Source organism: Okeania sp. SIO1H4 (assembly GCF_010672695.1).
Classification (GTDB): domain Bacteria; phylum Cyanobacteriota; class Cyanobacteriia; order Cyanobacteriales; family Microcoleaceae; genus Okeania; species Okeania hirsuta.
The window spans coordinates 57,672-115,342 of record NZ_JAAHGB010000014.1 but is presented as its reverse complement, the minus strand read 5'-3'; the positions used below and the strand labels follow the sequence as shown (position 1 = coordinate 115,342).

46 protein-coding genes, 2 pseudogenes and 1 riboswitch (2 of these 49 cut by a window edge) are annotated in these 57,671 nt (G+C 36.5%); of the genes and pseudogenes, 26 read left to right on the top strand and 22 right to left on the bottom strand.

What is annotated here, in order from left to right; all coding sequences use genetic code 11:
- The 3 genes from cbiM to F6K06_RS13480 form a co-directional block, all read left to right on the top strand.
- Positions 1 to 598, top strand: partial view of a cobalt transporter CbiM gene (gene cbiM, locus F6K06_RS13490; protein WP_124144538.1) — the 3' portion only. It extends 47 nt beyond the left edge of the window; 598 of the gene's 645 nt are visible here — the last part of the coding sequence; its start codon lies beyond the left edge, outside the window; the stop codon is at positions 596 to 598.
- A 1,071-nt stretch (positions 599 to 1,669) separates the two neighbouring features.
- On the top strand, positions 1,670 to 2,470 hold the full coding sequence (cbiQ, locus tag F6K06_RS13485) for a cobalt ECF transporter T component CbiQ (RefSeq protein ID WP_287241513.1): 801 nt from the start codon (positions 1,670 to 1,672) through the stop codon (positions 2,468 to 2,470).
- Between the two features lie 11 nt (positions 2,471 to 2,481).
- The gene (locus tag F6K06_RS13480) at positions 2,482 to 3,216 is read left to right on the top strand and encodes an energy-coupling factor ABC transporter ATP-binding protein (protein ID WP_124144536.1); all 735 of its coding nucleotides are present in this window, start codon (positions 2,482 to 2,484) and stop codon (positions 3,214 to 3,216) included.
- Positions 3,217 to 3,679: 463 nt separating this feature from the next.
- Here F6K06_RS13480 and F6K06_RS13475 read toward each other — a convergent pair whose 3' ends face one another.
- Positions 3,680 to 4,741: an ion transporter gene (locus F6K06_RS13475; RefSeq protein WP_124144535.1), complete on the bottom strand. Its 1,062-nt coding sequence runs from the start codon at positions 4,739 to 4,741 to the stop codon at positions 3,680 to 3,682.
- Positions 4,742 to 6,632: 1,891 nt separating this feature from the next.
- Here F6K06_RS13475 and F6K06_RS13470 point away from each other — a divergent pair.
- Complete coding sequence (locus F6K06_RS13470; protein WP_287241517.1) at positions 6,633 to 12,326, top strand: glycerophosphodiester phosphodiesterase family protein; 5,694 nt, start codon at positions 6,633 to 6,635, stop codon at positions 12,324 to 12,326.
- Between the two features lie 223 nt (positions 12,327 to 12,549).
- Here F6K06_RS13470 and F6K06_RS13465 read toward each other — a convergent pair whose 3' ends face one another.
- The 4 genes and pseudogenes from F6K06_RS13465 to F6K06_RS13450 form a co-directional block, all read right to left on the bottom strand.
- A complete protein-coding gene (locus F6K06_RS13465) occupies positions 12,550 to 12,678 on the bottom strand; it encodes a hypothetical protein (RefSeq protein WP_275670340.1) in 129 nt (42 codons plus the stop codon).
- A 46-nt stretch (positions 12,679 to 12,724) separates the two neighbouring features.
- Positions 12,725 to 12,871 (bottom strand): annotated as a pseudogene (locus F6K06_RS13460) (zinc ribbon domain-containing protein); the annotation flags it as partial.
- Between the two features lie 12 nt (positions 12,872 to 12,883).
- A complete protein-coding gene (locus tag F6K06_RS13455) occupies positions 12,884 to 13,141 on the bottom strand; it encodes a transposase (protein ID WP_133433961.1) in 258 nt (85 codons plus the stop codon).
- Positions 13,092 to 13,610, bottom strand: coding sequence for a tetratricopeptide repeat protein (locus tag F6K06_RS13450; RefSeq protein ID WP_124144534.1), 519 nt, complete (start codon positions 13,608 to 13,610; stop codon positions 13,092 to 13,094). Before F6K06_RS13450 ends, F6K06_RS13455 begins: the two co-directional genes overlap by 50 nt.
- Positions 13,611 to 14,075: 465 nt before the next feature.
- Here F6K06_RS13450 and F6K06_RS13445 point away from each other — a divergent pair, with 465 nt between their 5' ends.
- Positions 14,076 to 14,273: an NblA/ycf18 family protein gene (locus F6K06_RS13445; protein WP_124144533.1), complete on the top strand. Its 198-nt coding sequence runs from the start codon at positions 14,076 to 14,078 to the stop codon at positions 14,271 to 14,273.
- A 319-nt stretch (positions 14,274 to 14,592) separates the two neighbouring features.
- On the opposite strand, the gene F6K06_RS13440 is transcribed toward F6K06_RS13445, so the two are convergent.
- Positions 14,593 to 15,042 carry a hypothetical protein gene (locus F6K06_RS13440; protein ID WP_124144532.1) on the bottom strand — a complete coding sequence of 150 codons (450 nt, stop codon included), beginning with the start codon at positions 15,040 to 15,042 and terminating at the stop codon, positions 14,593 to 14,595.
- Between the two features lie 30 nt (positions 15,043 to 15,072).
- On the bottom strand, positions 15,073 to 15,201 hold the full coding sequence (locus F6K06_RS13435) for a hypothetical protein (RefSeq protein WP_275670339.1): 129 nt from the start codon (positions 15,199 to 15,201) through the stop codon (positions 15,073 to 15,075).
- 405 nt (positions 15,202 to 15,606) lie between these two features.
- On the opposite strand from F6K06_RS13435, the gene F6K06_RS13430 reads away from it, so the two are divergent.
- Together F6K06_RS13430 and F6K06_RS13425 are read left to right on the top strand one after the other, a co-directional pair.
- Positions 15,607 to 15,810 carry a transposase gene (locus F6K06_RS13430; protein ID WP_287521064.1) on the top strand — a complete coding sequence of 68 codons (204 nt, stop codon included), beginning with the start codon at positions 15,607 to 15,609 and terminating at the stop codon, positions 15,808 to 15,810.
- A gap of 862 nt (positions 15,811 to 16,672) precedes the next feature.
- Positions 16,673 to 16,810 carry a zinc ribbon domain-containing protein gene (locus F6K06_RS13425; protein ID WP_375339404.1) on the top strand — a complete coding sequence of 46 codons (138 nt, stop codon included), beginning with the start codon at positions 16,673 to 16,675 and terminating at the stop codon, positions 16,808 to 16,810.
- Positions 16,811 to 16,909: 99 nt separating this feature from the next.
- On the opposite strand, the gene thiC is transcribed toward F6K06_RS13425, so the two are convergent.
- The 3 genes from thiC to pyrE all read right to left on the bottom strand — a co-directional run bounded on the left by thiC (position 16,910) and on the right by pyrE (position 20,670).
- Positions 16,910 to 18,289, bottom strand: coding sequence for a phosphomethylpyrimidine synthase (gene thiC, locus F6K06_RS13420; RefSeq protein ID WP_124155286.1), 1,380 nt, complete (start codon positions 18,287 to 18,289; stop codon positions 16,910 to 16,912).
- An 8-nt stretch (positions 18,290 to 18,297) separates the two neighbouring features.
- Positions 18,298 to 18,392: riboswitch (TPP riboswitch) on the bottom strand.
- Positions 18,393 to 19,595: 1,203 nt separating this feature from the next.
- Positions 19,596 to 20,069 carry a hypothetical protein gene (locus F6K06_RS13415; RefSeq protein WP_124144529.1) on the bottom strand — a complete coding sequence of 158 codons (474 nt, stop codon included), beginning with the start codon at positions 20,067 to 20,069 and terminating at the stop codon, positions 19,596 to 19,598.
- Entirely contained in the window at positions 20,059 to 20,670 is a 612-nt protein-coding gene (pyrE, locus tag F6K06_RS13410; protein WP_124144528.1) for an orotate phosphoribosyltransferase, read from the bottom strand. The genes F6K06_RS13415 and pyrE overlap by 11 nt, the downstream gene beginning before the upstream one ends.
- A 273-nt stretch (positions 20,671 to 20,943) precedes the next feature.
- On the opposite strand from pyrE, the gene F6K06_RS13405 reads away from it, so the two are divergent.
- Together F6K06_RS13405 and F6K06_RS13400 are read left to right on the top strand one after the other, a co-directional pair.
- The gene (locus F6K06_RS13405) at positions 20,944 to 21,345 is read left to right on the top strand and encodes a hypothetical protein (RefSeq protein WP_124144527.1); all 402 of its coding nucleotides are present in this window, start codon (positions 20,944 to 20,946) and stop codon (positions 21,343 to 21,345) included.
- 268 nt (positions 21,346 to 21,613) lie between these two features.
- Positions 21,614 to 21,769: a hypothetical protein gene (locus F6K06_RS13400; protein WP_161564464.1), complete on the top strand. Its 156-nt coding sequence runs from the start codon at positions 21,614 to 21,616 to the stop codon at positions 21,767 to 21,769.
- 104 nt (positions 21,770 to 21,873) lie between these two features.
- Here the strand turns inward: F6K06_RS13400 and cobJ are convergent, their stop codons facing one another.
- Positions 21,874 to 23,985 (bottom strand): precorrin-3B C(17)-methyltransferase, encoded by a 2,112-nt coding sequence (gene cobJ / locus F6K06_RS13395; protein WP_287241522.1) that lies wholly within the window; start codon positions 23,983 to 23,985, stop codon positions 21,874 to 21,876.
- A gap of 499 nt (positions 23,986 to 24,484) precedes the next feature.
- Between cobJ and F6K06_RS13390 the strand changes: the two genes are divergently transcribed.
- Positions 24,485 to 24,706, top strand: a complete 222-nt coding sequence (locus F6K06_RS13390) for a hypothetical protein (RefSeq protein WP_240038905.1) — start codon at positions 24,485 to 24,487, stop codon at positions 24,704 to 24,706.
- Positions 24,707 to 25,245: 539 nt separating this feature from the next.
- Here F6K06_RS13390 and rsmA read toward each other — a convergent pair.
- The gene (rsmA, locus tag F6K06_RS13385) at positions 25,246 to 26,064 is read right to left on the bottom strand and encodes a 16S rRNA (adenine(1518)-N(6)/adenine(1519)-N(6))-dimethyltransferase RsmA (protein WP_124144525.1); all 819 of its coding nucleotides are present in this window, start codon (positions 26,062 to 26,064) and stop codon (positions 25,246 to 25,248) included.
- Positions 26,065 to 26,652: 588 nt separating this feature from the next.
- Between rsmA and F6K06_RS13380 the strand changes: the two genes are divergently transcribed.
- Positions 26,653 to 27,690, top strand: coding sequence for an acetylserotonin O-methyltransferase (locus F6K06_RS13380; protein ID WP_240038904.1), 1,038 nt, complete (start codon positions 26,653 to 26,655; stop codon positions 27,688 to 27,690).
- 361 nt (positions 27,691 to 28,051) lie between these two features.
- Here the strand turns inward: F6K06_RS13380 and F6K06_RS13375 are convergent, their stop codons facing one another.
- Positions 28,052 to 29,278: a Gfo/Idh/MocA family oxidoreductase gene (locus F6K06_RS13375; protein ID WP_287241526.1), complete on the bottom strand. Its 1,227-nt coding sequence runs from the start codon at positions 29,276 to 29,278 to the stop codon at positions 28,052 to 28,054.
- 170 nt (positions 29,279 to 29,448) lie between these two features.
- Between F6K06_RS13375 and F6K06_RS33960 the strand changes: the two genes are divergently transcribed.
- The 3 genes from F6K06_RS33960 to F6K06_RS13360 all read left to right on the top strand — a co-directional run bounded on the left by F6K06_RS33960 (position 29,449) and on the right by F6K06_RS13360 (position 30,820).
- On the top strand, positions 29,449 to 29,703 hold the full coding sequence (locus F6K06_RS33960) for a hypothetical protein (protein WP_353734886.1): 255 nt from the start codon (positions 29,449 to 29,451) through the stop codon (positions 29,701 to 29,703).
- 33 nt (positions 29,704 to 29,736) lie between these two features.
- Positions 29,737 to 30,321, top strand: coding sequence for a Uma2 family endonuclease (locus F6K06_RS13365; protein WP_124155779.1), 585 nt, complete (start codon positions 29,737 to 29,739; stop codon positions 30,319 to 30,321).
- A 364-nt stretch (positions 30,322 to 30,685) separates the two neighbouring features.
- Positions 30,686 to 30,820 (top strand): hypothetical protein, encoded by a 135-nt coding sequence (locus tag F6K06_RS13360; protein WP_275670293.1) that lies wholly within the window; start codon positions 30,686 to 30,688, stop codon positions 30,818 to 30,820.
- Positions 30,821 to 30,836: 16 nt separating this feature from the next.
- Here F6K06_RS13360 and F6K06_RS13355 read toward each other — a convergent pair whose 3' ends face one another.
- Positions 30,837 to 31,910 (bottom strand): hypothetical protein, encoded by a 1,074-nt coding sequence (locus tag F6K06_RS13355; RefSeq protein ID WP_287241528.1) that lies wholly within the window; start codon positions 31,908 to 31,910, stop codon positions 30,837 to 30,839.
- Between the two features lie 102 nt (positions 31,911 to 32,012).
- On the opposite strand from F6K06_RS13355, the gene F6K06_RS13350 reads away from it, so the two are divergent.
- The 4 genes from F6K06_RS13350 to F6K06_RS13335 all read left to right on the top strand — a co-directional run bounded on the left by F6K06_RS13350 (position 32,013) and on the right by F6K06_RS13335 (position 39,315).
- Complete coding sequence (locus tag F6K06_RS13350) at positions 32,013 to 33,386, top strand: P-loop NTPase fold protein (protein WP_124146842.1); 1,374 nt, start codon at positions 32,013 to 32,015, stop codon at positions 33,384 to 33,386.
- A 99-nt stretch (positions 33,387 to 33,485) separates the two neighbouring features.
- Positions 33,486 to 34,082, top strand: coding sequence for a hypothetical protein (locus F6K06_RS13345; protein WP_124146843.1), 597 nt, complete (start codon positions 33,486 to 33,488; stop codon positions 34,080 to 34,082).
- A gap of 100 nt (positions 34,083 to 34,182) precedes the next feature.
- A complete protein-coding gene (locus tag F6K06_RS13340; RefSeq protein ID WP_287308894.1) occupies positions 34,183 to 36,324 on the top strand; it encodes a tetratricopeptide repeat protein in 2,142 nt (713 codons plus the stop codon).
- Between the two features lie 66 nt (positions 36,325 to 36,390).
- Positions 36,391 to 39,315: an ATP-binding protein gene (locus F6K06_RS13335; protein ID WP_287241532.1), complete on the top strand. Its 2,925-nt coding sequence runs from the start codon at positions 36,391 to 36,393 to the stop codon at positions 39,313 to 39,315.
- An 82-nt stretch (positions 39,316 to 39,397) separates the two neighbouring features.
- On the opposite strand, the gene F6K06_RS13330 is transcribed toward F6K06_RS13335, so the two are convergent.
- On the bottom strand, positions 39,398 to 40,744 hold the full coding sequence (locus F6K06_RS13330) for an NACHT domain-containing NTPase (protein ID WP_124146846.1): 1,347 nt from the start codon (positions 40,742 to 40,744) through the stop codon (positions 39,398 to 39,400).
- Positions 40,745 to 41,038: 294 nt separating this feature from the next.
- Between F6K06_RS13330 and F6K06_RS13325 the strand changes: the two genes are divergently transcribed.
- Positions 41,039 to 41,821: an SH3 domain-containing protein gene (locus F6K06_RS13325; protein ID WP_124146847.1), complete on the top strand. Its 783-nt coding sequence runs from the start codon at positions 41,039 to 41,041 to the stop codon at positions 41,819 to 41,821.
- Between the two features lie 177 nt (positions 41,822 to 41,998).
- Here the strand turns inward: F6K06_RS13325 and F6K06_RS13320 are convergent.
- The 4 genes and pseudogenes from F6K06_RS13320 to F6K06_RS13305 form a co-directional block, all read right to left on the bottom strand.
- Positions 41,999 to 42,304 (bottom strand): annotated as a pseudogene (locus tag F6K06_RS13320) (sensor histidine kinase).
- A gap of 97 nt (positions 42,305 to 42,401) precedes the next feature.
- Positions 42,402 to 42,581, bottom strand: a complete 180-nt coding sequence (locus F6K06_RS13315) for a hypothetical protein (protein WP_124146848.1) — start codon at positions 42,579 to 42,581, stop codon at positions 42,402 to 42,404.
- Positions 42,582 to 43,012: 431 nt separating this feature from the next.
- Entirely contained in the window at positions 43,013 to 43,198 is a 186-nt protein-coding gene (locus tag F6K06_RS13310) for a hypothetical protein (protein ID WP_124146849.1), read from the bottom strand.
- A 631-nt stretch (positions 43,199 to 43,829) separates the two neighbouring features.
- Positions 43,830 to 49,457 (bottom strand): response regulator, encoded by a 5,628-nt coding sequence (locus F6K06_RS13305; RefSeq protein WP_124155010.1) that lies wholly within the window; start codon positions 49,455 to 49,457, stop codon positions 43,830 to 43,832.
- Positions 49,458 to 50,178: 721 nt separating this feature from the next.
- Between F6K06_RS13305 and F6K06_RS13300 the strand changes: the two genes are divergently transcribed.
- Positions 50,179 to 50,928, top strand: coding sequence for a MotA/TolQ/ExbB proton channel family protein (locus F6K06_RS13300; RefSeq protein ID WP_375339390.1), 750 nt, complete (start codon positions 50,179 to 50,181; stop codon positions 50,926 to 50,928).
- Positions 50,929 to 51,333: 405 nt separating this feature from the next.
- On the top strand, positions 51,334 to 51,894 hold the full coding sequence (locus F6K06_RS13295) for a biopolymer transporter ExbD (protein WP_124146852.1): 561 nt from the start codon (positions 51,334 to 51,336) through the stop codon (positions 51,892 to 51,894).
- Between the two features lie 469 nt (positions 51,895 to 52,363).
- Here the strand turns inward: F6K06_RS13295 and F6K06_RS13290 are convergent, their stop codons facing one another.
- Positions 52,364 to 53,266 carry a DNA cytosine methyltransferase gene (locus tag F6K06_RS13290; RefSeq protein ID WP_287241535.1) on the bottom strand — a complete coding sequence of 301 codons (903 nt, stop codon included), beginning with the start codon at positions 53,264 to 53,266 and terminating at the stop codon, positions 52,364 to 52,366.
- Positions 53,267 to 53,601: 335 nt separating this feature from the next.
- On the opposite strand from F6K06_RS13290, the gene F6K06_RS13285 reads away from it, so the two are divergent.
- Both F6K06_RS13285 and F6K06_RS13280 read left to right on the top strand, forming a co-directional pair.
- Positions 53,602 to 53,868 (top strand): hypothetical protein, encoded by a 267-nt coding sequence (locus tag F6K06_RS13285; RefSeq protein WP_287241537.1) that lies wholly within the window; start codon positions 53,602 to 53,604, stop codon positions 53,866 to 53,868.
- Positions 53,869 to 54,001: 133 nt separating this feature from the next.
- Positions 54,002 to 54,412, top strand: a complete 411-nt coding sequence (locus F6K06_RS13280; RefSeq protein ID WP_287241539.1) for a type II toxin-antitoxin system VapC family toxin — start codon at positions 54,002 to 54,004, stop codon at positions 54,410 to 54,412.
- Between the two features lie 124 nt (positions 54,413 to 54,536).
- Here the strand turns inward: F6K06_RS13280 and F6K06_RS13275 are convergent, their stop codons facing one another.
- Positions 54,537 to 54,977: an Hsp20/alpha crystallin family protein gene (locus F6K06_RS13275; RefSeq protein WP_124155008.1), complete on the bottom strand. Its 441-nt coding sequence runs from the start codon at positions 54,975 to 54,977 to the stop codon at positions 54,537 to 54,539.
- Positions 54,978 to 55,140: 163 nt separating this feature from the next.
- Entirely contained in the window at positions 55,141 to 55,581 is a 441-nt protein-coding gene (locus tag F6K06_RS13270; protein ID WP_287241541.1) for an Hsp20/alpha crystallin family protein, read from the bottom strand.
- Positions 55,582 to 55,981: 400 nt separating this feature from the next.
- Here F6K06_RS13270 and F6K06_RS13265 point away from each other — a divergent pair, with 400 nt between their 5' ends.
- From F6K06_RS13265 to F6K06_RS13255, 3 genes are all read left to right on the top strand, one after another.
- Complete coding sequence (locus tag F6K06_RS13265) at positions 55,982 to 56,245, top strand: hypothetical protein (protein ID WP_287308900.1); 264 nt, start codon at positions 55,982 to 55,984, stop codon at positions 56,243 to 56,245.
- 118 nt (positions 56,246 to 56,363) lie between these two features.
- The gene (locus F6K06_RS13260) at positions 56,364 to 56,897 is read left to right on the top strand and encodes a hypothetical protein (protein ID WP_287241545.1); all 534 of its coding nucleotides are present in this window, start codon (positions 56,364 to 56,366) and stop codon (positions 56,895 to 56,897) included.
- Positions 56,898 to 56,918: 21 nt separating this feature from the next.
- Positions 56,919 to 57,671: the 5' portion of a hypothetical protein gene (locus F6K06_RS13255; protein WP_287241547.1), read on the top strand. It continues 1,722 nt past the right edge of the window; only the first 753 of its 2,475 coding nucleotides appear in the window; its start codon is at positions 56,919 to 56,921; the stop codon falls past the right edge of the window.

The window sequence follows — 57,671 nt, the reverse complement described above, 5'->3', positions numbered from 1 at the left end:
CTATGGGATTACTTCTTTAATTACCTGGTATTCTCTACGCCAAATTAATCGTTTACCAAATCCTCAAGCTAGTATTCCTAAAGCTTCTTTATTAACAGCAGCTTTTTTTGTGGCTTCTAGTATTCATATTCCTATTCCACCAGCTAGCGTTCATTTAGTATTAAATGGTTTGTTAGGAACTGTTTTGGGTTATTATGCTTTTCCAGCTATCCTGGTTGGTCTATTTTTTCAAGCAATAATGTTTGGACATGGTGGTTTAACTACTTTAGGAATTAATGCTTTAATTATGGGAATACCTGCGCTTTTGGCTTATCAAATATTTCAGCTACGTCATATTTTAGGAAATGGAATTAAGGAAAATTTATCTATGAGTATTTTTGGATTTATTGCTGGAGCTAGTGCTATTGGAGTTTCTAGTTTAATATTTTTTACGATAATTATTACAAATATACCTTCTGGGTTTGATACTGTCTTAGAGCAGAGAGTAATTTATGGATTAATGATTTCTCATATTCCTTTGATGGGAATAGAAGGTATTTTGACTGCAATGATTATTAGTTTTTTGCGTCGAGTTATGCCAGAGCTTTTACCTTCTTAGGACTGTTGTTCAGAAATCTATAAAAAGTCAGAGGATACTGGTTTTTAAATTTGAAAATTATGGGTTGAAACTCTTACTAGAGAAGATGATTATGGAAAATAGGTAAGGGAGAAAATTTCATAGGTTATAGCAGAAGGAAGAAGACATAAGTAATAAGGAAAAATCTGGCGTTGTCTGAGTTTTAAGTTTTTGATATGTCCTCACCTTTCCTTCGACTACTATATCCTTCAAATCAATCTTGAATAACTATTAGTTAGTCATTTCAGTTATCAGTTATCAGTACCGACCGCTGTTTGCACAGCATTCGGTAGGAAAGCAAGAAGCTTGAAATCTGAAATATTCTCTTTCTCTTGGTCGATTTGATATGGCGAGGAGACCCCTTCTTACAGACCCGCTCCCCTGTTAGCGTTTGCGGTAGCATTCCGGAACGGAAAGCTTTGCGGTAGCAAACGCCACCCCACCCTACGGGAAGTTCCGAAGATCGACCGCTGTCTTGGTTGATTGGATATGGCGAGGGGACTTCGCCATCCCTCAACCGCTTTTTATCCCCTTAAAAGGGGAGACTTGAGGTCAGGACTTTTCGGTGATAGTTAGTCAAATTTTTAACTACAACTTTCTTTTGTTATTTGTTCCTTTGTTTTCAAAGTTAGGTGTTAGATTGAGCAGTAAACTTTTCTCGTCTACAGCTAATAGTAGTTACCATAAGGTATTAGGTAATACCAAGCGTGGAAAAAGCAATGCTACAAAAAAAACTGAAAATTATGCCTAAAAAAAACTTCTCCAATCCTATAATTTACCTATTTCGATTTTTTTCTCATTTGTTTATGCGTGAAAAAAGAATACTTAACTTAGGTGACACTTCAATTATTAAGTAATTAACGCAGACTGAATAACTTTTTTGATAATTAGCACGCCAGTTATTGTTAATTATTCTTATGTTTACTACTCCCCCTATTCCACTCCTGGGAGGGGGAGGGACTAGGGGTGGGTCGCCTACTGCCCCGCTCAAAAAGGAGAGGAGACAATAATTATTAATTGTGGAAAATCTACTACCTAATACCTACTATAGTAATGAAATTTGCTCTAGATGAATATGCCAATTTAAACTCTCCAATACATCGGTGGGATGTGAGATATAAACTTATTGGTTTAATGGCATTAATGTTTGCTTTTGCTACTGTTAAGAATTGGTATTTAATTCCATTAATGCTCTTAGTAACAATTCTGCTTTATGGAGTTTCAAACCTACCTTTATCATTTTTAATTAGTCGATTACGTTATCCAGGGTTTTTTTTGTTAGGAGTAATCGTATTATTACCTTTTTTATCTGGTCAAACAATTATTTGGCAATACGGATTTTTGACAATTCGTCAGGAAGGATGTCTGGCAGTTATATTAATTGTTAGTCGTTTTTTTGCCATTATGACTACTTGTTTAATTTTATTCGGTACAAGTTCGTTTTTAACAACAATAAAAGGGATGAGGCAGTTAGGAATTTCTCCCATTATTACCGATATACTGTTGTTATCTTATCGTTATATTTTTGAAATATCTAATCAACTTAGTATGATGCTTAAAGCTACTAGATTAAGAGGTTTTCAACGAAACAAATTTAGTTGGAGAAATTTATCAGTTTATGCTGCTCTTACAGGTAGTCTTTTAGTGCGAAGTTATCAACAAGCAGAACGAGTTTATCAGGCAATGTTGTTGCGCGGTTATGGCAATGTGTTGCACAATGAAAATAATAGAATATATTTCAGTTATACAAACAATCTTAAATATAGCTCTGACTCAATATATCTATTCCTATCTCTGATAATTGCTGCTAGTTTTACCATGGCAGAAATATTTTTTTTTACTGTTAATAATTAGTCATTGATAAAATGCAAGACGATTACCCAAAAGCTGGAGTCTATGTTAAAGATTTATTGTTTGAATATCCACAAAATGAACCGATTTTACGGAGTCTTTCATTGACAATTAAGCCTGGAGAAAGAGTCGCTTTGTTAGGACCTACAGGTACAGGAAAAAGCACTTTGATGGAAATTTTAGTAGGCTTAAAAAAACCTGTATCTGGTGAAATTTGGATTCAAGGAATTCTTCTAGAAGAAAAAACTTTATCTCAAGTACGTCGTCAAATAGGTTTTTGTTTCCAAAATCCTGATGACCAACTATTTATGCCTACGATTTTAGAGGATATAACTTTTGGTCAGCTTAACTATGGTTTATCTCCAGAAACTGCTACAGAAATTGCTCATAATTTGTTAGTAAAATTTGGTTTAGAAAAGTATGCAGATCGATCTGTATATGAACTTTCAGGAGGTCAAAAAAAATTGGCTGCTTTAGCCGCTGTTTTAGCATTAAAACCAGAAATTTTAATATTAGATGAACCCACTAATGGTCTAGACCCTTTATGGCGAAAAAATTTAGCTAAAATCATCTTACAATTACCAGTTAAAATTATATTAATTGCTTCCCATGATTTAAACTGGGTTGCTAAAGTAACTCAACGTGCTTTAATTTTGCAATCTGGTCAAATTCAAGTAGATACTTCTACTCAAAATATTATTCAAGATAGTTCAACTCTTGAATACTACGGTTTACCCATTGATTATTAAGAAGGTCTTAGGTAGTAGGTGGTAGGTCTTAGGGAAAAGCATTGGCAGTCCTACAACTCACATTCCGCACTTCAATTTGTAACATTAAAAGTAGTAGAAAAATCCGTAACTTGGTAGGTATTTATACTATATAGCTCCTACATTTGACCTTTCTCAGCAGTCAGATTTTCAGGAAAATACTAAGTATAAATACTCAATTACTTACTCCTATTGACCACTATATATAATTGTCTCCTGTCTCCTATTCTTCATATTATATGATGTCCGGATAATTAGTGATCAGAAAACTCTCTCCTTCTTCTCCTGTTCTTCTTCTTCCTTCTTCTTTCTTCCCTCCTGACTCCTGAGGACTGACTCCTGAGGACTCCGTAGTTATTTATTTATCACTGTTCAACCGGACATGATATTATTCCAGGTCTCCCCATCTCCCCACCTCCCCATCTCCCCATCTCCTTCCTGACTTTTAACGATGAAATTTGTGCATTGTTTCCTGATAAAGAAGTAAGGCAAAATCTTTAATAATTTCCTCATTTTTAAAATGATGTCCGTACTTTTTCTTTGCTGTTTCTATGCAAATTTTCATAATCTCGGATGATTCCTCAATATAGTTAACTATCACCTGTTTTTGCTCTTGTTTTGGATGATGATGTCTGAAGTCTGGGTGTATATGATGTCTGAAATCTGAGTTTAAGGGAAATGTAGTTTCTGCAGTTATTTTAATATCTTTTCCTACTGGATGAACTATTTTTTTACCCCTTCTTTTTTGAACTTCTTCAGCAAAACCAGATGAAATTATACCTGCTGGTAGAGCGAAAATTCCTATACCTAAAAATGCCATAGCGGCACTTAATAATTTGCCTACATGAGTCGTAGGATAAACATCTCCATAACCCACAGTTGTTAAAGTTACCACTCCCCACCACATAGTCTCTAAAATGCTAGAAAATTTTTCTGGTTGTGCTTCATTTTCTGCAAAAAACATGAGACTTGAAGCAAAGACTAATACAAAAATGACCACTAGCAATGTAGCTATTAATTCCTCTTTTTTTAGAACTATAACTTTCAGAATGGTACGCAGTGACTCAGAATATCTACTGATTTTAAATAAGCGAAATAAACGCAGTAATAATGTAAATTTTATAAATCCTAAACCGGGAAATAATACTTGTAAATAAAACGGCAAAATAGCGATAAAGTCTATTATGGATAAGGGGGTAATTATATACTTTAGTCTACCACCAATGGGATGACGATATTTAGGATTAATTGTACATACCCATATTCTGATAATATATTCTAAAGTAAACAATACAGTTATCATTATTTCGACTAATTCCAAATCTTTAGAATAAATATCTGAAAATCTGGGAGAAGTTTCTAAAATAAACGCACTGACACTAATGCTTGTTAAAATAGTAATCAGCAAATCATCTAGCAAACTTAAAATATTTTTCTGGTCTGAATATTCAAAAATATAGTAAATTTGTTCTTTCAAAGATTTACGTCTTTTCTCTATCTTCATCATTTTTTTACTAACAAAGTTAATGTTTACATTGATTTTTTTTCTGAATTTTTAAGAAGGGAATATGGAATAACGGTGCGACCTAGCGTCGGCGAAGTGCGTTAGCTCCTTTATCAGAGACTAGAAGTACCTGGTAGTGCATCAAGAGAGGAATCAGGGAAACGGAAGTCAGAAGTCAGAAGTTAGAAGTTAGAAGTCAGAAGTTAGATTTGAGATGACTAAAAACTTTGACAATACAATAGTTTCAGGCAATTATTTAACATTTAAAGTTTGAAACTATTTGTGAAATTCTTAAAGTTAATTGGTATAACCATAGTGGTTTAGGAATTTTTTTTGAGTAAGCATTTTTTTGGCGCTGCGCTTTTAGAAAAAGAGGATTTATAATAGTTTAATTTTATTCTAGCAATAAAGATTTCCATATTTTTATCTTTTTCTTTTTGGTTTAATACTCTGCCATCTATACGGTTTTTAAAATTGCTTGTGATTTGAGTCCTCATCCACTTTTTCCTTCTTCAAAGCAAAATGTATTTACTAATAATTTCAAATATTTGATTCAAAATTGTGACTTTTAATACTTATTAATTGATGGCAATAAGTTAAAATTTAAAATTGTATTTTGCCCTTATTCTCAGTAGAAAGCGAAGTGCTAAAAGTTAAGCATTCAGCCGTCAGCTATCAGCTATTAATGTTGGGAAAGGTAAAAGCAATTGAGAAATTGAGAAAGAATAAAAAGTTACTGCCAAAGTCTCCTTCCCCAACCTTACAAGTAATTATTCATTATTAATTGCTGTTTGTGTAACCTTCCAAAGAAATAGCTTACTACTAATGGCTGAATGCTTACGCTACAAGTTAAGTTATCTCTATGTTTTTCCACAGAGAAAAAATTAGACTGATAGCTGAGGTGCAAATTTCTATAGTCAGACATTACAACATTTCCTGCCATGGCAGTAGGTTGATATAAATTCACCTAAAATACTAATTTTTCTTGATTTACAAAAAAACAATATTTATCAAGTTAGTCATTTTTCAGTTCACCAAAATTATTTAGTATTTCCATGAAATTTAGCAAAAAAATTTTGATGTTAAGCGACTAACTTAATTTTTATAACTAAGTTAAGTAGTAGTGCCAAAAAATTTGTATATAATTTCCTCTCTAAACGTTACATACAGAGAAGTTCATACACAATTAATTTTGCTGAAATACCTATACTAAACTTTTTCAGGACTTACCTATAACCATCACTTATGGTAGGAGCTAACGGCCGTTATACCAATTTAAAAAAAGAATCCTATACTTAAGTGACACTTCAATTATTAAGTGATTAACAATAACTGGCTAATAATTTTCTTGATAATTAGCACGCCAGTTATTGTTAATTATTCTTATGTTTAATTCTCCCCCACTCCCCCACTCCCCCACTCCCCTACTCCCCCGCTTCAGAAAATGTAGCAAATATTTATCAAATTGGTATTAACCCACTACAAATGATGTATAACTTCGTCTTTTGTGTACGTCCTGTTTTCTTTTTGTAGCCTAAAAAATATAGATAAAATACTTCTTTTCTGTAAAAAAACTATTTTTTTATTTATTTAACCGAAAATAAATCTTTTCTTAACCTCCTGGAAATATTTATTTAATGTTCACCCAATAAGATGTCATGGGAATTAGTAAAAATTTCCAATTTATTTATAGAGCAAAGTTGAAAGAGTCAAATAGACATTTCAGCTTGTTCAGACATTTTGATTTAGATTGATTCCTAAAAATCAACTACGAGGCATATTTCTTGACTTTATTTTCATGCCTTAGATAAAATCTTTCTATTTTTTATCAAATTTCCAAATAGAAAATCAATCTAAAACATCAATGTAAATTTTCAGGTGAGAGGAGTATCAAATGGCAGAATTAAAAGGCTTTGCTGTATTACCAGCAGACACATTTGCAGCAGGTCCCCCATCAGGGAACTTCATTAATACAGATAATCGAGAAACACCATTCGATAGTCAACCAGTACAAGGATTTAGTGGCGTTCAATTTGCTCCTGGTAGCGAAGATGGCAGTACTTATTGGTTTCTCTCTGATAACGGTTTCGGTTCTCAAGGAAATAGTGCAGATTATTTGCTCAGACTATATCAAGTTGACCCCGACTTTGCTGGAGCAGAAGATGGTGATACTAGCGTTGAAATTCAAGATTTTATTCAACTAGCAGATCCTAATAATCTTATACCATTTGATATTGTCAATGAAGATACAAGCGATCGCCTCTTAACTGGAGCAGACTTTGATATTGAATCTTTTGTTATAGATAATGATGGAGATATTTGGATCGGAGACGAATTTGGGCCTTACATTTTACACTTCGATAGTACGGGAACTTTACTAGAAGCTCCTATTGCCACACCAAACCCGATCGAACTCAACACTCTTAACGGCCAAGATCCTCTAGTTATTGCCCACAGAGGTGCAAGTGGAGACTTACCCGAACATACTTTAGCAGCTTATGAAGCGGCGATCGCCGCAGGTGCAGACTTCATCGAACCCGACCTCGTAACTACTTCTGACGGTGTACTTATCGCTCGTCACGAACCACTGCTAGATGATACCACTAACGTTTCTGAAGTATTCGGTTCAGAACGCCAAAGCACCAAAATTCTTGACGGTGAAGAAACAACTGGTTATTTTGCTGAAGACTTTACTCTTGCAGAAATCAAACAACTACGCGCCGTTCAATCTCGTGACTACCGCGACCTTAACTTTGATGGGTTATTTGAGATTCCGACATTAGAAGAAGTCATCGAACTCGTTCAAAGAGTAGAAGCAGAAACAGGTGTTCAAGTTGGTATCTATCCAGAAACCAAACACCCTACATTCTTTGACGAACAGAATTTATCTTTAGAAGAACCCTTAATTCAAACCCTGCAAGATACAGATTTTACCGACCCTGATCGTATTTTCATCCAGTCCTTTGAATTTGCTAACTTAATTGACTTACAAGGACAATTAGATGATGCAGAACTCGGAGATATTCCTTTAGTTCAACTATATGGAAATACTACCGAAGGAGCTAATCCTGAAGCTGGGTTCTCCTTCCCCTTCGATATCCGTTTTAATGTCGCTGAAGGTAATGACTTAGTAGATATTTACGGTCAAGAATTCCTAGATGCAGTAGAAGTTCCTCTCTCTGAAAATACAGTTTATAGCGACCTCGATAGTGTAGAATTTCTAGAAGTTATTGGCAACCTTTATGCAGAAGGTGCAGGACCTTGGAAGAATAACATTCTGTTGCGGGAATCTCTGGATACTCCAGTCGATGCAAACGGAGACGGAGAAGCAGAAATCAGGTCTCAGTTAACAGGAGAAATTACTTCCTTTATTGAGGACGCACACGATGCAGGTTTACAGGTTCACCCCTATACTTTGCGGGATGAAGAACGTTTCCTGACTCTTAACCCCGATGTTGAGGAATTTAATACCCCGCAAATAATTCTCAACGCCCTAGTAGGTATAGAGCGCCCCGGTGGAAATGCCGCTCTTTATAGCCGTATCGATTCCACTCAAACTGATGAAGAAAATAATACGGAAGCATTCTTTGACTTTACATTAGATCTAGCAGAGTTAACCTTCGATCCGAATACAGGAATAGTTTCTTCGCCAGCCATTCCCTTGTTTGTTGCTCCCGAATTCGCCGAAGAAATAGGCAACCCTGACTTAGCAGGTGTAGAAGCAGGTTTTGGCGTGAACAATATTTTGTTAGAATTCAATGAAGAAACTGAGGAGTTCGTCACAGTTGGTGGTCCCGACTCCGGCAGCATCTCCAGTGTGTTTATATCGGAAGACTTTTTGGATACTAACGATCTGGAAATTGTTCAGGAAAGTGGTACTGTCGATCCAATTGTCAATGGAGTTGACACTGATGGATTCCTTGGTTTTGGTTTTGCCTTATCAGAAAATGCTGCTGCTACTTTTGTCGTCGATCCAGACTCAGGTCTACTTCTTCCCACCGGTGGACCATTTGTCGCTGATGGTTCTTTTTCCTTCTTGTCTTTAGGAACAGGAACACCTCAAACTGCCGAGGAAGAATTTGAACAACTCATCGAAATTGGTGCAGATGGTTTCTTTACGGACTTCGCACGCACTGGCGATCCGGTTCGAGATGCTCTAGTTAGTGATGAAGTTCGCTCCCCTCAAAATCCTAATCTCAATGATTTTAATACCCTCGACGGTAGCGCACCAATAGTTATCGGACACCGGGGTGCAAGTGGTGACTTCCCAGAGCATACCTTAGAAGCTTATCGTTTAGCGATCGTTCAAGGTGCGGACTTTGTTGAACCAGACCTCGTAATTACTTCCGATGGTGTCCTCATTGCTCGTCACGAACCACTGCTAGACGATACCACCAACGTTGCTGAAGTATTCGGTCCAGAACGCCAAAGCACGAAAATTCTTGACGGTGAAGAAAAAACTGGTTACTTTGCTGAAGATTTCACCCTAGCAGAAATCAAACAACTGCGTGCCGTTCAATCTCGTGACTTCCGCGACCAATCTTTCAACGGTGAGTTTGAAATTCCCACCTTCCAAGAAGTTATCGAGTTGGTACAAGAAATGGAAGGTTTTGGGTTTGAAGTTGGTATCTATCCAGAAACCAAACACCCGACATTCTTCGATGAACAGGGTTTATCCTTAGAAGAACCTCTAATTCAAACTCTGCAAGATACAGGTTTCACCAACCCCAACCGTATTTTCATTCAGTCCTTTGAAGTTAAAAACCTACTTGAACTGCGCAACGAAATATTACCTGCTCAAGGTCTCGAAAACCTAAAGCTAGTGCAGTTGTTCGGTGACATTGAAGATGCCTTCATCAACGAAGGTGGCGGTGGGTTCTCAGTACCTTTCGACTTCGTTGCTAATGCCGAGGAGTTTGAACCCAGTGATATTGATGCTATCGCAGATCAGGTCAACTATGCCACCTTCACTGGTAGTGCTTTTAGCGTAACCCTTTTAGCTGAGAAAAATCCCGGACCTGGAGCTCCCCAAGAGATACTCGATCAGTTTGGCAACCTCCAAGATACTAACCAATTTATTCTACAGGATGCCACCAATCCCGATAACACTGTCGTTCTATTTGCTGGTCCAGACAGCGCACCTAAGTCCATCGAAGTTACTATTAGCGAGGCAGGTGTAGTTGCTATTAATGGTGATGAAGTTGCCAATAACTTTAGTCAGCAAGTTCACTTTGGCCTAATAAACAGCTTGCCCATTGGCGATCCTACCGGATTAGGAGCCGAAAGTTACACCTTTTCAACTAACAATGCTTTGAATCCAGAGAGCAATCCTCAGTTTGCTATTTATTCCGAAGTTGAAAACGAATTCATCATTGCCGCCGAGGAGTTGCCCTTTGCTAATTCCAATCAAGACTTTGACGACATGATAGTTAAAGTTACTGGGATTGAACCTATAGGAGCAACTCAGGCTGATATTTCCTTTAATCCTGAAAGGCTACAACCTCTCCTAGAAACTGCTAATACTCGTGCTATCTACGGCAACCTAGCTGACCTAATTGACTTCTCTAGTGTTCCCACCTACGCCGACCTAGCAAACGCGGAAGTCATTGAACTTATTGGCACTTACGCTGAAGGTTTAGGACCTTGGAAAAACAGTTTCTTGCTCCGGGATGATATAGATACACCCGTTGATGGTGACGGTGACGGTAATGCGGAAATTACCACTCAATTAACTGGGGAGGTATTACCACTAATAGATTGGGCACATGATGCAGGTTTGCAGGTTCACCCCTACACTTTGCGTGATGAAGAGCGTTTCCTTACTCTCAACCCTGATGGTACACCTCAAACTCCTGGAGAAGAATTTGAACAACTCATCGAAATTGGTGCAGATGGTTTCTTTACTGACTTCCCTGCTACTGGCAGCATAGTTGTAGAGCAATTTATTGATGAACCAAATATACGGACTTCCCGTGGTTATGAAGGTCTAGCATTCAGCCCCGATCGCGAAACTTTCTATCCTTTATTAGAGGGTGCAGTTGTTGGCGATCCAGATAATGCCCTCCGGATATATGAATTCGATCCTGAGTCTAGCTCTTTCACCGATCTAATTGGTTTCTATCCTACCGATGTACCAGGTCATGCCATTGGTGATTTTACTCCCATCAATAACGACGAATTTTTAGTCATTGAAAGGGATGGTCGTCAAGGAGATGCAGCTGAATTCAAGAAAATCTTTAAGATTGACATTTCTGTAGTTGATGATGAAGGTTTTGTTGAGAAAGAGGAAGTTGTAGACTTACTAAATATTGACGACCCCAACGACCTCAACGGAGATGGCGACACTACTTTTGACTTCCCCTTTGTTACCATTGAGGATGTGTTAGTTCTTGATAAAGACACTATTCTGGTTGCCAACGACAACAACTATCCTTTCTCCATTGGTCGGGGACCGGATATTGATAATAACGAGATTATTCAGATAGACCTAGACGAACCTCTAAACTTAGCACCAGGAATAGGAGTTGCTATTCCTACAGTCAGTATTGACGTTGAACCTGAGACTGTTGATGAAAATGGAGCAGAATATTCTTTAACTTTCAACTTAAATGTACCTGCTCCAGAAGGTGGTTTACGAGTAGTTTGGTCAGAAACGGATACTGATAATGCTTTTGGCGATATAGAATTTCCTCCTGAGCTAACCAATGCTTCTAACCTAGAAGAACTTGAAGCAGTAGGTGATGAACTCGCACGTTCTGCTATTACTATTGATGCAGGGGCAACTACAGCAACCGTTACCTGGACAACTATTTTTGATGGTGAAGATGAAGATGATGAAACTACAACCATTGAGTTGCAACCAGAAGATGGTTATGTAGTTGATACAGAGAATCAAGTAGGTCAAATCGTTATTCAAGATACAGATCCTAATGAAGGTCAGTCAATTACAGGTACTTCCGAGGGAGACGTTCGCCGTGGTGGTAATGGAGATGATACTATTATCGGTTTGAATGGCGCGGATACCTTAGTAGGTAGTTTTGGTGACGACGAAATTATTGGTAGTCGTGGCAGTGACTCCCTGTATGGTCAGGATGGTAACGATGTACTTCAAGGTCGTCAAGACAACGATCACCTATTTGGTGGTGATGGTAATGATGTGTTGAATGGTGGTCAAGGTCGCGATCGAATCAATGGTGGTGCTGGCGACGATACTTTAACTGGTGGTGCAAGTATTGACCTCTTTATCTTCAATAGTAATCAAGAATTTGACTCCGATGATTTTGGTGTTGATACCATCAATAATTTCCAACCAGACCTCAGACCAGATGAAGATGGAAACCAAGGCGATCGAATTCTTCTTGATAAGTCAACCTTTACTGCTCTTGACAGTTCTGCGGGAATTGGTTTCAGTGTTGATAGTGATTTTGAAATTGTTAACAATAATGCTGCTGTCAGTAGCTCTGATGCTTTCATTGTTTACAGTGAAGCATCTGGCGGTCTGTTCTACAATACAAGTGATGATTCTACTCAGTTTGCTATCCTTGATGGTGCGCCCACTATTACTGAGGATAATTTCCAAATTAGGTAAGAAGGTAACATCTTTCAAGTAGTAGAGACAAATCTTTACCTTTATTAGGGAGGTTCCATGGAACTTCCCTATATTTATTTTTGAGACAGGTGAGTTTCTTTTTCTAATAACTGAAATACTCTAGCGATTGCCTCTTGAAATGTATTATATCTGCCAGTCTTCAATAATCTTTCTAAAAATTTTTCGGTAGTCCTGCATGGGTTTTGGTGAAGATATATATTTTTTAATTTCTCCCATACTCCCCTCCACGGTCGGGGTTAGGGGTGGGTCCCCATCTCCCCACACTCTCTCTACCATTACTATGCACCACCACCAATTTTTCTTGTTCGGGGGTTAAGGTAATTTGTCTCATAACTCAGTTTTCTCCTGGACGAGCAATAACAATTTTCAACATATATCTATTCCTCATTTATAAATAAATCATAGAATAAGGGCATATCTTTAACATGACCCCACCTACTGCAAATCTTTGACGATGGAAAAAATCTATCAACTACCACTAGCTCACAACCGTACCACTGAGTTTTATATTCAAGCTGTCGCCTAAACTCATAAAATCACTGGCCTGCACCCACCCCTCTAGCTCCCCTCCTGGGAGGGGATGGGGGTGGGTTACGGTTGGCTAACATACCGCTGAGGTTAAAATCTTCTATAACAACAACCCTGTGGTTTTTAGCTAAATATGTTGTTAATTTATGAAGTGCATGTTTGCGGATGTTAGCTACTCGTCTATGTAATGCCGCTATCTTGAGTTGTGCTTTTCTCTTAAGATTCTGCTTGAATTCTTTGTATTGCTTTCTCGATTTTTTCTGCATCTTCTCCTTTACCTTGTTCTTTTAATAAGTCTCTGGCTTTAGTGAGAGATACTAATGCTTCAGGTCGTTTATTTTCCAAATACAATGCTACCCCTAGTTGATAATGAAGCACTGCTAAGTCTGGTTTGAGGCGAACAGCATTTTCAAATTGGGAAATTGCTTCTGACAAATTATTTTGATTGGCTAGAAGACTGCCCAGATTAGCATAAGCTTCTGCAAATTCTGAATCTAATTCAATAGCTTTGCGGAATGCTGCTTCTGCTGATGTCAGGTCTCCTTCCTTGTAGAGTTTCACCCCACGATCGAATTCTTCTTTGGCTTCTACTTCAAGGGCAATAATTGTTGTGTTCGCTAATTGGGTTTGTTTTGCTCTTGGTTTGAGAGTCGAAGCATCAGCTGAAGTAGTGCTGACGAAGCTGAGTATTATAGCTATGGCCAATAAGTTGTACTTAGATTTTTTATAAAACATTTTTAATAATGCTAGTCGTAATAGTTACTTGTTTCAGCATACTACTTATTTTTAGATTTGATCCCCTCTTTGTGAAATAAACCTTAAGAGAACTCCACTTGTTTAAATTTCTGCTTAAGACTTTTGAGAAATTGTCTACTCATCAGAAATTTGTTCAAAATGAGCATCTTTACTCTTGACTGTTATCTAGGATTTCTTTAAGGCAGAAGAAAATTCTCAATATTTGCTCTTTTTATATCTGTGATACGAGAAAAATGATGGCAGTTTTGTCAAATATTTGTTATATTTTGTAACATGATGCGATATTCATATTTATTCTCGCAGTTGTAGAAAATGTATGGCGATCGCTGAATCTAACAAGGCATATTTGGAGCAATCCAGATAAATTTTTTGTATCTAAATTTACTGATTTTACTCTGAAGTAGGCTCAGTGAATAGTTGTTACTATGAATATGGAGTAAAACTATGGACCAACCGATGGAAATGCCACTGGAAAAGCAATTTAGTGTTCGGTCTTTTGAGACTCAGGTACGCCAGATGAGTTTACAACAAGCTCAAGATTGCTTGGTTCAATTATATGAACAGATGTTGATGAGGGAAACTCTTTACCAACAATTTTTAAAACATAAGTGGGGATTAGAATCTAACCCTGATTTTGACTAAAACGGAAGTTGTCTTAGGGACGACCTCTTTCTCTCACTCAGTTTCAAACTAATGAAAGAGAGTTGGGGATCGTGGGGCGTCAACTAATACTGTTTCACTCAACTCAAAACTTAAAACTAAGATTTTATGAGCTAAGAAGTTTAGTTAACAACAACTTTAGGCGATTGATTATTTAATATTAATATATATTATTTGACATTATTTAAGTGTATTGCTATCAATTTGAAATTATTACAAGTATTAAAAACATCATTGAGTGACTAACTCAAAAATTAAGAATACTCAAGAATACTAAAAAATATTAATAATTGTTTATTAATTAGTCTGGTTGACGCTCTATAGTTGCCTCCATAGCACTATTCAAAGAAACACCACTTAAAATCCCGCCAGTAAAATAATATCGCTCTTGGTCTAAGCGTAGTAAAGTTTCAAAGCCACTACGACGTTGGACATCATTTCCCAGTACCCAATAGCGCTGAATAATTGAATTAATGCCCAGCCATCCTTCTCCTTCTATTTTTCCTAGTTCGCTATGCTGAAGAAGAAACGTATAGTGTCGTTCGTCACTGTCGAGACGTCCTCTGTATTGTAAGATAATGTCCTCACGGTCTTGACTGGGAAATATCAGTTTTGTCACCATAGAGAACCAATCTGTACGGTCCCATGTAACAATAGTCTTACCCTTAACAGTAATTAACATTCCATTACGCTCTAGCCAATTTCCTTCTATTGCCCATTGGCCTGATTCTAGTATAAATGTATGAGCCACAGTGCTATTCCTATGCTCCTAATCCTAGCTTCATTGATACGGCGAGGTGGGAGGTTGACAAAAATTACGTTTTGTGCTAATGGTATGCCAGTCAAAAGATTCAGCAAGATTAGTCCAAAGAAAAAGTCTAATATCTTGATGTTTTGGCTGGTGAAGCATGGGTAAATTGAGTTACCTAGTTCAGTGTTAGCACTATCGATCTATTTTAGACTATCTATACCACTTATGTGTATAAATAATCTAAAAAACAAAAAATTAAAAACTTTAAATATAGGTAGAACTGTCCTTTGTTAGAGTTTAAATTAAAAATTTTTCTCCAACCATCAAACCCTCTTTACCCACAAATAGTAAAAAAAGTAGTAGGGAACAGGGAACAGCAGATCAAAATTTGAAAATTGTGAGGTTTAGGGAAATAATTGATATTACTCTTATATTTTAATTATTTTATTAAATATTAATTATTCGTTACCAATTTGTTTAATGGTTAAATCAAAGGCTTATTTATTTTCGTGGATATGTCTAATATCAAATTCGTTTATTAACAATTAAACTGTCAAGCCCGCGGTGACTGAAACGGAGGTAGCAGGAAGCAATTACGAAAAAGCTAGGCTGAGAATAGCTAAATTTCATCCCAAACTTAAAGATACTAGAACGGATTTCCTACATAAGTTATCTACTGAAATAATTCGTGAAAACCAAACAATTATTTTGGAAGATTTAAACGTTTCTGGTTTGGTAAAGAATCGGAAACTGTCAACAGCTATATAAGATTTAGGATGGAGACAATGCGAGGAGTCAGTCCTCAGTCCTCAGAAGTCAGGAGGGAAGAAAGAAGGAAGGAACAAAAGTAAAGATAATTTCAGTATTTCTTCGGTACTGTCAGTTCTGAAATTTTATTTATAACTGACCCGTCCGCAATTCGTAGCTCCCCCGGAGGGGGAACATGATATAAGATGATTTTCTCGCAGGGGTGATACCCATTACTTAATCTAGTTAAACATTTAGAGTTAGTCAGAAGGGGATTAGTCTGAAAGTTTCATCTCTTGATTTACCAACGCCGAAATTTAATATCCTTTGCTATTTTTTCTCTACCATCAGCAGAGTAAACCAAAGTTCTATAGATTCCAAATTGGTTCTATTTAGAAATATAGGGGGAGTATGGGGAGTGTGGGGAGTACAGGGTCTGGTCTGACCCGACGCTGCAAACTTCACGCAAGAGCTGTATTCTCCTTTCGGACTACACTCGCGCCCCATACCCGAGGGTGATGAAAAATCTACCCTTGTCAGCATGGGGTGATGGAGGTGTGGAGCGAGTATTTTTCAACCTGATTGGTGCGCTACCAGGTGCGCCGTGCGACGGTGAGTGCAGTGCGCCTTGCAGGTTCCCGGCTGTGGGCGGAACCAGCGTCCGCCCGATAGGCACCCCGCCAAAAGTCACGCAACTGCGGTACGCAAATTTTCTCTGTTAGCGTAGCTCCTCCGGAGGAGGAAAGAGATAACCGAAGGGCGCGGGATCGCATCCACTTTTTCCTGTATTGCCTCTAAGTAAGAACCTTTGAGTAACTCAAAAATTTTTACGCACCGCAAAGATACCAAATGGGTTCTATAGTTAGCTAAAGCTATAGCAGATATGGGATTTTATGAGTTTCGTAGACAGCTAGAGTACAAGTGTAAACTATATGGTTCTCAACTAATCATCGCCGATCTATGGTTTCCCAGTTCTAAAACTTGTTCTAACTTTGAAAATGTCAAACAGTCTCTGTGTTGATCAGAGCGTGTATTTCAATCCGAAAACTGCGGATTCATAGAAGATATAGGACTACGCATTCAGGTTAGGACAAGTTAAAATAGATTAGCCAAATAGATATTAACTTTGAGTTACAGGTTCTTTTTCTTGAGCCAAAAACTTCTCTAATTCTGTCAAAGCATCAGCATCAACCTTAGTCTGCATCGGACAGAATTTTGGTCCGCACATAGAACAAAATTCAGCAGTTTTATAAATATCCGCAGGCAAAGTTTCGTCGTGATATTCCTTAGCTCGATCTGGGTCTAAAGATAACTCAAATTGACGGTTCCAATCAAAATTATAACGAGCAGCAGAAAGTTCATCATCCCTATCTCTTGCTCCCTGACGATGACGAGCAATATCCGCAGCATGGGCAGCAATTTTATAAGCAATTAACCCATTTCGCACATCCTCAGCATCAGGCAAACCTAAATGTTCTTTCGGAGTAACATAACACAACATCGCTGTACCATACCAACCTGCCATTGCCGCGCCAATAGCAGAAGTAATATGGTCATAACCAGGAGCAATATCTGTGACTAATGGACCCAAAACATAGAAAGGTGCTTCCGAACACTCTTCCATTTGTTTCTTAACATTAAATTCAATTTGATCCATCGGTACATGGCCTGGACCCTCTACCATAACTTGGACATCATGTTCCCAAGCACGGCGAGTTAATTGACCTAATGTTTTTAATTCTGCCAATTGCGCTTCATCAGAAGCGTCGTGAGTACAACCAGGTCGTAAAGAGTCCCCTAAACTGAAAGAAACATCATATTTTTTGAATATTTCAATGATGTCATCAAAGTGAGTATAAAGAGGATTTTGTTTATGGTGGTGTAGCATCCACTTAGCAATAATTCCACCGCCACGGGAAACTATACCAGTGATACGACTTCTGACTAGAGGTAGATGCTCGATTAAAATTCCGGCATGGATAGTTTGATAGTCTACCCCTTGTTGAGCGTGCTTTTCAATAACATGAAGAAAGTCGTCAGCAGTTAAATTTTCAATTCTGCCATGAACACTTTCTACTGCCTGGTAAACTGGTACTGTACCGATAGGAACTGGTGAAGCGTTGATAATGGCAGTTCTAATTTCGTCCAAGTTACCGCCACCTGTGGATAAGTCCATAACGGTATCTGCACCGTATTTAATAGACAGTTTCAGTTTATCAACTTCCTTCTCAATGTCGGAAGTGTTGGGAGAGGCACCAATATTAGCATTAACTTTACACCTAGAAGCAATGCCAATACACATTGGTTCTAAATTAGTGTGATTAATATTAGCAGGGATAATCATCCGTCCCCTTGCTACTTCTTCGCGGATTAACTCAGCAGGGAGATTTTCTCGTTGGGCCACAAAGTCCATTTCTTCAGTGATGATTCCCTGACGAGCATAGTGCATTTGAGAGACATTTTTGTGTCCACTACGCTTGGCGATCCATTCTGTCCGCATATATTCATTCCTTTAATAAACAGCTTCCCTCCGCTGGTATTAACCAGTCTCAGGTTCTAAGGGTATTTCTCAGCCTAATATCTAGGCACCCCTAGCTTAGTCTTTTACTATAGCACTTTTTTGGGATTGGATTGAGGGTAATCAAAAAGCCCAGTAGGGTGCGTTAATGAAATGTAACGCACCGTCTATCTAGCCTATTCCAAATATTTCGGTGCGTTTCGCTTTCCTACGGAATGCTGCGCGACATGAATGCGCAGCGAAACGCTTTTCATGTCGCGCAGCGTTTCATGTCAGCAACAGCCGAAAACACACCCTACTGTAGGGAAAAGAGACTTATCCTAAATAATACCTCATCATTCAGGAAAGTTGTATATTGACATACTCCCGACGTTGCGCATAGCGCGACAACGCGGGATTCTTCAGTCATGAAAAAAATAACCGCTGTTTCGTGTGAGGTGATGTCCTCCCCCTGTGTTGACATTGATAATAACATGCATACCTCCTAGCTTGTCAAGGGTATAGGAAGGTTTTATTTGTGGAGGTATCCGACTCTTGGCCCTAGCTTTCCCATCCCTCCGCTCCCCTTCGGGAGAGCGCGGGACTTCCCGCCAGGGAAGTTAAAATTCTTTACTTGTTGATTTATGAAGAATTATTAAATTTAGCAGTTCTATAGAACCCCCGATCGTATCTTTGCACGGGGTATGTGCTTTTGGCTGCCGTCCTCAGAACTCAGTCGGTGATGAAGTCAGGAGATTCAGGAACTAGAATAGGGCCAAAAGCGGATGATACCCCGGGTCCTTCGGGTATCTCTTTCCTCCTCCGGAGGAGCTACACTAACAGAAACGCTTTGCGTACGGCAGTTGCTTCAATTCGGCGCGGCATCTATCGGGCAGAACCTGCTGAGGCCCACAGCCCCTTGGGAACCCGAAGGGCGTACTGCACTCACCGTCGCACGGCGCACCAGGTAGTGCACCAAGCAGGTTGAAATTTGCTTCCATCTCCCCATCTCCCCATCTCTTTTTAAATAGATCTCAAATGGGTTCTATAGTGACGGTTAAAACAGGCAAAAACAAAACCAGATTCCGGCAAACCACAATCTACCCGACTAAACTACTTTTGAGGCACCTCCATCGGCGAACAAACAAATTGATAGGGGTAAATAGACAATATTGTTGACTTAATTGGTCGGGAAGAATGGAGAGAAGATTAATTTAGCAGAAGTAGGAAACACAGGGGTTGTGAACAGGAAATATAGTTGAGTTATAAATAATACAAATCATTTTGCACAGGAACTAATTTAATTAAATTAATCCAGCTCAAGAAGCATTTTGAGTCTTTCTAAAACTATAGCTTCTTGTTGACTAATTTTAGGTCCTGTAGCAAATATTCCCTCTCCAGAAGCATTAGCTATTTGAGTCGCTATTTCATAGAGAAATTCTTTGTATTCTTGAGCTTCTTTCGGAGTCGCTTTAAGATGAGCAATCGCTACTGCAGCTTTAATTTTTTCTTCTGCATCTTCCAGAAATTCTGTAAAATTTACTGCATTTTCTATCTCATTTATTCGAGTCGTTTTTTCTGCAATATCTACCAACAAATTATGAACCAGTTGATTATCCTGATAATTTAACTTAGCGTGCTTAATTTCTTTGTTAAAAGTAAATACTTCTTTAACAGCCGAAAAAAGTGTAAATTCAGAGGTAATAATTATCATCGAAACCAAAGTAATTGCTTGCAACAATAACTCCCATTCTGAATTTGTATAATCTGCTTTAGTCGTCATTTTTCTGGCTAATATTTTTCAGATTTTCTTGTAGCTCTGATATAGTAAATATTGACTCAAACTGAAGACCTTCTTTTTGATAAAGTTCTCGACCTCCTTGCTCCCTATCTACAAGGGCAAAAACCCGATGGACTTGATAGCTTGCTTCTCGCAGTCGATTAACAGCTAGCATTGCTGATGCTCCAGTTGTGACCACATCTTCCAAAACAACCACCCTGGCATTAGCTTCTAGTGAGGGTCCTTCTATATAAGCCATTGTGCCATGTCCTTTAGCTTGTTTTCGGATAATTAAAGCTGGTATTGGACGATTTTCATAAGCTGAGACTACACTAACAGCAGTAACTATTGGATCTGCACCTAAAGTTAAACCTGCTACACCTTGAGTATCTTCAGGTAAGATGGACAATAATAACCGTCCAATTGCTAAAGCACCTTGGGGATGAAGAGTGACGTATTTACCATTTATGTAATAGGAGCTACGTTGTCCAGAAGATAAGATAAAATCCCCTTCGCGATAAGCTAAATTACATAACAAATCGAGTAGTTCTTGTTTGATGGTGGTTAAATCAAGAGTAGCTAAGGATGAAATTTGATTTGTCATACTTTTAATTAAAATAGTTCCAAAATATATAATTTTTTGCCATATAATCTCACTGCTATAATATGAGCAATTTAGCCATTCTTGTCCGCACTGTGGCATAGCAATAGACCGCGATGTGAACGTGGCATAAAAAATAGGGCGGCAGGGCATTCCGTCCTTAAAGCACGCGCTTGCCCGACGGAATACCGGGGCTGCGAAACGAGAAGTCCACACTATAGCGTCAGCTTAGTATGGGAGATGTCACCAGTAATAACCTACAATAAATAATAACGTATGGCCATGAATTGGAAAAGCCTTAGTGGCATAATGATTTTTTCAGCGATCGCGACTCTAACATCTGTCCAAATTGCTCAAGCGGGACATCCTGAAGATCCTGTTGGTACATATCAACCTTTTGCAGAAGAGTTTAACGAAGCAAGTCAAAGATATTCTGGTAACTTTTTTGAGAAAACAGAGTTTTTGAATCAAATAGGTCGTTATTTTGGTATATTAAGGTTTCCTGATGAAGCTATTTCTGACGACTTACGCCTAATCAATCAGCTTTATATAGAGGAACAAAGGCGGCAGTTTTCTAGTACACCAGTCATTAGAACTCCTGATTTAGTTAATCCCTATAATTCATCAGTAATGACAGCTCCTCCTTCTGATTCAATTCCTACTTTTGGTGGTAATTAGGTAAGCATTTCCTCCGGAATGCTCCGCAAATAGCCGTCAGCTATTAGCTATCAGCTATTAATTTTGAGGAAGATAAAAGCAACCTTTGAAATTGAGGAAAGAATAAAATTTACTGGCAAAGTTCTCTTCCTAAACCTTAGAAGTAATTACTTATTACTAATTGCTGATAGCTGACTGCTAATAGCTGTTAGCTCCGCATTCTGCAGGAAATACTTACATCCTATCCGCTTTCAAGGAGAGGTAATTAGGGTTTGCTGAAAAAGTCTTTTTGCTCTTTAGTAGGAGACAGGAGACAGGAGACAACCCACCCCTAACCCCTCCCAGGAGGGGGAGACAGGAGAAACGGGGAATGAGCGAGGAGGTAGGAGTAAGAATTGTCCCAAGATTATTCTGCCATAGTCAGCCCAAAATACTAGCTTTTTGAGCATGAAGAGCTGAAAACCATGCACTTTTTCAATACCTAAAAAAGCTAAAACCTTTATCTAGTAATTATTTGAGATTTAATCAGCAAACCCTAATTATTAATTATTAATTATTAATTGTTGAATAACCCCTGGGTGTAATCATCCAATTATTGTAAATATCTGTAGATTCATTACCAATCAAAATTACTGTCAACATATCAATAGAAAACTCCAATAATTTATCCAGACTTGTCAAGGTAATTTCCTCATTTTCTCGATAAACAGACCGGACAATTGCTACTGGAGTTTCCGGTTTACGATATTCTAAAAATATCTTCACAGCTTTAACTAATTGTTCTGTTCTTTTCTGGGATTTAGGATTATAAAGTGCCACAACAAAATCTGCCATTGCCACAGCATTTAAACGCTTTTCTATTACCTCCCAAGGTGTTAATAAATCGCTCAAACTAATAGCACAAAAATCGTGCATCAAAGGCGCACCAACTCTAGCAGCAGCAGACTGTAAAGCACTAACTCCAGGAAATACTTCTACTATCGGAATTTTGCCATCCCAACCTGTGGCTCGAAGTTGCTCTAAAACTAATCCTGCCATGCCATAAATTCCACAATCACCAGAAGAAACTACTGCGACATTTAAGCCAAAATTTGCCAATTCAATTGCTCTTTCTGCTCGTTCTTTTTCTTGAGTAATAGGTAATTTTTCTATGATTTGCCCAGGATTTAATAAGGGTTGAATTAAGTCAATATAAAGAGAATAACCAATGACAACATCAGCAGAACTAACAGCCATTTGAGCTGCGGGTGTCATCTGTTCTAATTTTCCTGGGCCAGTGCCAATTAACAATAGTTTTCCAGTTCTTCCTGTATATTCTTTTTCAGATATAGCCACAGCAATAGTTGCTGCTCCTGGTTCACCTTCTAGACGAAATATTTGCTTACTAACTAATAAATTACCTTCATTAATTTCCTGAAAGTTCGAGGATAAATTGTCAGTATTCTCTTTTGATTCTGAATTAAGATTATCTTTTTCTTCTGGGTTTAATACTCCGTCTTCTACATAGTGTTTATAATTAGTTTTAATTTGAGTATCTATCCATTTATTCATTCCTTCTTCTTTTTTCCCTCTTCCCTCTTCCTTCTGCCTTCTGCCTTCTGCCTTCTTCCTTCTGCCTTCTTCCCTCTTCCTTCTTCCTTCTTTTACCCCTAAAATTGCAGCAGCTTCAGCAACACTAGGAGTTCCTACTTCCTGAGCAACAATATTAGAAGGATTAGGTACTTCAACACAGCTTAATAACTCGGAAGAAAAAGTCTGCAAGGGTAAATCTTGTTCCTGACAAAATTCTACTAACCCTATTTCATCAGCTTTAAGATCGATAGTGGCAATTCCAGCGATCGCTCCTTTTGCTAAATGATTAGTTTGAAATACTTGTTGAATAGCAGTTGCAATTAATTTTTTAGAAGTACCTCTTTCACAACCAACCCCTATCCACAAAACTCGTGGATGCCATTGCACTTTCGGTAAATCTGAATCTGGAGAAAACTGGCGCTTAGTAAAACTAATCCAAATTCTGGCCTTGGGAGTAGGGGATGAGCGATCGCCTATTTCTGGAAATCCAAAATAAAATGGATGATTCTGGGGTAGATGCTCTTGCCACAAGGTCGAACCCACTTCCTGAATTACTTGTACAGTTTCTCCTCTAGCAACTATTCCACTGACTCTATTCCAGTCTCCCTCTCCTCGCTGCCAACCAAAAGGTTTACCCAAAATATCAACACCAGGTAATTCCAAATTATGGGATGCGCCTGTAATAATTGGGGTAGCGTTCAGGAGGCGAGCGAGTACATTAGTTAGTTTATCGGCACCACCTTGATGACCACTACATAAACTAATGACAAATTTACCTGCTTCATCTACAACGACTACTGCTGGATCGCAATATTTATCTTTTAAAAGTGGAGATATTAAACGTACAACTGCACCGCTGGCGAGACAGAAAACTATAGCACTATAGTTTTGCCAAATATTTGCTAGATGATTTTTCAGAGAGTCAGTGTAAATTTCGGCGTTAACAGTAGAATTTGTTGTGTGTTGACAAGAGTCTGGCATCCACAGAGTTGCCCCCATTGTCTGACAAATAGGTTGCAATAATTTTGTTGCTGTGGGAGTTGTGGCGATCGCTGCTATGGGTTGAAATTCTTGGCCAATTAAATTCATGTTTTAGGTATTTGAAATTGGATTTGTTATTTATTCTATGTCCTAAATAACTCGTTCCTTGCTATACCAACATCTTCTCTACAGGGTTTCTATAGCGCTGCGCGCAGGCAACAGCTCCGGAAGGGGGAATAAAAAGCTGATAATATAAGATATGAGCGCAAACCCTAATTAAGTAATTAAAAATAACCGAATAACTTTCCCCGTGTTCCCTACTCAATAGCCAAGTTGAAAAGTTTTTGAGAAATGGTATGGTATTGTATTGGTTGTCCAATTTTTGTCAAATATTGTTGGCCAGTTAAGAAATCTAAAATTTTTATCACAAAAAACACAGAAAAGACTGCTGGGTTAACAAGTTATAACAGTCACTATTACTTTATTTGACATATCAAAAGCTTAAAATATTAGACAACTTAAAATGTAGACCAAGGGCTTTGAGTTTTGTAACTAAAATTACATACAAGTACTTAATTTAGTACCCATAAATAACAAGGAGAAAAAAATGAAGAAAAAGATGAAGCAAAAAACAAACACCATTATTTTAGAGATGGGCACGGCTAAAAGTAAAGATATCCGTGATTTGCAGAGAGGTGAAGGTAAGATATCCAAGAATATAGGAAAAATGATCAAACAACTGAAAGCATCAGGTGAAACCCCAGAAGATGCACAACCTGTAATTATAATTGTCAGGAAAAAAAGGGAAAAAAAAGGACTTTTTGACTAAGTAAGCGATCGAATTACAGCAGATTCCAAGCATATGAAGTACAGATATTAATCATTAAATGTTCTTAGTGCGAGCATCTTGCTCCCGCGGGTGTACCTCACCAAAGTGGAATCCGGTGTATCTAGCTCTTGCTATGGGGTAAGAGCTATAGCGCTACGCGCAAGTCAGAAGTCAGAAGTCAGAAGTCATATAAAATCCGGTAGCATCGGTGTAATAAGATAGTGAATCAGAATTCAGAATCCAGAAATAGATAGGGCTGGCTGATTAAATTTCAAAGCATTGACGGATAAAGGTTTCAGCCTTTTTGGAGGGAAAAAAGTGCTAGCTTTTTGGTATAAAAAGTTCATGCATATTAGTATTGAGGGCAAACAAAGGCAGAACAATCTTGGGACAACTCTTCTTCCTACCTCCTCTATAATTCCCATTCCTCCTGACTCCTGTCTCCTGTATTCCCCTCCTGGGAGGGGGAGGGGCGAGGGGTGGGTTGTCTCTTACCCTCACCCATAAGACTTTTTCAGCAAACCCTAAATAGATAGTTCTCAAATGGGTTCTATGCTATTTGCTAGTGCTACCCACTGCTGCACGCTTAAATCTTCTGCACGAACTTGAGGATTTACTTTTAACTTTTCTAGTAATGGGAAGAGGCGATCGCGTTCAATAACTGCTTTAAGATTATTCCTTAACATTTTCCGTTTACTAGAAAAACCTAATTTAACTAATGTTTCCATTTGTTTAGGATTATTTGCCTGGGGTTCTATTAATTGAGGGCGTAGTCGTATTACTGCTGAGTCAACTTTTGGTGGGGGATAAAATGCTTTGGCAGGTACATCACAAATAAATTCACAGTTGGCTAAATATTGAATTTTTACTGAGAGGGAACTATAAGCTTTTGAGTCTGGTCGAGCGCAGATTCTATCCGCTACTTCTTTTTGTAATAATAAGACGATTAAATCATAACTATTAGCTACAGGTTGGGCAATTGTTCCTAATAGTTTTTCTAGGATTGGTCCGGTAATATTATAGGGTATATTAGCTACAACTTTATTAGGATTTTGGAAAGCTGGAAATTGTGCCAAATTTGTTTCTAAATCTAGGGATAAAATATCTCCTTGTAACAATAAAAAATTTTCTACAGAGCCAATTTTTTTAACTAACTTTTGACATAAATCTCTGTCAATTTCTACTGCAACAACGGAAGCTGCTAGGGGTAATAAACGATGAGTCAGGATGCCTGTACCTGGACCAATTTCTAGGAGGCGATCGCTGTCGGATAATTCAGCAGCTTGGACAATTTTATTGAGAGCTTTGTCACTCCTCAACCAATGTTGAGCAAATCTTTTTCGGGGTTGAATAGTCATTTCAGTTATCAGTTATATAGCAGGGAACAGGGAACAGGGAAAAGGGAACAGGGAACAGGGAATAGTACCTCTGCAATCAGGGGACTGGAACTGAGGAATATTCTCTTTTTTTATCTTCTTAAAAGATTCAGCACCAGACCCAAATTTTTTTGTCATAATATAGCAACCCTAAATGATTTGTGAAAAAAAACTGTAGGGGTTTGGTCTTTTCATCCCATTTTAGCTTGGGGAAAGGAGACCAAACCCCGTTAGATAAAATGTTACAACCTATCAGGATTTACACAAAAATAGTTGTGTTTTTGCCATAAATCACCAATAATTAAGGTTGAAATATTGAAATGTTGTCAGATAGTAATTTGTCTCAATTTGGCTTTTAAAAATCATCTTAAGTAGACAAGCTTTACTAAGTAAAAAAAAGTATGTTACAAAACTATGGTCTATAGGGAAAAGGGAGCAAATATTTGTAGCAAATAATTTGAAATTTTCTGGAGACCGAATTTTCGTGATATATATATATATATATATATATATTAAGTTCTCAAATTTATACTTTTCAAAAAATATCACTTTTTTTGGATAAAATAAAATATGATGTCAATATCCGATCTAGACCAAGAACTAGAAATACTAACTTGTGATGATAAACCGCTTTGGGATACATGGTTATCGATGTTCCACTTCCCTACACTTACTGTTGCAGACGAGCTAGGACTTTTCTCTTTATTAGACAAAAAGCCTGCAACTGCTGAAGAAGTAGCAACAAATTTGTCTTTAGGGTCTCGTGCTACTGAAGCACTTTTAGGAGTAATGACATCACTAGGCTATCTTGTGCAGTTTAAGGGAAAATTCCATCTTACCCAGGTATCACAAAATTTTTTACTTCCTGATAGTCCTTACTACTGGGGTGGTATACTGCATTTTATGCGCGATAACCCTTTGTCACATTCAGAACTGCTAGAGGCTGTCCAAAATGATAGGTCTAGTATTTATGACGAGAAGGGTATTTGGGAAACTCACGAAGCAGATCAAGAAAAGGCTGAAGCTTTTACTAGACACATGCACAGTCAAAGTCTTACTCCTGCACTTGGTGCTGCCTTGAGAGGTGACTTTTTTGGTGTCAAACGTCTTCTCGATGTGGGAGGTGGTTCTGGTGCTTTTTGTTTTGCCTTAGCTCGGCGTTACCCCCAAATGCACTGTACTATTTTAGAATTACCAACAGTATGCGACATAGCACAAGAATATATAGCAGAAGCTGGATTATCTGATAGAGTAGATACTTATGTGGGAGATTTTTTCCAACAGCCTTTTCCTTCTGGGTATGATGCAATTCTCTTCAGTAATATTTTTCACGACTGGGGATGGGAAAAATGTTTACATCTAGCAAAACAAAGCTTTGAAGCATTACCAAGTGGAGGTCGCATTTATATAAGTGAAATATTATTAGGAGATGGAAAAGATAACCCTCCAATTGCTACTTCATTTTCAATGTGCCTGTTTTGGGTTACTGAGGGTAAACAATACACTGCTAATGAGTTTAATCAACTTTTGCAAGAAGTTGGGTTTGAAGAAATATCAATAGTTCAAACTCATGTTTATTATTCACTCGTTAGTGCTAGAAAACCTTAACAAAGTTAGAAGTCATCAAATCCGGTAGTATTGGTATAGAAAAATGTAGAAACCGGGTTTGTTTCAAATACCTAGCACTTAAGGTCTACTTCCTACAAACCCGGTTTATTATCATTTTCTTTGTGGGTTTAATACCCCACCGTCAACGGGGGTGTTCACGCATTACTTGGGGGAGCGAATCCCCATGTAATTTTCCTCCTGTCTCCTGTCTCCTGTCTCCTGTCTCCTTCTTCAAAACACTTGAAAGCAAGGGGATTTGATATAGTTGTTTTTGTAAGAAGCATTTGAACAACCTACAAAAACACTTCAATACACCATTTTAAGCTTGACGTGCCACTACTAATTGCCTATTCCCTTTTTCCTACTGAAGAGATTTCCAAAGATTTTGAATTAGCATTATTTGCTTACCAATTGGGAGATAACGTTCAAGAGACAAAATATTCTGATCATTTTGAAAATCTGCAAAATTCTGCTGAAATGCTGCATAAATTTTCAGGTTCATATTTAATAGTTGATCGTCAACAATATTCAAAATTAATTGTTCTTGATTGTTAAAGTTGTCGTCATCCCTAATAATTAATTTACCAGGACGAAGAGCAAAATCACCAGAATAGTCAAATTTCATCCAAAAATCCACTTCTATATTGGGCTGAGTATTGTCTTGATCAAAATAAATTTTTAAACGCCGTTCCTGAATATCCCATAGGGGATATTCTTTTTTGATTGCAGGATTTGGTTGGATATCAATGTTAGAACGAACATAAATTTTATCTTGAATATTTTTTACCTGATAAATAGCATTGACAAATGTATTTGTACCGCTAACTTCTGGAAGTGACAAATAATTATTAAAATCAATTATTCCTATTGAAGAGAGTAACTGTAAAGCATGAGGCAATTCAAGTAATGGTGGGTCTGTAGTATATGCTAAACCATTTTCTTTAGAAAAATAAATTTCTACTTTATATAAATTAGGAATACTCGAATAATTACTTGAAGTTAGGGAAAGCTTTTGTTTTTTTTCCTTGATAAATTTTTGGATTTCTCGTTTAATAAATTTAGGAAAGTCTGAATAATACCACTGATAAGCTACTGCTGCTTTTATTTCATATTTGTGAATTATTTCTGCGATTTCCAGCATTTCTTCTAGGTTTTTTACAACTGGCTTAGGTAATATAAAGTGTTTCACACCAGCTTCGATATATAACATTACTTGTTCATATACTAATTCTGGCTTTAAAGCTATCTCGATTACTTGTCTGGCTTTTTGTTGGTTATTTAAGTGTTTAAAATAGTTATCATACCATTGACGAAAACTCTGAAATAGATAAGTTTGTGGTTTATTTTTGCCTAAAATACTATCAGCAAATAAGGAGGAAGTAATTACTGGATCGACAATAGATACTATTTCCCAAAAATATTCATTTTTAGCATATTTAGTTCCAATATAATTTTTTCCGTAACGTCCATAACCAACAATTGTTGTTGGAAAAATTGAAGCTTGATCGGATAGATGAGACTGACTGTCAGGATTTTTGGTAGCAACCGAGTCAGTTTGATGTTGTAGTAATTTTTTTTGCCCTTTCATAATTTTCTTATAATTTATTTAGGTTACTATAACATTCTTAAACAAACTTAAACTATGACAGGAGATAGAAGGTTAATTATTGATATTCGGTCGCTTCAGACTTTCCATCACAAACATTTGGTCAACTCACAGCTAAAGCTAAAGATTATTTAGATGCAGGTGTATTAAGGGTGTGGGTTGTTGATAGTAAAGCTAGAAGTATTACAGTTTTTTTGTATTCAGATGCAGTACCACAAACTTATATAGGAAATCCCCTATTTAGGAACTCTTTATTTGAAGGATTAGAATTAACTGCTGGAGAAGTATTAATAAGGGGAGAATTTCCACTAAAATTACTTCCAGTTACAGGGAAAAAAGATGAGTACAAAATTTGCTGTAAATTATCACTCCTGACTCTTGACTGCCACCAAAATATTACAATATAAATACTCAAAAGTCGGCATAATTTTAAAGACGAAATGGTACAAATAAAAAATCAACTTACATTACAAGAGTTTCTTGAACTTCCACCAGGAGAAGGAGATATTATTTATGAATTTATTGATGGAAAAGCAATCGCAAAAATGTCACCCAAATTTTTTCACTCTAAAATAACTCGTGCTTTGCTTTATTTAATAGATGAATGGTGCGAGGGAAAAGGGCAAGTTTTTCCAGAATGGGCGGTTAAATTAACTCGTCAAGGGAAAGATTGGGTGCCTATACCAGAAATTTTATATGTTTCTTATGAGCGCTTATCTCCAGAATGGATAGCAGATGATTTTTGTCCTGTTTTGCCCGATCTAGTAATAGAAATAATTTCTCCTGGGCAAACATTTGGTCAACTCACAGCTAAAGCTAAAGATTATTTAGATGCAGGTGTATTAAGGGTGTGGGTTGTTGATAGTAAAGCCAGGAGTATTACAGTTTTTTATCCAGATGCACCACCACAAACTTATATGGGAGATACCCTATTGATAGATTCTCTATTTGAAGGATTAGAATTAACTGCTGAACAAGTATTTACCAAAGCCGGAATTCCTACTTTTTTTCATAAAAATGTTTAATTGAAGAAGGAGACAGGAGACAGGAGACAGGAGACAGGAGGAAAATTACTTATGGATTCGCTCCCCCAAGTAATGCGTGAACACCCCCGTTGACGGTGGGGTATTAAACCCACAAAGAAAATGATAATAAATATTGTACTAATTGTACTATATGATTTGAGGCGTTGGTTATTTGAGATATGATATCATGTCCGGATAAGAGGGCGAACAAAAAACTTTCTCTTCTATTATTCTTTGTTCTTATTTCTTCCCTCCCAACCCACCCCTGGGAGGGGTTAGGGGTGGGTTGATTCCTAAAGAATTAAGATTAATCTCATACACGCTCTTCAGCAACGCCTGATTTTAATATACATTTAATTTCCTATTGAAGAAGGAGACAGGAGACAGGAGACAGGAGACAGGAGACAGGAGACAGGAGGAAAATTACATGGGGATTCTAACCCCAAGTAATTTTGAACACCGTGTAGACGGTGGGGTATTAAACCCACAAAGAAAATGATAATTTTTTCTGGTTTTTATGGAGAAGATTGTGACAATTTCTTCCCGAGTAAAAATTCCAATTCTGGAGAAATAATTATAGTTCTATTATTGTCTATTATTAGGTGTTTATTTACCTCTTGCTCTGTTAAAATCTGTTTGTTTATATAAGTTTGTAATAATTTATCAATAATTAGAAAAGAATGATAAATAACTGATGTTAATTTGGCTCCAGGAATATGAATATATTGTTCGCCAGTTTGATGCTGATACTGATAACGAATAGGATTATGATCTCTTTTAGCAGTTTCTAATTCATTTGCTGGTTCTTGACCGGGATAAACTTGAAGATTTTTTTTCAATTCTATTGGTTCTAACTCTGCTACCCAAGGTATCCATTGAGATACTCCTTGTTGAATAGCTTGGAGAATAGAAGCTTCATTTCGATTGCCAAAATAGTCAGTTTCACCCTTTATCCAACTTATCCAGTTTTTAGGTAAATTGATTGGAGTTTGAGTGAGAGGAACATAGAATTCTGCTTGATTATATTCTAATCCATAAAAAATAGCCAAATTATCCCCACCTGTTTTGATGATTCCTGCGTATTGCCCACGAATTAGTAATGTACTGGAGAAACCTTCTATCAATTGAGGAATTTTAGTCTTGAGGGTTTCTGGAATTTTATATATCCCATAGGCTTTTAATTTAACAATATTTCCTGCTTCTTTCTCTCCTGAAAAAGAGGGGATTGGAATTTCCAATCCTTCTGCATATCCTGTATTAATAACTGTGTTAAAGTACAAACTTTTTTCATGGTTAATATTCAGTTCAAATCCTTGGTTGCTGAGTTCAACATTAGTCACTTTATGATTAGTTTTCAGATTAATTTTTTCCTCTTTTATTAATTGATTAAGCAGTTGAATTAAATGATTACAATATTTGTCGATATTTAGAACTGGTTGTTTAACTTTAACTGCCCCATTGAAGAAATTTTTGTCTCCAGTTCCCCATAAAATTTCTTCTATATCAATCTCCTGAACCAGTTCTTGTACAGAGCCGAAAATTTGATATGATGGATAATTATTAATATGGTTCCTATAAATTACTATCAAATTTTTACTAACATCTTTGATAGTTACACCAGGTTGAGCTTTTATATAGAATAATAAACATCATCAGTTTCTTCTCTTACTACAATTTTTTTATACTCAGAAATGCCACTAAACTTACGAACTTTTTTACAAGCGACAAATCCAGGAAGAACTTTATTTTTAAGAGATAATCCTGAAGAAGATAATAATTATTATATTGATTTTTCTTCGGTGCGGGGTGGTCAGATTATTGAGAATCTACGAGATAATATTACTTTGTTATCGCCAGATGAAGCGACTTGCGAATTATTTACTGGACACATTGGATGTGGAAAATCTACAGAATTGCTAAGACTTAAAGCAGAGTTAGAGAGAGAAGGATTTCATGTAGTTTATTTTGACTCTGGGGAATATTTGGAATACCATGATGTGGATATTGCAGATATTTTATTGGCGATCGCTCATAGGGTAATAGAAAGTATTGAGCGACTAGAACTTGAGGAAGCTACAGGACTTGAAAGATTATTTCAAGGTGCAGTTAAGGTATTACAAAAGGAGTTTGAACTGGAGGAAGTTGAACTGAAACCTCAAATTCCTAATGTTCCTGATGTTGGAGTTAAAGCGAATAAAAAGGGATTTAGTCTTTCTTTTGGTATGGGTAAGATTACTGCTAAAGCAAAAGAAAGTTCTGAATTAAGGAAGAAGTTGAGGGAGTATATAGAGCCTCGAATTAGTAATACTATTGAAGCAATTAACCAAGAAATTATAGAGCCTGCTATTGAGAAATTGCAACAGCAAGGTAAGAAAGGATTGGTGGTAATTATTGATAATTTGGATCGTATTGAAGATAATAAAAAGCCTTGGGGAAGACCTCAACCAGAATATGTTTTTGTAGATCGGGGACAGCAGTTACGTCAGCTAAAATGTCATCTTGTTTATACTATTCCTTTATCGTTGCGATTTTCTAATGATTATGGATATCTGACTCAGAGGTTTTTGACAGATCCAAATGTTTTGCCAATGGTATCAATAAAGTTGCGTGATGGTAGTAATTATCAGGAAGGAATTGAATTATTGCAACAGATGGTTTTAGCAAGAGCTTTTCCTGAACTGGAGTCAAATAAACGTCTCGAAAAAATCACGGAACTTTTTGATAATCCTAAAACTTTAGAGTTGTTGTGTTTTGTTAGTGGTGGTCATATTCGTAATTTGTTAAGGTTCCTATATGACTGTATTCGCCAGGAAAGGAAATTACCTCTTTCTGGTGAGACTTTGAAACAAGTAATTCAAAAAAAGCGCGACCAAATGGTTTTGGCAATTGAACCTTATGAATGGGAATTATTGCGTCAAGTAGTTGAGTCTAAAAAAGTAACGGGAGATGATGGGTATAAGATTTTAATTCGGAGTATGTTTGTTTATGAGTATCGTGATGCTGAAGGATCTTGGTTTGATATTAATCCAATTTTAGAAGGTGCGGAAGAATTAAACAGGACTTAGGCAACATAAGAAAATATATACCATCTGTAGGGGCGAATGGCATTCGCCCCCATACAAATAGCTTGTTGTCTAAGAAATTACCTAAGTCCTATTAAAGTTATGAATGAATCAAATTTATCTTTTGAGAGTTCTGATAATGAGCGATCGCTTGAAGATATTGTATGGACAATTGAAATGTCTCAGGGACAGTTTTGTTTGATATTAGCTTTATGTGACTCAACTAAGTTGCGCGATAATATGGCACAAAAATTACAAGAAATTTGCCCAAATATAGAAGAGATTTTTCTCAAGTCATCGGATACTTTAATCTATCCCCAACTTAAGGATATAAACAGTCAAAAACATCCATCAGCAATTATGGTTCGTGGTTTTGAGTCAGTTACAAATATCGATCGAATGTTAATTTCTTTGAATCAATTAAGAGAAGAGTTGTGGAAGTCTTTTAAGTTTCCTATAATTTTATGGATTAATGGGGAAATTGCCAAAAAAATGATTCGACTTACTCCAGATATTGAGAGTTGGGCAAGCATAACTAATTTTAGTAGTTTCTCTGGAAAAGAGATTGATTATCGACAAGAAAGGGTAGATATATTTCATAATAATCAAGGTTCTGAAGATAGCGATCAATTGAATAATAATAATTTTTTAATTGAGTTGTTTTCGAGATTTTATGTTCTTCAGGAATTACGCAAATAAACCGGGTTTTTAGGAGTATATTAATCAGTTTTAAATATAAAATTACGAGCTGTTTTTTATCAAAATAGACTATAAGTTTTAATTGAATTTTCAAAATTAAATGAAAGACTCTTTTAAACCCACCGTACAAATGGCGATAGCTATTCTTGCAGCAGCTACGAAGCAGCAAAACCAGGGAATAAAACTAGCCAAATCTGGTAATGTAGAAGAGGCTATATCTGCTTTTAGAAAAGCTTTAAAACTAAATCCTAATATCAACCTTGATAGTACAGGAAAAACTGAAGAAAAAGACCCCCAATCCTTTGCCAAAAAATTAGCAGTATCTACCAAGATATATCGGGGTACAGAACTAGCAAAATCTGGTAATGTAGAAGCAGCTATATCTGCTTTTAAAAAAGCTTTAGAACTAAATCTTAATACCAACCTTGATAGCACAGGAAAAACTCAAGAAATAGATCCGGAATCCTTTGCCAAAAAATTAGTAGTATCTACCAAAAAGATAGATGAGGGTACAAAACTAGCCAAATCTGGTAATGTAGAAGCAGCTATATCTGCTTTTAAAAAAGCTTTAGAACTAGATCCTAATATCAACCTTGATAGCACGGGAAAAACTGAAGAAAAAGACCCCCAATCCTTTGCCAGAAAATTATCAGCATCTACCAAGATAGATCGGGGTACAGAACTAGCCAAATCTGGTAATGTAAAGGCAGCTATATCTGCTTTTAAAAAAGCTTTAGCACTAGATCCTAATATCAACCTTGATAGTACAGGAAAAACTGAAGAAAAAGACCCCCAATTCTTTGCCAAAAAACTAGCAGCATCTACCAAGATAGATCGGGGTACAAAACTAGCCAAATCTGGTAATGTAGAGGCAGCTATATCTGCTTTTAAAAAAGCTTTAGAACTAAATTCTAATATCAACCTTGATAGTACAGGAAAAACTGAAGAAAAAGACCCCCAATTCTTTGCCAAAAAACTAGCAGCATCTACCAAGATAGATCGGGGTACAAAACTAGCCAAATCTGGTAATGTAGAGGCAGCTATATCTGCTTTTAAAAAAGCTTTAGAACTAAATTCTAATATCAACCTTGATATTACGGAAAAAACTCAAGAAAAAGACCCCCAATCCTTTGCCATAAAATTAGCAGCATCTACCAAGATAAATGAGGTAGTCATGCTAGCCATATCTGGTGATTTAGAGGCAGCTATATCTGCTGTTAAAAAAGTTCTTAAAGGAGAGAAAAAAGCTGAAGCTGAAGCTGAATCCTTGGTCAAAACATTAGCAGCACCTCGGAAGATCAAAGAAGGAATAAAACTAGGAAAATCTGGAAAATCTGAAGAAGCAGTAGCCATTTTAAGAGAAGCACTACAATGGAACTCTGGGATTAATATATATAAGCACTTAAGTCAATTTAATGGTGGGCTAAATCAATGGGCAGATCAAGTTTACAATTCTCTAGAAGAGAAAGAAAAACCAGTTGCTCTGCGTATTTTCTTGGAACTTGTCGAGATAGAAAACGAAACAACTAATTCAGGTAAAGTTAATTATAAACCCAGCCGAGCTTTTTTAGAAGATTTACCAAATCCAGAGCAATCTCTGGAATTTTTACAGCAAGTGACAGGCAAGTTGGCTGACAAAAAAAATAGGTTAATTAGCATACATAATTTATCCTCTGGGAATACAATTTTATCTATTGCATATGAACCCTTGTTAGATGATTGGATAACTTTACAAAAATGGCTCAAAGATTATCAAGCTGTAATAGAAGTAACACGGGAAATTGAAATGGCAGCTCAAAATTGGAAAAATTATCCATCTTATAGTTTGCTATTGCTAGAAAAAAAATTAGTGGAAGCGGAGAATTATTTAAAAGAATATGGGCATTTAGGACTATTAAAAGGTTTTGGTTATGAATTTATTGAAGCTAGCAAAGAGTTGAAACAAAAACAAATAGAGGAAGAACGTAGTCGATTAGAAATTGTCAATAAACAATTGGAAAAATTAAATCAACTTAAAGATGAATTTTTATCTAATACCTCTCACGAACTCCGAACACCTCTCAACGCTATAATTAACCTGGCGGAGTCTATGATAGATTCTCCCACCGATCGACTATCTGAATCCCAGAAGAGCAATTTATCTCTTATTATTTATAGTGGTTCTAGACTAACTTATCTTATTAACGATATTCTAGATTTTTCAAAACTTAGAAACAAGGATATTCAACTTCAACAGAAATAAATTGGTCTAAAAGAAATCACTGAAATAGTTATTACCTTAAATCAACCTTCAGTGAAAAATAGCGCCTTGAAACTGATTAATTCTATTGATAATAATTTACCCCCTGTATATGCTGATGAAAATCGTCTGCAACAAATTCTATTCAACCTTATTGGTAATGCTATTAAATTCACTGAACGGGGTAAAATTGAAGTATCAGCAAAATTGCTTTCTGAGAAAAGTCAGAGACAATTAGAAATTACTATTTCTGACACAGGTATTGGTATTTCAGAAGATAAATTAGACAGTATTTTTGAATCCTTTGAACAAGCAGATGGAACTATCTCCCGTGAATATAGGGGAACAGGTTTAGGTTTAGCAATTACCAAACAACTTGTTGAGTTACACGGTGGCAAAATTGGTGTAAAATCAGTGCTTGGAAAAGGTTCCCGCTTTACCTTTACTTTGCCTGTGTCTGAGAAACCAGCAGAAAAAATAGAGACTTCACCAATTTTGTCTCCAGTAGTACAGACAATTGATGTAAATCCTGAAGTTGATGCAGGCGATCGAGACGTCACGTTAGCAAAAAAACATGGAGAGTCCAGGGAAAATAATTCGGCAAAAGTTCTGATTGTTGACGACGATCTTGTGAATCTAGAAGTGCTTGGTAATCATCTTTCTAATAATAACTATTCTGTGAATCGAGCTGACAATGGACGAGAAGCATTACAAATTCTGGAGAAAGGTTTCCAACCTGATCTAATTTTACTGGATATAATGATGCCAGGAATGACAGGTTTTGAAGTTTGTCAAAAAATCCGAGAGAAGTTATCACCTAATGAACTTCCTATTATTTTTCTCACTGCAAAAAATCAAATTTCTGACTTAGTAAGAGGTTACAATGTAGGGGCAAATGATTTTATTACTAAACCTTTTTCTAAAGGGGAATTATTAGCACGAATCAAAACTCATATTAGCTTAAAAAAGAAAAATCAGGAAGTTCAAGAGCAGCGTCTACGAGCTGAAATTGCTGAAATTGAAACATTAATCTCTTTATCTCAAGCTCGTCTATTATCTGATGATTGGTTAGGTTCTTTGGATGCTGTTTTTCAAGCGGGTAAAAAGTTACAAAATGTGCAAGTTCCACCCGATATGAAAATGAAAGTAACTTGCCAACTTAGACAAGTAGTTAATAACATTTCAGAGAAAAATAGTTTCCAATTTCATACAGCTAAAGTTAACAAAATTATCTTTAGTCCAGATGGTAAAACTTTAGCTTATGCTAGCAATGATGGTACAGTAAAAATCTGCCGATTAGATGATAGTTCAATAGTTACTCTTGAAGGTCATAATAATCCAGTGACCAGTGTTAGTTTCAGTTTCGATAGTCAAATATTAGCTTCTGCAAGTCAAGACAATACTGTAAAACTCTGGGAATTAGATGGTACTGAAATAGGAACCTTTGAAAATAAGGGAAATAAAGTAATTTTTTCTCCTAATGAACAAATATTAGCTTCTACTAGGGAAGGAACAATAAAGTTTTGGCAAATAGATGGTACGGAATTGCAAATTACCTCTGATTTAAAAGTAATTGAAGACTTAAGTTTTAGTTCATTGGAACAGATTTTAGTTTGTGCTACTGAAGAAGGTATTAAACTGTGTCAATTAAACAATCCTAATATACTAAGCATTCATTCCGATCAAGATTGGGTAACAAGTATTAGCTTGAGTTATAGTGGAAAAAGTTTAGTTTCTGTCAGTCAAGATGGTGTAATAAAACTCTGGCATTGCAATGATGGTAAATTAGAAGAACGGAAAAGTTTTACAGGACATAAAGAGTCAATAACTAGCTTTATAATTAGTCCTAATGGTGATAAATTTGCCTCAAGCAGCGAAGATAGGATAGTTAAAATATGGGATTTACAAGGCAATATAATTAATACATTTAGAGGTCACAGATACAAAATTACAAGTCTTTGTTTCCATCCCAATAATCAAATTATAGCTTCTGCTGATAATAGTGGTGTAGTCAAAGTATGGAGTTTAAGAAATAACAAACCACCAACTTTTTGTCCTCATAAAAGCAAAATTACAAATGTTAAATTTAGTCCGGATGGTAAAACTCTAGCTTCTGCTGATGAATATGGCAATATAAAATTATGGCAAACAGATGGAACAGAACTTGAAAGTTATCAAATTTATAAGAAAAAAATAACCGATATTAGTTTTCATCCAAATAGCAAAATTATTGCTTTTAGTAATGATTATGGTAATGTTGAATTTTTATCACTAAATAATAGTGAAACACCATTACCTATACTTCAAGATTTCGGAATTACTAACTTAAATTATTTTGGTTCTGATGGTAAATTTATAGCCTTGACTCAAGAAAATCATCTTGAAATATATGACCAAGATTGTAACCAGTTAGCTTTAGGCAGAAATGGCGATCGAATTATTAGTATGGATGTTAGTTCCAATAGTCATACTTTAGCCACTGTTGGTGCAGATAATAAAATAAAAATATGGAATTTCACAGGCAATAAACTATTAGAAAAATTCTCTTTTTCAACTAATAGTAGTACAGTGACTCAAATTAGCTTTAGTCCTAATGGAAAAATCCTGGCTTCAGCTAGTGAAGATTGTACTATCAAACTTTGGAATCTTAATGGTAAAGAGTTAGCAATTTTCAAAGGACACAGCAAAGCTATTACTAGCATTAGCTTTAGTCCTGACGGTAAAATTTTAGCCTCTGGTAGTAATGATAATACTATCAAATTGTGGAGTCTTATTAATAGGACTGAAATATATACATTACAAGAACATACCCAACCGATTACAAGTATAGATTTTAGTCCTGATGGTAAAACTTTAGCATCTGCGAGTAATGATAAGACAGTAATTCTTTGGAATTTGAATCTTGATGATTTACTGCATCGTGCTGATGAATGGTTACCTGAGCATTTCAACCTACATTCGCACTACAATAAGTACATGAAGAGAGGAAATTGACCACTATAACTTTCTTCTTACTTTTGACTTCTTACTTCTTACTTTTGACTTCTTACTTCTTACTTTTGACTTTTGAACAGCGCTACATTTCAGTAAAATGTTTATACAATAAATGATGAATAAATTGATAGCGATCGCCTACTCTTTGCAATAATAAACGACTAGCAGCATAATTGAGAAAACGACGATAATTCCAGGGAATATGCCCATTAAAAAATAGAATAATCCGCAGCACAAGATTTTTTAGTCCGGGCAAACCAAAGAACATCCCAATAATTACACCTCCAATAGCACCAAGAATTAAACCTTGGTATAAATCGAAAACCAAGGTAAAAATAAACCCAAAAATAAACCCCCAAAATAACACACTAATCAAATTAACAATTAACTGATATGCCTGTAACTCGCCGTTAGAATCTAACCAAGCTGGCCGTAGTTTTTCTATTGTAAATTCCTGGCTGTTATCTGCGGCCATTCGTTGTGCTAGCCATGCCAACCATCGTCTTGTCTGTTCCGGCAGTGGTTCCTGATTCTTAGAATACCAATTATAGTTATTCTCTCGCCCTAATTGACGACGAATATAAGCATTTAATAAATATTTTTCTCTTCCCTGTTGAGAAGTAATTCTTCTCCAAGCAGCAATTAAAATTTCCTCATAAGCTAAAGTCATCATACTCAACATTAATGGTATTTCAGCTAAGTTTAATAACTCTGGTTCATCCTGAAGATAATGCCAAAGTTCTCTACTACTAGCTGCTAATAAATAATCTTGAATCTGACCTGTTGTTAAAGACTGTAATAATACAGCAGCATTTAATTTAAACTTAGTCCGACAATTTTTATAAGTGGCAAAACTACTACAAATAACTAAATCCTTTGGTTGCAAATATACTGATAATTTATTAATTTCTTCTAAGCAATTTTTAGATAATTCTGGAGATACTCGATCAAATCCATCTATGAGAAGTGACAATTGCTGATTTTCTAGCCAATTCCTAATAACCTTTTTGGGTATCTTGTACTTAAATTTAATTTGATTAACTAACCAATCTGAAATATCCTGATTTTTATCTTGCCATGTCGAAAGGTCTAATAATACTGGAATAGATGTTTTGGGTTCTTTTTCCGCCCGAATTACTAGCTTTCTAGCTAATTCTAGTAAAGTTGTAGTTTTTCCACCCCCAGGATTTCCTAATATAAGTAATTTTCCTTTCATTCGGTCAAAAACTTGGATAATACTTATTTTTGCTGGTAGTTGAAAACTAGGGCGCTTTCCTACTTTTACTTCTATATCCCAAGAACGTTTTAATTGTTGGGGTGGTCGCTGACGAACAAGATTAACTATCACTGCATGGTGTAGAGACTGCGATCGCAGTTGCAGAACTTCTCTTTTAACTGTATTTAATAGTTTATCGCGATTTCTTTGCACCTTCGTATATTTCTATTGTTAAATGAGTTAGTTAGCTGTTATCTTAAAATAACTATATAGCAGGGAATAGGGAATAGGGAACAGGGAACAGTGGAAAAAGCTTTTTCTCTGTCTCAGGTTCATCATCAACATAAGTCAAACACCAACTCGTTCCTTTCTATGTTTATAGTTATTTTATCGTTAAAATATTAACAGCATATATCTGTCTTAATAGCTGATAGTGATACCTGTGATAAAAATGCAAATTAGCCAAGAAAGTTAACATAAAATCTAGTTGATAAAGGGGTAAAAATTATGTCATTCAACATGGGACAATTAATCGTTACAGGAATAACTGGCCTTGCTAGTGCTACCTCTGTTGCTTATTTCACAATTCAGTCTGATTTGTCACAATTTACTACTAATTCTTTACAGACACAAAAATTGGATAGCAACCTAGTTTCAGTGGTTCCTAAACATCAACTAAAATCTTCACATTCAACTCCTAATTCCTCAGATTTAGTTAGTCAAAATTCAACTCCAGTTGTGATTACACCACCAACATCGGGGTGTAAAATTCGTATGGCCATAGTAGACGACCCTGAACCACCTCTAAATGTTCGTAGCAGTCCAGAAGTTAGAGAAGGCAATAAAGTTGCTCAACTTAACAATAATACCTTTGTTTCTGTCGCAGATGAAAAATCTGGCTGGCTACGAATTACTAATCCAGTTATAGGTTGGGTTGCCAAGAACCGAACTCGTAGCACTTGTGCCAGGGTAGATAAGACTATTACTTTTTCCCCAGAAAGTAACACAGCTATTGTTAGAGGGGAGATGATTGGTACTGGTAGTCATAACTATCGGGTTAGGATGATCCAGGGTCAGACCATGACTATCAAAAATTTTGGGGATGTATTTCCGGCAATTATTAGTCCTGATGGCCAACTTATGGCAAGGGAACCTAATATTGAAGGTAATGAAAATGAATGGACAGATACTATGCCTATCAGTGGAGTATATACTTTACAATTAGATTCTAATTTCCGTGGATTTGAATATGAATTTTTAGTAGAAATTAAAGACAACAGAAATTTTTAATACAAATCTCAAAAAAACTGTTGATTTTAGTTCTTTCTTTCTAATACTATACTGAAGTGAGGCTTAAATTATTAAGTAATTAACACAGACTGAATAAATTTTTTGATAATTAGCACGCCAGTTATTGTTAATTATTCTTATGTTTACTTCTCTGTACGAACGTTGCATGGAACGTCCCTACCCACTCCCCCACTCAATAAAATGGGGAATTGTTATCAGAAATTCTGTGCCTTTTCCTAGAGCAGAAATACATTCTAATTCTCCCTGATGATGTTCAACAATAACTTGATAGCTAATTGCTAAACCTAACCCTATACCTTGACCCACTGGTTTTGTGGTATAAAAAGGGTCAAATATTTATTTTTGTACTGCTTCACTCATACCTATGCCATTATCAGCTATCCTAATTATTACTTGATTTTTTGCTTCTATTGCCGTAGTAATAGTAATTTTGGGAGGTGGATTGCTTGATTCTTTTCCCATTGGTTGTACTGCATCAATAGCATTACCAATAATATTAATAAATATCTGATTCAGTTTGCCGGGATAGCATCTTACTTTGGGTAATTGACCGTAATTTTTAACAACTAGCTTCTTGCAATTTACTCTGAGTAATACCAGCTTCTATCTTGATTTCATAAACTTTGATTTTATCCAAGAGTTGTGCGGCTTTTTCTAATACAATGTCAACCAACTTCTCCATTTGCCCAAAATCACCATTCAAGTAGTTAGCTTCTGCCCCTTCTTCATATAATGCCAATTTTAGTTGATATTGAGTAGACCAACTATTTTCAGTCAGTAGATTTATCCCTGTATTAAAATAAGATATTGCTGTTTTATAAGCAGTAGATACTTTAGCCTTGATTCCCGTTTTAAATTTAAATTTGCTAACTCTTCCCTTACTTCTATTTTTGTAATTAATTGCACACCATAATTAAGTTGATTGACAATTTAAAATATTTTTTATTCTAGTTGTTCATCCGCCCTATTGTTTAACAGTAGCATCCCAATTTTTAGATTAGTTTCTTGTTTTTTTTGTTGCGAAATTAGACGATAAGCTGCTTGTTAAACCCGGTCGTGGAGAAAATGATAAATTGGTGTTTGTAAATCAGTTATTTCACGGAAATGATCGTCGTTTTCTCCCTGATAAAATTTATAGGTTTCGTCCTCTGGCAAAATCAATCTTTCTGATCAAGCACCCCATAAACATAAGGCAGTTTCCGGCAGAGATTTTTCAGATACAATAGATAGAGTTTTTACATCAAACTTGTTGCTAATACAAGCTGCTAATTGCAATATTTCCTGAGTTGAAGGGGGAAGTTTTTGTATTTGGGCAGCCATTAATTCAACTACATTTCCTCTAGCTGCTAATATCATGTTCCCCCTCCGGGGGAGCTACGCTAACGGATAATCAGTTATAATAAAATTTAAGGACTCCGGGTACCGACAGTACCAAAGAAATACTGAAATTATCAATGCTTTTCTCCAATATTTTCTATGTATTCCTCCTTTCTTCCCTCCTGACTCCTGACTCCTGACTCCTGAGGACTCACAACAGTTATTTATAAGTATTCAACCGAACATGATATAAGATTTTAATTTCTGGCAAATTCAACAACCACTTATCCTGTTGATAGCGATAAAAGATTAATCTTTCCTTAACGAATAAAAATCACTCCTAAGTAGACCACAAAATAATTTTTGGGTAGATAGTAGGGATGTAGAGGTATTGCATGCAACGTCCGTAGGTCGTAGAAAAATGCTTTTGGGTTGCCCATACTAACTGTAGTCTATCTATATGAAAAGCGCTATCAGGAGAAGTAATTGTTGAACTAAGCTAAGAATCATTTAGATTCTATATTCCTTGTTCCCTTTGACAAAAATTGGATACAGTATATTCGGTGATTAATGTGGTACAATTGACGGGTGACGGGGTAAATTTTTGGCTTGTTCCCAACCCCCAACTCCCAACTCCCCATCTCCCCACCCTCCCCACCCTCCCTTGGTATTATACTCCTCTATGTTGCTGTATTTCTTGGTTTAACTCTTCCTTAACTCGTTCCCATTCAGCTCCAACTAGAGAAAGAATTTCAAGAGCTTTTTTTAAATTAAAATCTGCTCCAGACTCAACCACAGCACGAGTCATGTGCTCTAACTCTTGACACAATTCAGAAAAATTAATTGCTCCTAGTAAAGCACTACTAGACTTCAGAGTATGAGAAGCTCCTTTTAATGTAGTATAATCATGTTTTTTGATAGATTTCCTGATAATATCCATGTGCTTATTACCATCAACAAGATAGTCTTGTATCAAAATAATTAGAGTATCTGGTTCATCATCATAAAGATTGCGGAAATCTGCTAAAGTTTTGGGATTGATCGCTGATTTTTTTTCATATTCTGCTTCTAATATATTATCCAATAAATCTAAATCTTCAGCTGTAATTCCATCGGTTTCTGGTGCATTCTCTAAATCAATTAAATGTTCGTCAAGTTCTGCCAATTCTTGTAAACCTGCTTCAGAAATAAGTATCGTTTCATCATCATTAGTAGGAAGCAAACTACTGCTTGATGTTGAAGTGGGAAATATACTCTTAACTAACGCTTTTTCCTCCAACTGAGAGTTCAACTTGACTTTACCGTTGATAAATTTCTGCTTATAAGTAACTGGTTTCTTAGGAGGATCTCTTTTTACCAATGCTGAATCATTTCTAGGCGTTGACTTCTCCTTTCGTATTGGCAGCTTGCATTTGTTGAGAACTTCCACTAATTGATCACGACGAATTGGTTTGGTCACATAATCATCCATCCCAGCATTGAGACATTTATCACGATCGCCCTGCATAGCATTAGCTGTCATAGCAATGATCCAAGGACGTTTTTCTTCTGGATAATCTTGATGAATACGACTGGTGGTCTCTATTCCATCCATCTCTGGCATCTGTACATCCATTAATACCACATCGTAGGGTACTCGCTTGAGAGCATCTAAAACTTCTATTCCGTTAGCAGCTATATCTGCACGATAACCTATTCTTCCTAGCAAGTGTATTGCTACTTTCTGATTAATTACGTTATCTTCTGCCAACAAGATGCGGAGATGAGAGCGAGCGCTACTTCTCTCGCTAAACCTTTGAAAATATTTCAGACCTAAACTAGGAGTTTTTGCATTAGCTATTTTATCTGCTGTAGTACCAAATACTTGCAATAAAACATTATAAAATTGAGACTGTTTCACTGGTTTATTCAAAAAACCAGCTAAATTAACTTTTGCCTCTTGAAGTTCTCGGAAAATTTCTGCCTTGCCGAGATAAGTAAACATTAATAAGGGCAAAGATAACGAATAATTTTGCTCGACATTTTGTTGAGTTTCCAACTTCCGAATCTTTCTCGCTAATGTCAGTCCATCCATATCTGAAAGATTCATAGCAATAATCCCTATATCAAAATCTCTTCTCTGCTTCAACCAGTTCAAAGCTTTTGTACCAGAATCAGCAATTATAGGTATCATTTCCCATGAATTAACTTGTTGTTTTATTACCTCTTGATTAACAGGATGACTTTCAACAACTAATAATTTTTTACCTTTTAAGAAGGTATCAATTTCTTCAGAAGAAGGAACTGTAATTGCTTCTGCTTGAATCGTAAAATAAAAAGTTGAACCTTTACGATCTGCTTCGGGTTTAACAAAGTAAGGAGGTGGAGACCCTGCTATATTTACTAGAGATTTAACAGTATTTGAGTTGGCAAAATTCAGACCAGTTTCTCGGTTATTAATTCTGCTGTTATTATGATTAATTTTTGATTTAATAATTTGCCTATTTTTTTCTTTCAATTCATCTGTTTCTTTCCACTGAGAAACCACCCACATTTTACCGCCCATAATTTCACTTAAACGCTGACTAATAACTAATCCTAAACCAGTACCACCATATTCTCTAGTTGTAGAAGCGTCTACTTGAGAAAAAGCTTTGAATAAGCGGTCCATGTGGCCTGGGGGAATACCAATACCTGTATCTTTCACGGCAAACTGGATGTCATAAGTACCTGTGGTTTTACTAGGAGCTTCATCATTAAATATTCCCTCGTAATTCATATCTTCTAATTGATTATTTTGACCAACTTTTCTAGCCGTTACAGAAACAACCACCTCTCCTTTTTCTGTAAATTTAACAGCATTTCCTAGCAAGTTAACCAACACTTGACGCAGCCTTGTTACATCTCCTACAATCATTGCTGGCACAGAACTATCAATTAAACAAGCAAGCTCTAAATCTTTATGTGCTGCCCTCGGTGCTAATAACTCTAACGCCTCTTCAACACAGTTTCTAATATCCAAAGAACTTTGTTCTAATTCCAATTTACCAGATTCTATTTTAGTAAAATCAAGAATATCATTAATAATAGTTAAAAGCGCATCTCCACTGGTACGAATAGTTTCCACAAAATCTCGTTGTTCTGTCGTTAATTCCATATCTAATAGCAAACTTGTCATCCCAATGACACCATTCATTGGAGTACGAATTTCATGACTCATCATTGCGAGAAATTCACTCTTGGCACGGTTTGCTACTTCTGCTGCTTGTCGAGCTTGTTCTAGAGCTTGATTTTGAGCTTCTAACTGTTGTTTATGAGTAACTTCTGACTCTAATATGTGCGCCTGAGCTAATGTTAATCCTACCTGAACTGCGACATTTTCTAATAAGTCTATTTCATCCTTAGTCCACTGACGCGTATAATCACATTGATGCAAATTAATAATACCATTTGGCTGTCCTTGATAAGAAGTGCGAACTGCCAACATTGATCTAACATTTAGCCTCCGATACATCGGTGCAGATGATTTTAATAAAGGGTCTGAAAATATATCTGGAGTAGCGATCGCTTTGTCTTCTGATAATAATTGTTCTGTATGAGAATTGTAAGTAACTGCAATATCTAAATCTAAAGTTGATTCGTAACCAGTTTCTAAATATTCAGCAACACAAGGGAGGTGGGAATAAGGTTGAGAAAGATAATTATGAATGGAACAACGGTTGACTCCAAATACTCGACCAATTTGAGTAGCAGTAGTCTGAAAAATTTCTTGAGTATCTAACCTAGAGCGAATTTCTTGAGTAATTTGTTTGAGCAATAAAATGTGCTGATATTTTTTCTGCAAACCTTCTATAGCATCTTGTCGCAACAATTCGCCACCGATATAAGTCCCCATTAATTTTAAAACTTCTATATCTGTTGAACTCCATTTCTGTTTGGCAATACGACTGGTAAAACTAAGAGTGCCATAAGTTCTTCCTGATACAAAAATTTTCGTCCCAAGATAAGATTCTACCCGACGCACGGTATATGCTGGATGATGTCGCCACTGGGAATTTTTAGCTGATGCGATCGCTAGAGGTTTATTCGAGCGCAATACTTCCCTATCAAATGTTTGTTCGAGGGAAAAAGCGTCTCCTTTAGCTATTCCAAATAGGAAATCTTCTGGTAAGTGAGCTGCAATAACCTCATAACGTTCTCCTAAAACTTTTCCTAATAGTCCTATATCCATGGCAAACCGACGACATCCCATATCTAATAATGCAACTATTTTGTTTTCAAAAGAGTTATCTGCGTTAGTGGTAACTTCATATAGTTCTCTAATTGCCTTTTCATTAGCTTGCAAATTTTCTTGGGTTGCTATCCTCGCAGAAATGTCACTGAGGGTACTTACCATACCAGTAATATTGCCTTTGTTATCAGCTATCAATGTACTCTTCATTTCTACTGAACAATAATTTCCATTTTTGGTTAACCACTTCAATTGATAGCAACCTGCAACTAATTTTTTATTACTAGCAACCAACTCTATATTTTTTGGGGTATTCTCTGCTGAAGAATTTAATTTTTTTCTATCTTCTGGGTGAATGAACTCTAAATAATTTCTACCTAAGCTATTTTCACAAGTAAAACCTGTAATTTTTTTCCAGGTCTTATTTAAGAATATTAAATTACCTGTAGCATCAGTTTTAAAAGCTATATCTTGAATATTATTAACTATTTCGGTGTACTTTTTTACTTGAAATTTTAGTTTTATTTCTGTTTCTTTAAACTGAGTAATATCTATCAAACTTCCCACCATTCTCACTGGCATTCCCGATTGCCATAATGCTTTTCCTCTATCTAGAACCCATATAAAGCTATTATTTTTGCGTTTTATGCGATATTCTATTCGGTAGAAAAGAGATTTTTTTGCTAAATGTTCTTGAACGGCTACACTAACTTTTTCGATGTCTTTTGGATGAATTCTATTTAACCATTCATCTATTTTCTGGGAAATTTCATCATCTCTGTAACCCAATAATTTTTTCCACTGAGATGAGTAAAATATTTCATTTGTTTTGATATTCCAATCCCAAACTCCATCTTGATTTCCTTCAATTGCTATAACTGTACTTTCTTGTGTTTTGAGATAAACTTTTTCTAAATTTTTCCGTTCTACAGCAGACTGCTTAAATTTTTCATCGATTTTTTGCAGTTGAATAGATGTTTTTTTTATATAATTATGAAAGCGAATTAATGATTGATATAATGATTTAGGTAACAGTATTTGTTGAATTATTTTTGTAGCAGTAATAATATTAGTTATTTTGCCTGTGGGGGTTTGTACAATTAGAGGCAATAGATAATAATTTTTTTTCATTAAACCTAAAGCTACTTCTAGACTGGCATGAGAACCTACTAGGACTGGTAAAGTATTACAAACTGTCTCAGCTTTAGTTTGATTAAAATCTATTTTTAATGCTTGTAGTTGTACTATATCTCTACTGCTAATTGTCCCTAATATTTTAGTCAATTTCTGATTTTGAGATTTATTTTCTTTGCTTTCAGTAATCAGAATATAACTAATATTATAGGTAAACATTAGTTGGGTAATTTGCCGAATTGATAAAGAAGATGCAGCTTGAATAATTTGAGATTCAGGGATTTGTTCTAATTGATTAATTTGGATTAAGTTAGCTGGTAGAGTTAAAGATGAGTCAAAGGTTGTTTTTGTTGCATTATTTTGAGCTTCTAATTCTTGTTTTTGGGATGCGACCTTAGTACCATTTTTATCAATAGATGGTTCACCTTGCCTGTTGGCTATTAATCTTAAACTGTTGTCTTTGATCTGAAGCTGATTGAAAATTAAACTACGGGTAGTCACTAGGCCAATAAGTTCTTCTGCCTCATTAACGATTGGTAAATGGGTGATTTGATGTTTTTCTAGTATTGCTAAGAGAGCAAAGATATCTGGAATTTCCGATAGTTGGGCTGTTATTATGGATCTAATCATTATTTGAGCAATCGGAAATCCACTTAGGGAAGCGCTAATAGAGGCTAGCTGTACTAAGTCTTGCTCAGTAAATATACCTATGATTACCCCTAAAGATTGTAACTTTGTATCTTGAGATTTGGAACCATTACTTAAGTCTTGAGATGTAGTGCGATCGCTTTGTGGAGGTGTTCTTACAACATTAGAAGGAGAGGATGATTCTACAATTAACACACAACTTGCACCTGTAAGACTCATAGAAGTAATTACATCTTCTACAGGAGTTTCTGGTGTAGCAGTAAAAGGACTATAATTAATGGCCTGACTGATGGAGGGAATAAACATTTTGGATGACTCTGATGATGTTTGATCAAAAATATAACAATCTAGAATTTTGTACCGAATAATGCAAGTTTAAAGGTTTACTTTTGTCTGACTGATATAACTTTTCTGTCATACTTACCTCTATTTCCAGAATAATTTTTAACTAGTGCTAATTTCCACATTTTGCAGCTATTTATTATCATCAGGGACTTTGAAGCTCTATTAACAACTTGCAAGCTCCAAAGTAACACCTATGAGATTAATCATAGAGGTCTTAAGCCTAGTCTATCTAGGATAATTCTTGTCAAACTAAGAACCAAACAAATTACAATACAGAAATTATCATTAACAATACAAAAATTATCAATTTATCTCAATTTTTGCACGAGTGAGTTTTGACTTCTTTCTGTAAAATATCTACTGTACAACCTGTCATCAACTTCTATTTTGGACAAATTTTCAATTATAGTACTTAAAGTAAGCCTGCACTTGATAGCTTAAATTAATTATGCTGAAGGTTAATGCTGAAAAAATGAAAAAATATGATGCAGAAATTTAATAGTTTTATCTTAATTAAGAGGTATCATTTAATTTGAATTTTGTCAATCTATGATTCCCATAGCATTACAGTTCTAAGGAACTTAAAAATAAAGTAAATAGACAAATAATTGTAATCAGTTGAAACTGCAGGAGCGAATATACTGTGACCTTTGAAGAGTTGATTCAGAAAGGAGGCCCTGCCATGTGGCCTCTGTTAGTTTTATCAATTCTGTCCCTCAGTACCATAATAGACCGCCTATGGTTCTGGACAAATCTATTAATTAAGGAAAAACAAACTGTTAGCCGAGTATTAGAAGCCGCACGTCGTGACTGGAGTATAGCGACAGAAATGGCTAGACGCACTCTAAAACAACCTATTGGTCGCTTTCTCTATGCTCCTCTGCGATTACAAAACCCAGAACCTGAAGTGTTTAAATTGGCACTAGAGGCTAGTGCTGATGATGAGTTGGCCTCAATGCGTAAGGGAGATAAATTGCTGGAAGGGGTGATTGCTTTGGCTCCGATGTTGGGCTTACTAGGTACTGTTTTGGGTCTTATTGGTTCCCTTGGTTCGATTCGCCTTGGGGACTTGGGCACTTCTTCAACTGCGGGAGTGACAGTTGGTATTGGTGAAGCTTTAATTAGTACTGCTGCTGGTTTGGTAGTAGCTATTGTTAGTCTAGTATTTTATCGATTATTTCAAAGTTTGTTATTTAATCAGATGAAGGTTTTTCGGAAATCTGGCAATGAATTAGAATTACTCTATCGACAATATTGGCAACAGACATCTTTAAATAAATACAATTCACCAGATAATAATACTTATTTTCCTCCTACATGGACGCAGAATTCTCATAATTTTCCAGATTCTTTAGAACAGGATACAAAACCAACAGATTCTCCAGCAGAAAGGGATATTGATAGAACTGCAGATGAGCCAGATAATAATTAACGAAAAATATATCAATCATGACAAGATAGCTGATGATTTTTTATAGAAAAGCATCTTGATTTTTTTCAGACTAATTTGTCAATTAGAAGCAAAAATTTTGTGAATGTATTATCTTTATTGATCATGGGTTTAATACCCGACAATCTACAGGGTTTTAATAGGGTTGGTGGGGTTTACATTTCCATTGACCACATTCTCGCCCCTACTACTGACTACTTCTTGAATGTCATTATTGATGAGACTTTATACTTTTATTTATTTTTGATCGCAGTCGAAGCAAAGCTTAGGACATTCCTAAATGCTCAAACGAGCGTCAGAGATTACTTCTGACTTCTGTAGGGGCGAATGGCTGCCCCTACTTCTGATTTTCGCGTAGCGCTATATTTTTCTCCAAACAAAAAAACAATGAAACTTAATCAAGAATCTGCCACTGAAGAAGTTAGAATTGAGTTAATACCTCTAATTGATGTAATATTCTGCATTCTAACTTTCTTCCTTTTAGCCGCTTTACAATTAACTCGTCAACAGGCAATTAATGTTGACTTACCAAAAGCTAGCACGGGTAAACCTCAATCACAAGATATGTTACTTGTAAGTGTGAATGAGGTGGGAAAAACTTTTATTGAACAACAAGCTGTGAATGCGGTTGAACTCGAAAAGTTTGTGCGGAGATATCATCAAGTTAATCCTCGCGGAGTTGTTGTATTGTATGCTCCTAAAGAAGCAAGATACAATGATGTTGTGCAAGTTCTAGATTTATTGCGAGAAGTAGGAGGCGATCGCGTAGCTCTAGCAACTTTACCAGGGGCACCTCAAACAGGTCCTGGTGCTACTACTAATAATGATAATACTGAAGAATCAGTTACCCCATCTGAGTCTGAGTCCAAACAAAAGCCTACTCCAGCAAGGACAGTCAACCCCGGTGAATTTCAGTTACCTGCTGCTCCTGAGTCATCTACAGATTGAGTATTTTCATTTGATACACATCTCTATTTCCTGTTGCCTAAAAAGACTTTTTTTTAATATTACTTCAGTAGAATTAGTATAAGTCTTAACGATAATGACAACTACGTAGATATTTGTGAATCAGAAGGAGAACTTTACATACTAGAATTTAGTTCTTTTAGTTGTGCTGGAGAGTATGATTGTGACTTAAGTTTAATAGTAGAAGCTGGCGCAAAAGCTGCTTGGAAAGATTATCAATATGCCTACGATATTTAGATAAGACAAACTTTAAAATTGGGAAATATCTATATTAAAAAATTGGTAAATCAGATGTGATTTGTGAGTTATTCTTAATCTCAAGTTTAGATAATTAATTATATAGCAGTCGAAACAAAAGGCGCGGACATATCAAAAGCTTAAAACTTAGGAAATACAAGATATTTCATTTTTCCTTCTTCTTCCTTCTTCCTTCTGCTGTAACTTTCCACTCCTAATTTTTCAGATACTCTAAAATACTATTTCCCACATATTCAGCTAACTTCACAGGTACAGCATTACCAATCATTTGTTCTAAATTTGTTTTACAACCTTCCCAAATAAAACCTTCAGGAAATGTCTGTAAATAACTTCTTTCTATTGTTGTTAATGGTCGAATTTCTGAGGATAATTTTGCTGAATCTCCTGGATGATTTTGATAAGTTTGAGGAATAGGTCGATTCACTCCTCTGACCGTAGCACTAGGTTCATCAATACTAAATATTGCTCTTCTTTTATAACTTCTGGGATGACGATAATAATGTTTAATTTCTAATTGATCTCCAAAATAATCTTTAACTGTCATCGGTTTTTTTGCCAAATAAGTTTCTAAGTATGGTTCAATTTCTTTGTCTCGCTCTCCATAAATTCCAATCAAAAAAAATCTCTTTCTCTTTTGAGGTACGCCACATAAACTTGCATCAATAATTTTTTCACTAATACCATATCCAGCAGCTTTAAAAATGTCTTTAGTAATTCGATATTTTGTATAGTTAATAAATTGACTAACATTTTCCATCACAAAAATTTGAGGCAAAATATTAGTCACTATTTGAGCAAAGGAAATAGTTAAATTTCCTCTACCTAAATCTTCATTACGCTTACCTGCACTAGAAAAGTCTTGACAAGGAGGACCGCCAATAATTAGGTATGGTTTAACTTGAATAAAAGTTTGATAATTAAAGTCAGTTTTGCTCAAATCATATTGATAAATTGGGTGATGAAAATTTTGGCGGTATACCTTAATTGCCGGTTCCCAGTTATCAAAAGCAGCAACTATATTAAAGCCTGCATTTTGAAAGCCTAACGACATACCACCACATCCGCAGAAAAGGTCAATTACGTTGATTTTGTGCATCTATATTCCAAATAGCAGTCATTTCAGTTATCAGTTATCAGTTATCAGTTGTCAGCTTTCAATATTGTATATAGCTTTTCTGAGTAACCCTGAGCTAAACTCTTATCTTTACTTAACTATTACCTGTTGCCTAAAGCATACAGTTTTATACCTCACACTTTTTGGGAATTGTTATATGGTGGTAATATTAGGAAAGCTCAGGATTTTTCTCTCATGCCGATCCGAAAACTTTGATAGTTGATGATCATAATTTGAATAAATCTCAGGGAGAAATGAGCGATTTATTAGGAGCTGTTATTAAATGATTAAATTAGAACTAATAAGGAGGTAATATTATGACTATTATTCTTGATAATTTAGAGCCAGAAATCCTGGAAAAATTACAGGATCAAGCTTTACATAACGGTAGGACTTTAACAGAGGAGATTCAAGTTATTCTAACGAAAGAATTAGCAAGTAAAACAATTAAAACTCCTGAAGAATTAGGATGGAGTAGAGGTTTCTTTGAAAGAACGGCTGGTTCTTGTGCAGATGACCCTATTGTAATTGATAATGGAGGCATTGATGAAAGTTTAGATGATAGTGTGCGAGAATGTTTCTGAAGGGTAATTTCAGTTATCAGTTATCAGTTATCAGTTATCAGTACCTCTGCAATAAGGAGGCAAGAAAATATGGTATTCTCTTTTTTTATCCCCTTAAAAGGGGAGGCTTTAGACCAGGATTTTTCGGTAAAAAATGGGTTTTTTATTAGACACTAATGTAATTGTTAGGTATTTGAATCGGCGTTCTACTCTAATCAGAGAACGGCTACAGCAAGTCGCTGTTAAGGATGTGTTTGTTTGTTCTGTCGTCAAAGCTGAGTTATTTTATGGTGCAAATAAAAGTAATAATCCTGCCAAAATATTATTAAGACAAAAGGAGTTTTTGTCAGAATTTATTTCACTTGATTTTGATGATAAATCAGCGGAAGTTTATGGAATAATTCGAGCAGATTTAGAGAAAAAAGGGACACCAGTAGGGAGTAATGATTTACAAATTGCTGCAATAGCAATGGCAAATAATTTAACTTTAGTTACTCATAATACTAGGGAATTTGAACGAATTGACGGGCTAATTTATGAAGATTGGGAAGAGGAGAGAAAGTGAGGAGAATTTGGAGCTATATTAGCTTCATTATTTGGGTTTAAAAATTGTGTAACTCCCAATAGATAGTAGGAGCAAACAACTGTTCGCCCCTACTAATTTTTCCTATCTCTCTATAGAGATAATATTAGCCAATATTTACTTTCACAACTTTATTCTTTTCTGCTTCCGCTTTAGGTAAATGTAGATGCAAAATACCATCTTTATATTCAGCTTTGACTTGGTCATTTTGAACCCGAACTGGTAGAGAAATTATTCGCTGGAAAGCACCGTAACGAAATTCAGAACGAGTCATACCTTTTTCTTCAGTTTTAACTTCCTGACGACGCTCTCCTTTAATTGCTACAGCTTCCGCAGTTACTTGTACATCTACATCTTTAGCTTCTAAACCAGGAATTTCCAGTTTTAACTCAATAGCATCATGGTTTTCTTCCATTTCTGCTGCTGGTGTAAATGCTATTCCTTTTTCTTCACCGTTTAAATAAGGAGCAAAATTGTCAAAGACACGATTCATTTCTTTCTGTAATGAATCAATTTCACGCCATGGGGAAAAACGTACAATAGCCATAGTTGTTGCCTCCTAAAAAATGTTTTATTTATGAATTGAATTGGTTGTTGTTGATAATTTTAGTAGATTTTTGGTAATCAGTAAGTTCGGTTACTTAGAGAGATGCGAGCGCATTTTCCGTACTTCAGTTTTTCTGATATTTCGCATCTCTGTAGAGATAATATTAACCGATATTTACTTTCACAACTTTATTCTTTTCTGCTTCCGCTTTAGGTAAATGTAGATGCAAAATACCATCTTTATATTCTGCCTTTACTTGGTCATTTTGAACCCGAACTGGTAGAGAAATTATTCGCTGGAAAGCACCATAACGAAATTCAGAACGAGTCATACCTTTTTCTTCAGTTTTAACTTCCTGACGACGCTCTCCTTTAATTGCTACAGCTTCCGCAGTTACTTGTACATCTACATCTTTAGCTTCTAAACCAGGAATTTCCAGTTTTAACTCAATAGCATCATGGTTTTCTTCCATTTCTGCTGCTGGTGTAAATGCTATTCCTTTTTCTTCACCGTTTAAATAAGGAGTAAAATTGTCAAAGACACGATTCATTTCTTTCTGTAATGAATCAATTTCACGCCATGGAGAAAAACGTACAATAGCCATAGTTGTTGCCTCCTAAATAAATGTTTTATGTATTAATTGAATTCGTTGTTGTTGATAATTTTAGTAGAGTTTTGGTAATTAGTAAGTTCGGTTACTTAGAGAGATGCGAGCGCATTTTCCGTACTTCAGTTTTTTTACCACCAAAACTTACCTTCAAAACTCAGTTGAAGTTGTTTTCATTCAACTTGTCTTTAATGTAATCTAAGTAGAAAAATAATTAATTCGGTTCCTGCCTACTGTGCGATCGCAATTGCCGAACATCTATAATTTTCTGGCAAAAAAATATCGTTGTTAGCGTCTATATGTTAGGAGTAATGTCTATCTTACTTAGCAGTCGCAGGAAAAAGGAAACTTATTGCTGGGTAGTTGCAAATAATCTTAGCCGAAGCATTATTCGGTGGTGGTGCATACTAATGGTAAAGGAAGCACCGGGAGTTTGGGAATTTGGGGAGATGGGGACCCACCCCTCGCCCCTCCCCCTCCTGGGAGGGGAATTTGGGGAGATGGGGACCCACCCCTCGCCCCTCCCCCTCCTGGGAGGGGAATTTGGGGAGATGGGGAGATGAGCAGTGTGGAAGAAATTAAAAAATATGTATCCTACCATTACTATGCAGGAATATCCATTATTCTAGTTGCAGTTAATCCCGAACCTAGCCCAGAATAAGCGTTATTGCTGGTAGTAACATTTTTTAACTTAGACATTCATCGACTCGGAAATACTTTTGATGGTAAATTTATAGTCAGAAACCAAAACTTTTTTCTCAAAGGAGTTATTTCACTAAATGAGTATTCAGGTTTCACCGCCAACCAACGATCTGACTCTGTCAAAAGATCAGACCCTCGCCGAAGTGGTTAAGGTCACGATTCCGAAATTAGGGATAGTCCCGAAAGTCGATGTCTATTTTCTATCAGACACGACTGGTAGCATGGGTCCAGCGATCGCCTCCGTCCAGAGAGGCATGGTAGATATCGTCAACCAAACTCAGGCTTTAGGGTCTGATGTCCAGTTTGGAGTGGGCAACTACAAAGACTTTCCAGCTCCAGATCCTAACAGACATCCCTTCGCCTTCGAGCACCAGTGTAATCTGACTGCCAATATCGCCGATGTCAAAGCCGCAGTCGATACCTGGAGCACGACCCCAGGTAGGGACGTTCCCGAGGCTCAGTTCTATGCCCTAGATCGGGTGGCCGAACCACCAGGTGGCAACATTGGTTGGCGTGCCGATGCCCAGCGGATCATCGTCTGGATTGGTGATGCCGGAGGCCATGACCCTATATGCAAGGCAATCTCCAGCCTAGACTACGACATTACCTAGAAATCAGTCACCGATAAGCTAGTGGCCGAGAAAATTACCGTGCTGGCAATGAGCTTGGAAAGCAGTGGCGCAAGGGACGGGCTGGATAACCCGATCGAAGGGGTAAGCGATTGGTACCGCAATAATTGCGGCAATCCGGTGGGCGAAGCGGGACAAGGAACCCGGATTGCCAATACAACGGGGGGCATACTAGTCTCAGGTGTCAGTCCAGATACTGCTGTTGAGCGGATTATTGCTGAGTTAGCAGCACAGATCACCACAATCAGGAACGTGCGCCTAGTAGCGAGTGGTGCAACCGAACCGTTTGTGCAAACAATCGGACCTAGCGCCGGTCATGGCCCCCTCAGCAGAGACGAAGACCATGAAATTAGCTTCGCCGTTTCCTGGCTTGGCAATGTCGCAGCCGCCACAGATATTCAGGTCTTCAACGGCTCCCTTGATGTGGTCGCCGATGGACAAATCGTTGGCAGCAAGACAGTCACAATCACAGTTCCTGCCATCATTCCGCCTGGTCCCTATCAGCATATTCCTTTAATCGTGGAGCTTTACGACGGCTCGTTCCGCAATTCCTTGGGGGTTGCTCCAGGGCGACGTCTTCTGTTGAGCCAGGATACCCCCAGCCTGGCTCCTCCTTATTATATGAATAACCTCACGAGTTCGTTGAAGATCCGTCCGGGTCCGAACTTCAACCCGAATGCCGACTATGAGGTGAGCTTCTACAACGACCCCGACTATATCGGTGGTCAGTTAGTGCTGAAACCTGGTGAGTATCCG

Coding starts and splice junctions, on each gene's coding strand:
- cbiQ (WP_287241513.1), top strand. CDS start 1,670: ATGAAATTTGCTCTAGATGAATATGCCAATTTAAACTCTCCAATACAT.
- F6K06_RS13480 (WP_124144536.1), top strand. CDS start 2,482: ATGCAAGACGATTACCCAAAAGCTGGAGTCTATGTTAAAGATTTATTG.
- F6K06_RS13475 (WP_124144535.1), bottom strand. CDS start 4,741: ATGATGAAGATAGAGAAAAGACGTAAATCTTTGAAAGAACAAATTTAC.
- F6K06_RS13470 (WP_287241517.1), top strand. CDS start 6,633: ATGGCAGAATTAAAAGGCTTTGCTGTATTACCAGCAGACACATTTGCA.
- F6K06_RS13465 (WP_275670340.1), bottom strand. CDS start 12,678: ATGAGACAAATTACCTTAACCCCCGAACAAGAAAAATTGGTGGTGGTG.
- F6K06_RS13455 (WP_133433961.1), bottom strand. CDS start 13,141: ATGCAGAAAAAATCGAGAAAGCAATACAAAGAATTCAAGCAGAATCTT.
- F6K06_RS13450 (WP_124144534.1), bottom strand. CDS start 13,610: ATGTTTTATAAAAAATCTAAGTACAACTTATTGGCCATAGCTATAATA.
- F6K06_RS13445 (WP_124144533.1), top strand. CDS start 14,076: ATGGACCAACCGATGGAAATGCCACTGGAAAAGCAATTTAGTGTTCGG.
- F6K06_RS13435 (WP_275670339.1), bottom strand. CDS start 15,201: ATGCTTCACCAGCCAAAACATCAAGATATTAGACTTTTTCTTTGGACT.
- F6K06_RS13425 (WP_375339404.1), top strand. CDS start 16,673: ATGGGATTTTATGAGTTTCGTAGACAGCTAGAGTACAAGTGTAAACTA.
- thiC (WP_124155286.1), bottom strand. CDS start 18,289: ATGCGGACAGAATGGATCGCCAAGCGTAGTGGACACAAAAATGTCTCT.
- F6K06_RS13415 (WP_124144529.1), bottom strand. CDS start 20,069: ATGACGACTAAAGCAGATTATACAAATTCAGAATGGGAGTTATTGTTG.
- pyrE (WP_124144528.1), bottom strand. CDS start 20,670: ATGACAAATCAAATTTCATCCTTAGCTACTCTTGATTTAACCACCATC.
- F6K06_RS13405 (WP_124144527.1), top strand. CDS start 20,944: ATGGCCATGAATTGGAAAAGCCTTAGTGGCATAATGATTTTTTCAGCG.
- cobJ (WP_287241522.1), bottom strand. CDS start 23,985: ATGAATTTAATTGGCCAAGAATTTCAACCCATAGCAGCGATCGCCACA.
- F6K06_RS13390 (WP_240038905.1), top strand. CDS start 24,485: ATGAAGAAAAAGATGAAGCAAAAAACAAACACCATTATTTTAGAGATG.
- rsmA (WP_124144525.1), bottom strand. CDS start 26,064: ATGACTATTCAACCCCGAAAAAGATTTGCTCAACATTGGTTGAGGAGT.
- F6K06_RS13380 (WP_240038904.1), top strand. CDS start 26,653: ATGATGTCAATATCCGATCTAGACCAAGAACTAGAAATACTAACTTGT.
- F6K06_RS13375 (WP_287241526.1), bottom strand. CDS start 29,278: ATGAAAGGGCAAAAAAAATTACTACAACATCAAACTGACTCGGTTGCT.
- F6K06_RS13365 (WP_124155779.1), top strand. CDS start 29,737: ATGGTACAAATAAAAAATCAACTTACATTACAAGAGTTTCTTGAACTT.
- F6K06_RS13350 (WP_124146842.1), top strand. CDS start 32,013: ATGCCACTAAACTTACGAACTTTTTTACAAGCGACAAATCCAGGAAGA.
- F6K06_RS13345 (WP_124146843.1), top strand. CDS start 33,486: ATGAATGAATCAAATTTATCTTTTGAGAGTTCTGATAATGAGCGATCG.
- F6K06_RS13340 (WP_287308894.1), top strand. CDS start 34,183: ATGAAAGACTCTTTTAAACCCACCGTACAAATGGCGATAGCTATTCTT.
- F6K06_RS13325 (WP_124146847.1), top strand. CDS start 41,039: ATGTCATTCAACATGGGACAATTAATCGTTACAGGAATAACTGGCCTT.
- F6K06_RS13310 (WP_124146849.1), bottom strand. CDS start 43,198: ATGATATTAGCAGCTAGAGGAAATGTAGTTGAATTAATGGCTGCCCAA.
- F6K06_RS13305 (WP_124155010.1), bottom strand. CDS start 49,457: ATGTTTATTCCCTCCATCAGTCAGGCCATTAATTATAGTCCTTTTACT.
- F6K06_RS13300 (WP_375339390.1), top strand. CDS start 50,179: ATGTGGCCTCTGTTAGTTTTATCAATTCTGTCCCTCAGTACCATAATA.
- F6K06_RS13295 (WP_124146852.1), top strand. CDS start 51,334: ATGAAACTTAATCAAGAATCTGCCACTGAAGAAGTTAGAATTGAGTTA.
- F6K06_RS13290 (WP_287241535.1), bottom strand. CDS start 53,266: ATGCACAAAATCAACGTAATTGACCTTTTCTGCGGATGTGGTGGTATG.
- F6K06_RS13285 (WP_287241537.1), top strand. CDS start 53,602: ATGACTATTATTCTTGATAATTTAGAGCCAGAAATCCTGGAAAAATTA.
- F6K06_RS13280 (WP_287241539.1), top strand. CDS start 54,002: ATGGGTTTTTTATTAGACACTAATGTAATTGTTAGGTATTTGAATCGG.
- F6K06_RS13275 (WP_124155008.1), bottom strand. CDS start 54,977: ATGGCTATTGTACGTTTTTCCCCATGGCGTGAAATTGATTCATTACAG.
- F6K06_RS13270 (WP_287241541.1), bottom strand. CDS start 55,581: ATGGCTATTGTACGTTTTTCTCCATGGCGTGAAATTGATTCATTACAG.
- F6K06_RS13260 (WP_287241545.1), top strand. CDS start 56,364: ATGAGTATTCAGGTTTCACCGCCAACCAACGATCTGACTCTGTCAAAA.